This is a genomic window from Imperialibacter sp., from assembly GCF_040222385.1.
Taxonomy (GTDB): Bacteria; Bacteroidota; Bacteroidia; order Cytophagales; family Cyclobacteriaceae; genus Imperialibacter.
The window spans coordinates 55,799-113,469 of the sequence record NZ_JAVKDF010000028.1 but is presented as its reverse complement, the minus strand read 5'-3'; the positions used below and the strand labels follow the sequence as shown (position 1 = coordinate 113,469).

Below are 57,671 nucleotides of genomic sequence, written 5' to 3'. Positions count from 1 at the left end.
TTAAAGAGCTCACTGATTATCGGAGGGCTACTGGCCACCAGTAGCCCTCAAGTTTTTGCCAACAAAAGAAGAACGACTGTTCGCCTCCTCAGACATGCCACTCTCTGGGTAGAGATGGGCGGAGTCAAACTACTCGTCGACCCGATGCTTTCAGCCAAAGATGCCATGGCACCGGTGCAAAACGCCGGCAACGACTACCGCATCCCCATGGTGGATCTTCCTCTTTCATCAAACGAAATAAAGTCGCTTGTCAGCCAATGTGATGCTGTGCTGGTCACACATATCCACCGAGACCATTGGGACAGTGAAGCCCATGCTTCAATCCCTAAAAACAAGCCTATATTCTGTCAGCCATCTGATCTTGAGAAAATCAAGAACCTGGGTTTTGAGAATGCCGTAGCAATTGCCTCCGACTACCCTTTCCAGGGCCTTTCCATTGCCAGAACTGGAGGTCAGCATGGAACAGGCGAAATTGGCCAGCTAATGGGGATTGTTTCAGGTTTTGTTATTACGGCAGGTGCAGACAAACTGTACATCGCAGGGGATACTATTTGGTGCGATGAAGTGGAAACTGCCGTAGCAAAATACACACCCAACGTCATTGTGGTGAACGCCGGAGCGGCGCAGTTTCTGAAAGGAGACCCAATCACTATGACCCTCGCTGATATTGAGAAAGTGCTAAAGGCATCTGGCAAAGCAAAGGTCATTGCTGTTCACATGGACACGGTCAATCACTGCCTCCTGCACAAAACTGACGTAACCAAATACGCCTCAGAAAACAATGTCACGAAACGGCTGCTGGTGCCTGCCGATGGCGAGGTGGTCTCAGTTTAACTGCTTACCTTTCCATAGCAGGTAAAGTAAATCGCAAAGTCAAACGTCAGCATCTTTATGGGAACAAAAATTAACGTTATCGTTACTGGTGCCAGTGGCATGGTAGGCGAAGGAGTCATGCACGAATGTCTCAACCACCCCGATGTGGAAAAAGTGCTGGTGATAGGCAGGAAACCCTGTGGCACCACTCACCCTAAGCTTACAGAGATCATTCATAAAGACTTCTTTGACCTTACTCCAATCGCTGACCAGCTCAAGGGCTATAACGCCTGCTATTTTTGTCTGGGTGTGTCATCAGTAGGCATGAAAGAACCAGAGTACAAAAAGCTCACTTACGACCTCACCCTGCATACAGGCGAACTGCTGGCGAAGCTGAACCCTGACATGACCTTCTGCTATGTTTCCGGTGCAGCTACCGACAGCACTGAACAAGGCAAAAGCATGTGGGCAAGAGTAAAAGGCAAAACAGAGAATGATCTGCTGAAACTGCCTTTCAAAGCCGCCTATATGTTTCGTCCAGGTTATATGCATCCAACACCCAACCTCAACAACACGCTGAAATACTACAAATATATCACCTGGATGTATCCCTTTCTCAAAGCGGTATTCCCTGGCAGCGTAAGCACACTGGCAGACCTGGGGCAGGCTATGCTGGGAGTGACATTGAAAGGGTATGATAAGAAAGTGCTGGAGGTGAGGGATATTAAGGCGGTGGCGGGGTTATAAATAGTGCCTGGTCAGCCACTAATAGTCCACCCCGAAAATTTACTGCTTGATCCTTTTTTTGCAGAAAGTGCTTTTCACTCGTTCTGCTATATTGAAGTACGGAATCCAAATTAATGCAGCCACACCGGCACGCACTGCCTCCTTAATAGTAGCATTTCGGTCAGTTTCACTTAGCACTCCTGGAATTAACTCATCCGTAATCAATGCGTCAACAATTGGCACTATCAAGGCTAGTGCATAAAAAATGGTCACCAGCCTCGGAACGCTTGTTCTTCTCTGATAAAAGAGAACAATTATCAGAATGCTGAAAACGAAAAACATGTAGTTGTACACTAACTCAGCGCCGACAAATACAAGGACAGGGAGTGATTTTACCCCGCCGTCCGTTAGCAATATAATACCATCCCACATCCCTGCACTTAGTTGATCATTACTCAAAAGGTCAATAACCAATCTGATTGGAGTGAGCGTAAGACCTATAGCAGGCAGGATTAGCCAGCCTCCTATAGGTTTATCTTCAGCGAACTCCCATGGCTCAGGGTCATAGATTTTGTATGTCCTCACTGCAAAGAAAACACCAAGAAATAAACTCACAACCGCCAGAAAGGATGACACCCAGCTGACCTTAGAAGCAGACGCCGCCAGGTTCTCGTTGTACGTCAGGTATTGTGGCATTTCAGTTTTTACACTTTCTATCTTCTGTAGGAAACCATTAACTGAATCGCCTGAGATAAAACTTTTCTTCAAGTCGTAGCGAAACGACACGGACACAGTTCTTCCTTTTATCTGTGTCGTCTTCGAGAAATCAAATGCTTCATTTCCAAGGTTTATAGTTTCACCCTCTCCAGACCAATCCTCAGGAAGGTCAATTTGAGTATCCTGAATATAGGAGTAAGGCTGTCCCAAATAGTAGGGCATTTCATGGTTAGCTGCTTTTGGATAGTTCAAATAAGACTCCAACACCAATGGATACGCCTCGCAAAGGATGTACTCTTTGTCATCTGAGTCGACCCAGAATTTCTCTATTTCATAAAACTCCTCGACAATAATCTTGTTCTTGCTAAGACGATCGTAGTCATAAAACTTTACGTCCCCGGAAGATGTAATATGGGGATAAAGGCTACTGTAGTAGTTCAAATACTCTTTTTTAATATTTTCGAAAGAGTTTGAGGCAAAATAGCTTCGAATGTAATCTGCCCGGCTGCCAGTATACTCGGTTCGAACATGCATTGCTGCCCCGCCACCTATGGATTCAACACTGATTACCTCATTTATCTTTATAGTTGGTAAGTTTTTTGTTGCAACTTCTCTAAGAGCACTAGAACCTTTTTTTATCTCCAATCCAAATTCATAATTGGGAAATGAGATTAGCCCGATATTCCCTCCCTGATTAGAAATCGTTGGATCGACAAAATAGTCTTCTCCATTGTGAGAAAATGATACAACACAGTGATCGAATAACGAAAATCCAGGTAGCTCATCACCTAACTTATGGCCTACCGCCGTATTTACGAGCATCGGATTCGCCACAACGTCTATTTTCCTTAAAAGTGCTACCAAAAGAAGGGACTTATCCTTACAGTCTCCAAATCGCTGTTCATAGACTTTGGCCGGATTATGGGGTTTATAGGCCCCTATACCCGACTCAAACCCCAAGTACCTTACCTCATCCTGCACTTTCTGAATCAAGCTCGCAATTCTAACCTCTTCGCTTGCACCACTACTCAATGGGAACTCAATTTGCTGTACTTCAGATTCAGGATATTGATACAATGGTAAGGCCCAGGCAACAACTTCTTCCCACGATTTGAAAGTTGAAAAAGAAACCCGTCTATGAGGGTCATACCACGTCGGAATATTGTTGTCAACCAGCAAATAGTCTTTTGCATTCACAGTCCAACTATATTCATCCATACCACTGACATTCGTGCGACGAGGGCTCTCCGCAGCGTTGAACAATTTGAACTGAATAAACTTGCTGGGGTCATTGATAACTTTGGTTCTCACTGTATTAACCGGAACCGAAAACTGTTGGTAGTAATTAGCGCTAAAGTGGCCACCATTTATTGGGTTGAAACCAATAAGAGAGTAAGAGTAGTCGATGATATCGTTTTCCCGAACGTCCTCCAAATTGATGACAGCAGTGAGGGATCCGTCATAAAGCGACCGATCCATACTGGTCTCCCTTTGAAAAATTTTTATCACCTCCTTGCTCAGCTTACTATGCGACACGCCTTCACGGATCAAATTCAATTCGTGGAAAACAAGCTTCTGGTAAGTAGGATCGAATGACACACTGATATCGGACATTGATTGCACACCGTCAGCGTTCAAAATCTTGTAGACAAACCGTCGGAACTTCGTTTCCTTTGGTAAATGATCTTCTTGTTGAATAAGGAGATATTGATAAGAATTGCTACTACCCGGAACTATAGAGTCGTCGAATTCTACCCTACTGACCCAATTTGATGGCTTATCGACGGAAACATCTTTTTCGGCGACGGCGAAGTAACCATTTAAGACAATCGCTGCAAGAGCAAATATTTGGCGCATATAACCACTTAAAAAGTGTTGATAGTTATGTCAGCCAATAATATATATTTACAGTAAATAATCAACTACTATCTTTTACAAACTTGCTTTTGAAAAAAGAATTTGAATACTAATCCTTAGAATTATTAAATATTTACCAAAGAAAGAAGCAGTGTCTAACCCTGTTTTTCAATCAATAAAGCTCAGTATCCACCCCTTCAACCCCTCCCTATCCGGCTCACTCACCAAACTCGAAACCGCCTTCTCCACGTTCTCCTTCCCTATCCTTTCCACCCTCGATCCAAAGACTTCTCTGTTATATTCCGTACTAAATTCGGGATGCCCCTGGATACCAAAAAAAGTATCGCCGACAGTGAACATTCCTACCGGGCACTCAGGAGATGAGGCCAATACCTTTGAGTTGGGGGGTAGTTTCATTACCTGGTCCTGACATAGCATGAGGATATTGTAGCTGTCAGGCGCTGGTCTCATCCAGGTGGGTTTCTCTTTGATAGCGAATTGATGAACACCAATCAGGTAGCCAACTTCGGCCCGTCCCACTTTTCCTCCTAGCGCCTCTCCCATCATCTGATGGCCAAAACAAACGCCGACGAACTTCTTACCGCTGTCGTAAATCTCCTTCGTAAACGCTTTTAACTGGTGTATCCAGGCAATGTCGTCGTATACTGAAGCCTTCGAGCCTGTGCAAACAAAAGCGTCATAGTCTGCTATGGACGGAAAACTGCCATCGCAAACAAACCATGGCTCCAGTTTCAACTCAGGCAGAAGTTGGTCGAACATGAAGGGGTAGTCGCCATGCTTAACGGCAAACTGTTCAGCTACATGATCGCAAACCAGCAGGGCCACTTTCATTTTAAGACACTCTCAGGTGAAAGGATTTAGGGCGAGTCAAAGCATCATAGCCCAATGAAGACAGTGTGTACCCCTTGCCGGAGTTCTTCACACCAGTCCAGGCTAACTCAGGGTCGAGGTAATCGCAGCGGTTCATGAACCAGGTGCCAGTTTCCACTTCGTTGCCAATGGCAAGGGCTTTGTCTACATCTTTAGTCCAGATAGAAGCTGTGAGTCCGTACTGACTGTCGTTCATCAGCTTGATGGCTTGGTCATCGTCTTTCACCGGCATGATACCAATGATCGGCGCAAAGCTTTCCTCAGACATGATCTCCATGGTGTGATTAACGTCTACCAAAACATGTGGAGCCAAATAGGGCGCCGACATCTCCGGAAAGTCAATGGCACTGACTAGCAGTTTGGCTCCTTTGGCTACTGCTTCTTTCACTTGTTGCTGGGCTTTGGCCATATTGGAAGGTCGTACCATTGGCCCCAGTGTGGTATCTGACTTGCGAGGGTCAGCTACTTTGTAGGTTTTTGTCAGCTCCACAAAGGCTTTAACAAACTCATCATATTTCGACTGGTGCACATAAATGCGCTCAATGCCACAACAGCTTTGTCCAGAATTGAAGAAAGCCCCGTCCACCAGGTTTTCCACTGCAAAAGCCAGGTCAGCATCTTCTCTTACGTAAGCAGGGTCTTTTCCACCCAGCTCCAGACCAGCAGTGATAAACCTGTCTCCAGCCGCTTCCTGAATGGCATGACCACCTTCCACCGAGCCAGTGAAGGCCACATAAGCAATTCTTGGGTCATGGATCAGATCGGCTACCTGGGCATGATCGATGTGCAAAAACTGGAAAACACCATCCGGCAGTCCGGCGGCCTTGAATGCCTCTGCATATCTCTCAGCGCACAACGCTGTTTGTTCGGCGTGCTTGAGAATGACAGTATTGCCGGCCATGATGGCCGGGATAACCACATTCACAGAGGTGAGATAGGGATAGTTCCATGGGGCCAACACTAATACTGTTCCCAGGGGTTCTTTTCTTATAAAGCGTTTGAAGCCTTCTTTTTGAGATACTTCCTTGTCCTTCAAAGCATCAAAAGCAGACGCAATCATGTATTCTGCCCTGTCTTTGAAACCACCTTTGATTTCGTTCGGCGTGTAGCGCACGGGGCGTCCCATTTGCATAGTAATTTCAAAGCCCCAGTCGTCGGCATGATCTACAAAATACTGTACCGCTTTACGGCAGATTTCCGCCCGCTTTTCTAACGAAGTCTTTCTCCATGAAGGAAATGAATAACAAGACTTGGCAACTACAGCATCAACTTCAGAAGCCGTCGCATAGCTCCTTTCGGTGTAAACTGACCCGTCGACCGGGCTGATGATTTGAAAACCTTTTTGCATAAACTTATTGAGGGGTTACGTAGGCCGCCGTGATACCACCATCTACCATAAACTCGGTACCTGTGACATAAGACGAATCGTCGCAAGCGAGGAACAATGCTGATTTAGCCATTTCTTCCGACTCACCAAACCGTCCCATTGGCACGTGCACCAGGCGACGCTGTTTCTTTTCCTCTGTGTTTAGGAACTTCATCAGCAGGTCAGTTCTTAGTGGGCCTGGACACAATGCATTCACCCGGATGTTTTCTCTCGCATGAATGACTGCAAGTTCTCTTGTCAGTGACAGTACAGCGCCTTTACTGGCGGTGTAGGCCACTTGCGGCGTGGCGGCTCCAAGAATTGCAACGAAGGAAGCGGTATTAATGATGCTGCCTCCTCCTGCTCTTTTCAGTGCGGGAATGCCATACTTGCAACCAAGAAACACGCCTTTGGCATTGATGTTCATGGTCAGATCCCAGGTTTCTTCGGAGGTGCTTTCAGCATTGTCGTCGTTGGAATCCATGATACCGGCGTTGTTGAACAGGATGTTCAGCTTGCCATAGGTGCTCTCGGCGAACTTCACCATATTTTCGCAGTCGGCTGCTTTGGAAACGTCTGCTTTCACGAAGGAAGCTTCAAAACCAGCCTTTTTTATTTCATTGACTGTCTCTGTAGCACCTGCCTCATTCACATCGGCCACTACCACCTTGGCACCTTCTTTTGCAAAAAGCATCGCACTGGCCTTTCCTATGCCACTGCTTCCCCCTGTGATCAGGGCTACTTTATCTTTTAGTCTCATGTATTGGTTATGGTAAATTTTAGATTGGTGCCCACAGCCCGAGCTGGTGGCACCAATGTGATTTCATTAGTTCTGTTTATATTCTAATTCTCTGCTGCCACCACCTAACGGTGTGTGCACCTGAGCCACAGCATCATATCCTCTCAAAATACCTTTTCCGCTCCCAGTCCGACACGGCTTTTTCGTGATCAGCCACTTCGGTTTCGTAGAAATGGGCGTAGTGTTTCACTACCGCTTCTCCAAACGCTTCTTTGGCAAATGAGCTTCCCTTAAACAACCTCACGGCCTCTTTCAAAGTTCTTGGCACCCCGGGCAAATGCGCCGCTGCATAAATATCTCCCTCGAAGCATTTCTCCGGCCGTAGCTTCTCTTTCATCCCTTTCAATCCACTAGCTATAGACGCCGCCAGGGTCAGGTAAGGGTTACAATCAGCACCCGGAATTCTATTTTCTATTCTTAAGCTATTCCCCTCTCCTACAATTCGAAATCCGGCCGTGCGATTATCCTTGCTCCAGGCCATGCGGGTTGGTGCCCAGCTTCCATCTACAAAGCGCTTATAGGAATTGATCGTTGGTGCATAAAACACCATCACATCAGGCACATACTTGATCCAGCCGGCCAGAAAGTGGCCAAACTCCTTCGACGCCTTTACCGGCCCAAAATCTTCATCGCCCACAAAAAGGTTTTTACCGTCTTTCCACAAACTGATATGCACATGAGAGCTGCTCCCAGCCCTGTCCTCATGGAACTTGGCCATGAAGGTAACTGAGATGCCCATTGAGTCGGCGAGTTCTTTCAGGCACTGCTTGTATACGATATGCCTATCAGCCATTTCCAGTCCCTCGGCATATTGCACATTGAGTTCATGCTGCCCCAGCCCCCATTCCCCTTTCGAGTTCTCTACAGGCACGCCCGACTGCTTCAAGTGCTTTCGGGCAGCGGCGGTAAACTCTTCTGTTCTGGTGCCTTGCATAATATGGTAGTCTTCGAGGTACCATCCGGCAGGCGTCATTTGGCTGTACCCAGCTTCATGTGCTGACCGATAATCGTTTTCAAAAAGGTAGTATTCAAGCTCAGTAGCCGCAGCGGAATCGAAGCCCTGAACTTTTAGCTGCTTGATTTGACCAGAAAGCAGGGAACGGGGTGCTTCTGGTATCAATTCATGCGTTTTGTCGGAATACACGTCGCAAACAACCAGGGCCGTAGATTCCAGCCAGCTGGCTACACGCAGTGTTTTCATGTCGGGCACCAAATGAAAATCTCCGTAACCCAGCTCCCAATTGGCGAAGTCGTAGCCAGGAACCGGCTCCATTTCCATGTCGGTGGTGAGCAGGTAGTTGCAGGCATGCGTGCCACCTTTCACTACGCTTTCCAAAAAGAACTCAGCGTCGTAGCGCTTGCCCATCATGCGACCATAGTGATCGGTAAAGGCGGTGATAACTGTCTCGATCTCCTCTGAGGCCACTTTCTTTTTCAGTTCATCCAGGGTAAGCATTCCTTTCACTAGCATGGTCACGATTCTTTATAGGTGAGCTTAAACCAAATATAAGCGATAATCAGCAGTCCGAAATAGATCAGGGCCAACATTGGGTTGTACCAGGTGATGGCCACAAAAGCAATCGCTGCTATCACTAACGCCGTTGCAGGAAACAAAGGGTAAAATGGCACTTTGAATGGGCGCTCCAGTTCGGGCTCATTTTTCCTGAGCACAAAGAAGGTGATCATCGACAAAATGTAAAGTGTCAATGCTCCAAAACAGGCAATAGTGATAATTTCGCCTGTTTTGCCAGTAAGCAAGGCCAGTATCCCCACCACCATATTGGCCACCAGGGCATTGGCAGGCGTACCGGTTTTGGGGTGCACCCTGCCCAGGGATTTGGGCACGTAACCTACCCGCCCAAACTCAAAAGTGGAGCGACCGGCTGCAAGAATGATCCCGTGGAAGGAGGCAACCAAACCAAATAACCCAACGGTTATCAACAGGTGATACAAAATATGTCCCTCTCCTACGATCCTTCCAAGTGCCAGTGGCAAAGGCGAGTCGGAGGCCGTGCTGCTTCCCTCTGGAAATACAACCGCCTCCCAGCCTGCCACGCCAACTGACGAAACAAAAGTGAGGATGCAGAGCACCACCAACGTGAAAATGGCTGACCCAAAACCAATCAGAATGCTCCGCTGAGGGTTTCTGGCTTCCTCGGCCACATTGGCTACGCCTTCGATAGCGAGGAAAAACCAAATAGCGAATGGAAGCGCCGCAAAGATGCCCTGAAAACCATTGGGGAGGGCATTGACCTGTAGGTTCTTGAATTCAAAAGCTGGCAGACACACGCCTGCAAAAATCAGTAATTCTACCACCGCCAGAATGGTGATGACCAGTTCAAAAGTAGCGGCAGCTTTTACGCCGGCTATATTGAGAGAGGTAAAAACCAAGTAAGCCGCCAGGGCAATGAATAGTGTATTAATATCGGGGAAGAAAATATGGAAATAAGCACCAATGGCAGCGGCAATGGCTGGAGGCGCAAAGATAAACTCAATGTTTTGGGCCATACCGGCCAGGAACCCCAGGTTTTTGCCCAGCGCCCTGTTGGCATAGTCAAACGCTCCACCTGCCTTCGGAATGGCACAGGCCAACTCGGTGTAGCTGAAAGTGAAGGTGACGTACATGATGATGATGAAAAAGGTAGCGATCGCCAGGCCGAGTGTGCCACCTTCTGCGAGGCCCAGGTTCCAGCCGAAGTACATGCCAGAGATGACGTAGCCAACTCCCAGCCCCCAGAGCATGAGCGGCCCCAGCTTAGGTTCAAGTTTGTTCTCTACTGCGGCACTTTCCGGTTTGGTCTCTCCCATCGTCCGAAAATAGCGATTTGTTATTCAATTGTTAAGTAGAAGTGAGGTTAAGGATATGTTAAGAGTGAAAGCGATCATCGCATGCTGACCATATTCAATTGAATTTCGTATATTTTGATCAAATAAGTAATCAATATGAAAAAGACACAGGTACTGGACGCCATACAGGATATGCCTGAAGATATTGCCATCGACGTGTTGATGGAAAAATTGATCGTGCTGCAAAAAATCGAAGAGGGACAGAAGCAAATCCAAGAAGGCAAAGTCTACAGGGAAGAAGAAGCTGAAAAAAAACTAGAGAAATGGTTAAGGTAATATGGTCTGAGCAAGCCATAGATGATTTGACCAACATTGCGAATTACAACAGCAGGTTTTCCGAAAACTACTCCTCCTCTCTGGTTAATAAGCTCTTCAAGAAGCCCAACATTCTCAAAACGATGCCAAAGATTGGCAGAGTTGTTCCTGAGAAAAAAGATGATTCAATTAGAGAACTCATCGAAGGTAATTACAGACTGATTTGCCAGATATCTAGCGAAGAAAGAGTTGATATACTCACAGTACACCATTCTTCAACCCCACTAATAAATCTCTAATATTCACGACAGTCAATATGCGCCTCCTCCCAACAGAGCATAAAGACATCATGAACCTGCTTAAAGAAGCGGGGCTTGACAACGAGATCCTGCTTACCAAAAAGACAGGATGGGTGCACCTGAAACACAAAGGTGAGGTTTTCAGCTTCCATCGAAAGAAAGTGACATCACTTGAAAGTGGGAAGTTTATGGACAGCCTTGAATACTATGTCGGCACGCCACGAAAACCAGAGAAAGTTGAAAACTGGCTTGAAGTTGCCGAACAACTAAAAGCCTGGCTGGAAAAATAATTTACCAGAACTGAAAAACACATTTGCAAAATATCCGTACTATCATTTACTTTGAAACACAAAGTACTTTTAAATGGAGAAACAAAAATACTTAGACGACCTGCATGAAATAAAGTCGATCATGGATCGCTCTTCCAGGTTTATCTCACTAAGCGGCATGTCGGGTATAGTGGCAGGCTGCCTGGGGCTCATCGGCGCTTATGTTGCCTACGAAATGGTGTATAGCGGTCAGAACTACCTGGGCTACCGACAGGCACTGCTGAGCAACGAAAACATCTCTCAGTTGTTGATTATCGCTGTGGCCCTCCTGCTCTCCGCCGTAGGCGCCGGTTTGTTTTTCACACAACGCAAGGCTTCCAAAAACAATCAAAAACTATGGGACAGTCAGGCTAAGCGCTTGTTGATCAATCTATTTATTCCCCTGGCGGCAGGCGGCGTTCTGTGCGTTATTTTGCTCTTCAAAGGTCTGATTGGATTGCTGGCACCCCTCACCTTGCTGTTCTACGGCCTTGCGCTCGTGAATGCCAGTAAATACACCCTCTCCGAAGTAAGAAGTCTGGGCCTGATCCAGATAATTCTCGGCTTGCTTGCTTGTCAGTTTATCGGCTACGGCTTGTTGTTTTGGGCGATTGGCTTCGGACTGCTCCACATTGTCTATGGCATTGCCATGTACATAAAGTACGGGTCGTGAAAGAGCTGCTGAAAGACCTGAACAAGGCGTTCGAAAACAAGATCCGCCTGGGCATTATGTCTGCCCTGATGGTGAACGATGCCATGGATTTCAACTCATTCAAAAGCCTCCTCGACGTCACAGACGGCAATCTGGCCACCCACCTGAAGTCGCTGGAAACGAGCACCTATATCTCTGTACAAAAAGAGTTTATCGAACGAAAGCCCAATACTAAATACATGGCCACCGCAGAAGGAAAAGAAGCTTTTGTCAGACACATCAAGGCTATTGAGCAATTGCTAAAGTAAAAAAATTTATCTATTCACTTTGAAAAACAAAGTACTTTTAAATTCAGTAAACATGGAAAATGAAACCACTCCGCTAGAAAAAGTAAACAACTGGATTAAGAATTCAGTGATGTTAAAGCTCACCACCATTACCATTTTGGTGTTGTTGTTACTGATACCCACTTCCATGATCACCTCGATCATCAGCGAACGTGAACACCTCAACAATGCAGCTGTGTCAGAAGTCAGCGGCAAATGGGCTGATAGCCAGCTGGTGAATGGCCCTATCCTCACCATACCGCTTGTGTACGAATACCTGAAGGACGACAAGATAGTGGAAGCGGTGAAGTATTGGCATATCCTGCCCAAGTCGCTCGATATCACCGGAACGGTAGACCCGGAGAAGCTCAGGCGAGGTATTTACGAAATTGTCGTTTACAGATCGGCATTGGCTGTGAATGGCAGCTTCGTCATCGACAAAATGCCCGATGAAAATAACCTGAAGACCATCAGGTGGGGACAGGCGTTTCTTACCATCGGTATTTCAGACCTGAGAGGTATTGAAGACGATGTGGTAGTCAAATGGAATAACCGTGACCTGAAAGTAGAGCCTGGGTCACGCATTTCGGACATCGCCTATGCTGGCTTTACCGTCGCAGTACCCGACCTGACCGACGCTTTTGGGAAAGACCTCGCTTTTGGCTTTGACCTCAAGCTTCAGGGAAGCCGGAATCTGTCGTTCACCCCGCTTGGCAGCAACACCAATATCAAGCTGACTTCGGCATGGCCCAGTCCCAGTTTCAATGGCAACTTCATTCCTGACGATCGGGAAGTGAGCGATGCTGGCTTTTCTGCCAACTGGAAAGTGCTTCAGCTCAACCGGAACTTCCCTCAGTCGTGGATCGGCTCGGGGGAAGCCGAGAAGCTGCAAAATTCGGCCTTTGGTGTGGATCTCATCTTGCCTCTGGATGACTATCAGAAATCGATGCGGTCAGCTAAATACGCCATCATGACGATAGTACTCACTTTCCTTATCTTCTTCCTGGTCGAGATACTGAATGGTAGAAAAATACACCCTTTCCAATACACCCTTGTGGGATTGGCCTTGTCACTTTTCTACATCCTGCTGATCTCCATCTCTGAGCACGCCAACTTTAACCTGGCTTACGCCATCTCCACCTGTGCGATAGTCGGCATGATTTCGTTGTATTCCATGAGTGTCTTCAAAATGCCGAAGCTTTCCATGCTGCTGGTGGCTACGTTGATTGGCATCTACGGCTTCTTGTTTGTTACACTTCAGCTGGCTGACTATGCGCTACTGATGGGAAGCATTGGCTTGACGATCATTCTGGCAATCACTATGTATTTCACCAGGAATATTAACTGGTACAAGCTGAATATTGCTGCTGAGTAGATCTTCAAAAAAGGATTTTCAGGCTTCATATACCCTGCCCGCCAACTGGCGGGAGTGAAGCCTGGAAATCCTTTTATAACATTGAATCATATAAATTTAAAACTCTACATCGAACAAAATGAGATACATTCCCTCCCTCCTCTTCTTCCTTTTTCTCTGTTTCATCATTGTGATGGCAGACACCAATCATAAACTACACATTATGAGAGTGTTTGAAGGCGTTCCTTTTGGTGACAAAGTGGGGCATTTTATGCTCTTTGGGTTTCTTGCAGGCCTGATCAATGTCGCACTGAAATTCAGACGATTAAAAATTCGGTCGCTCGATATCAATATGGCTGGCGTAATTGTCTTAAGTTTTGCCGTAGCTGAAGAGTTTACCCAATTAGCCTTTGCCACGAGAACCTTTGAGTTGGCAGACATGCTCAGCGACGTGCTGGGGGTGTGGAGCTTTGTTTTCCTTTCAGAATGGATGTGGAGAAGGATAACGAAAGAGTCACGTTAAGGCGCTATTTTAAATGATGTAGTGAGAGCTCGTTTCCTATGCTGAAACTAAAATTGTTATCATTATCTTTATAGTCATAAGATGTCTATTCATGAAAACAAGCTATCAGTTCACTGCGCAAATTGAGAAAGACAAAGAAACCGGGCTTTACATAGGCATGATCCCTAACCTACCCGGTGCACATACACAGGCGAGCACACTCGACGAGCTGCAGACCAACTTGAAAGAGGTAGTGGAGCTTTGCCTGGAAGAGTTAAGCCCGGAGGAACTCGGCAATTTGTCTGAATTTATTGGCTTCCAGCAAATATCGGTTTCGGTGTGAACAAGCTCCCTATTATCAATTCAAAGACATTTGAACTACTACTTTTGTCGCTCGGCTTTGAGATAAAAAGACAAAAAGGAAGCCATGTTTTTTACCGGCACCCGGATGGAAGATATACAACACTCCCACACCACAAGGGTACAGACATCAGCCGGTCTTTGACAAGAGCAATATTGAGACAAATTGACCTTACACCTGAGGAATTTATTGAGTTGTTGGGTAAACTTTAATTATGTCGTTGTCTTTTGAATTTTGTCTACCTCGCTAAAATGGGTAGTTGGACATCCTTCAAAATGGTATATCCAAAACAAAAAAGCGCAAAGAGAACAGTATCCCTTTGCGCCTTTGTAATTTCCCCTCACAGGGATTTGCGAGAAAATATCAATTCTTCTTCACCCAATCAGCCACCCAATCGCCCACTTCAGAAGTAGATTTGGAAGCTTCTTTGCTGATGTCTTCGGTAACGAAATTGGCATCAAGCGAAGCGTTTACAGCGTCTTTTATCTTCTTGGCTTCATCCAAGAGGTTGAAGGATTCCAGCAACATGGCGGCTGAAAGAATGGTCGCTACAGGGTTGGCAATGTTCTTACCAGCTGCCTGAGGGTATGAACCGTGGATAGGCTCAAACACGGACGTATGCAACCCAACAGATGCTGAAGGCAACAAGCCAAGGGAGCCTGTGATCACACTGGCTTCATCAGAAAGGATGTCGCCGAACATGTTTTCCGTCACCATCACATCGAATTTCTTTGGCCACTGGATCAGCTGCATGGCAGCATTATCCACGAACATATAGTCCACCGTGATTTCCGGATAGTCTTTCTCCATGCGCTGCGACACTTCTCTCCACAAACGGGAGCTGGCCAGCACATTGGCTTTGTCGACAACTGTCAGTCTTTTGTTTCTTTTACCAGCGTACTCAAACGCCAGTTTCAATATTCTCTCGATTTCATCAACTGAATACACGCAGGTATCAAAAGCGGTCTTCTGGTCTTCAGTTCTGCCTCTTGGCTGACCGAAGTAGATGCCACCTGTTAGCTCACGAACGACCACAAAATCGGCACCTTCTACCCTGTCGTTTTTCAACGGGCTCTTATCAATCAGAGAGGGGAATGTGGCTACCGGACGGATGTTAGCGTACAAGCCCAGCTTCTTTCTCATGCCTAGCAAGCCCTGCTCAGGTCTTACTTTTGCTTTCGGGTCGTTGTCATACTTAGGGTCGCCGATAGCACCGAAAAGCACGGCATCTGCTGCCATACAAATCTCATGCGTGGCATCCGGATAAGGCTCGCCTACTTTGTCGATGGCAGCTGCACCGGTCAGAGCAAACTGAAAGTCAAAACTATGTCCGTATTTTTCACCTATGGCTTTCAATACTTTGATGGCCTGGTCTACGATTTCAGGGCCTATTCCGTCTCCGGGAAGGGTGGCTATTTTATACTGCATGCTCCTTATTTATGATTTTCAATAATGTTCAACATCTTAATGGTCGCCTTAATGGCCGCCACGGTCTGGTCAGGGTCTAATCCCCTGGTTTTGAATTTCTTGCCGTTCTCCCACGTAATGGAAGTGATTACCAAAGCATCGGTTTCACCTCCCGGAGGAATCTGCACCTCGTAGTCTATCAGCTTGGGCAACTTGCGCCCAAAGTCGTCGTAAATGGCCGTCAGCGAGTTCATGAACGCATCGTACTGCCCGTCGCCTGCGGCGGTTTTCTCGTATGTCTTACCACCAATCTGGATGGAAAGCGTGGCCATGGACTTCAGCCCCTGAGCGACCGACAGTGAGTAATTCTTGATGATGACATGCTGCTCGATCTTTTCGCTACGAAGCACGTCGTTGATAATAAAGGGAAGATCCTCTTTTGTAATCGTCTCCTTTTTATCCCCTAATTCAATAATTCTTTCAGTAATCTTCTTGGTATCCTCTTTGCTTAGCTCTATGCCCAGCTCTTCAAGGTTCTTCTTAATGTTTGCCTTGCCCGACATCTTGCCCAGCGCATAAGAGTAGCTCCTACCGAAACGGTCCGGACTCAGGCTGTTGTGATACAGGTTGTCCTTGCTGTCGCCGTCAGCATGAATGCCGCTGGTTTGAGTGAACACAAACTCACCGATCAATGGCTTGTTGCCAGGAATTCGAACGCCGGAGAAAGACTCCACAATCTTACAGACCTTGTAAAGCTTGGTTTCATCTACCTGCATGTCGAGGTGAAGGTGGTCTTTCACAATGCCAATCACGCTGGACAGCGCCACGTTGCCCGCCCTTTCGCCCAGACCATTTAATGTAGTGTGCACGCCGTAAATACCCGCCTCAAGTGCCGCATACACGTTGGCCGTACTCAGGTCATAATCGTTGTGGGCATGAAAGTCGAAGTGAGCCTGAGGAAATTTCGTGGTCATGGCCTTGCAGAAGTCATACGACTCTTTGTGGTTCAATATGCCAAGTGTATCCGGCAGCATGATTCTTTTGATCGGCATCTTCAGTAGCCCCTCAATCATGGTATCTACATAGTCGGGCGAGGTGCGCATGCCGTTCGACCAATCTTCGAGGTACACATTGATAATGAGCCCCTGCTTGTGAGCGTAGTCAACTGTTTCAGCTATGTCTGTCAAGTGCTGGTCTACCGTCTTTTTCAGTTGCCCTTCGCAATGCTTGCGGGAGCCTTTGCACAGCAGATTGAGCACTTTGCCTCCCGAGTTTTTGATCCAATCGACAGAAATGTTTTTGTCGACAAAGCCAAGTACTTCCACCCGGTCGAGAAAGCCATTTTGGCCTGCCCAGCCTAGTATTTTCGTTGCCCCCTTCAGTTCTCCCTCAGATACACGAGCCGACGCCACCTCAATCCGGTCGATGTTCAGCTCCTCCAGCAATAGCTGCGCTATCGTCAGCTTTTCACTGTCGGTAAAAGAGACACCAGAAGTCTGCTCCCCATCTCTGAGGGTCGTATCCATTATTTCAACCTTCATGGAATTGGCTTAAGCCCTTGAAGACTCGAATGCTTCAATATCTTTTTTGATGTTCAACAGGTAGTCGATGTCATCGAAGCCGTTGATCATGCACTCTTTTTTGTAAGTGTTGATTTCGAAACTTTCTTTCTCACCAGTAGCAACGATGGTGAAAGTTTGCTCGAGCAAATTGGCTTCGAATTTCGTTTTTGGGTCTTTCTCTATCGCATCAAATATTTTCACCAAAAAGCCTTCGCTTACTGTGATAGGCAGCAAGCCTGTGTTGAGTGCGTTGCCCTTAAAAATATCAGCAAAGAAGCTGGAAACAACTACTTTGAAACCGCCGTCGTAAATCGCCCAGGCAGCATGCTCCCGGCTCGATCCTGATCCGAAGTTTTTACCGCCCACCAGTATCTCACCACTGTACTTAGGATTGTTCAACACAAAGTCAGCAATGGGCTGATTGTCTTTGTCGTAGCGCCAGTCACGAAACAGGTTCTCACCGAAGCCTTCTCTGGTAGTCGCTTTCAAAAATCTTGCCGGGATAATCTGGTCAGTATCTACGTTTTCGATGTCAACGGGAACAGCAGAACTAACGAGGGTATGAAATTTATCTTTTGCCATGATAGTGTTCTTAATAAGGGTGAATTACATTACTTCTCTGGGGTCGACTAAGTGACCGGTAACTGCCACTGCTGCTGCCGTTAGCGGGCTGGCCAGCAAGGTTCTTGAGCCCGGGCCCTGCCTTCCTTCGAAGTTTCTGTTTGAAGTAGATACGGCGTATTTGCCAGATGGAATTTTATCATCATTCATTGCCAAACATGCCGAACAGCCAGGTTGACGCATTTTGAAGCCGGCAGCCTCCAGTGTTGCCACTATGCCTTCTTCAATGGCCATTTTTTCCACCATTTTAGAACCCGGCACAATCCAGGCAGTAATGTTGTCAGCCTTCTTTTTGCCTTTCACAAATTCTGCAACAGCCCTTAGGTCTTCGATGCGGCCATTGGTACAGCTACCTACAAACACATAGTCGATCGGCTTGCCTTGCAGTTCATCGCCGGCATTGAAACCCATGTACTTCATCGACTTCTCGAACGACAACCGCTCGCTGGCTGGCATCTCGTCCAGCTTCGGAATGTGCGACTTGATTTTGGCACCCATACCTGGATTGGTTCCGTAGGTGATCATCGGCTCGATGTCAGAAGCATCGTACGTCAACTCCTTATCGAATTTGGCATCGGCATCAGTGCGCAGCTGCTTCCATTTAGCAACAGCCTTGTCCCAGTCAGCACCTTTTGGCGCAAACTCTCTGCCTTTGATGTATTCAAATGTCTTTTCATCAGGAGCAATCAAACCACCACGGGCACCCATTTCGATGCTCATGTTGCAAACGGTCATCCGGCCTTCCATAGAAAGACTGGTAAATGCTGAGCCTGCATACTCTACAAAGTAGCCTGTGCCACCTGATGCAGAAATCTTGGAAATGATGTATAGGATAAGGTCTTTGGCAGTTACTGACTTGTGCAGGTCGCCATTGACAGTAATCCTCATTTTCTTAGGTTTCGGCTGCATGATACACTGCGTAGCCAGCACCATTTCCACTTCGCTGGTACCAATACCGAAGGCAATGCTACCAAATGCACCGTGGGTAGAAGTATGGCTGTCACCACAAACGATGGTCATGCCCGGCTGCGTAATGCCCATTTGAGGCCCCACCACGTGCACAATGCCCTGAAAAGGGTGGTTGATGCCGTATAGCGTAATGCCGTGCCTTTCGCAGTTCTCAGTCAGCTTGTCTACCTGAAACTTCGAGAGCTGGTCTTTGATGGTCAGATGCTGATCAATTGTCGGGATATTGTGATCTGGCGTAGCTACTGTTCTTTCCGGCCTAAACACTGGCACCCCTCTCTTTTCGATGCCTCCAAAGGCCTGAGGGCTCGTAACCTCGTGAATGAGGTGTTTGTCAATATACAAAACGCTCGGGCCGTCCTTGATCTCCTTTACTACATGGGCATCCCAAATTTTATCAAACAGCGTGCTTCCCATTTTTTATTCTGTCTTTAAGTGTTGTCTTGCGATAATAATTCTGAAAAAGCGCAATTACTAATTCAAAAGAGGGTGCAAAATTAAGGAATAGAATTGGAAAATGCTTTTAAAGTGGTGAGACAATATGCTCTTCGGTCTCAAAAAAATGGTAAATCAGGCTGATTGCACAAAACGGCTTCATCACTTCTATTCCCGATCATGCATGAATCATTGCATTTCCATACCTCCTCCTAGCACTCCCAAGCAATCTTCCTGCTAACGTTGCCGTACTCAAAGTCAGTGCCTACCATCAGCAATACAATCGAGTTGCCCAAAATCTAATCTACAATTAGGAATTATTAACTCAATGATCTACATTTAGGAAACATAAAACAAAATGAAAGGAACCAATCTTGGTGAATTTGAGGAATTGGTCATGCTTACGGTGGGAATACTTCAGCATGAGGCCTATGGTGTTACCATAAAGGATGAGTTGGAAAAAAGAACAGGTCGCACTCCAAGTATCGGAGCCTTGCACAGCGCCCTTACACGACTGGAGGAAAAAGGTTTTCTGAAATCTGCCTACGAAGGAGCAACTGAAGATCGGCGTGGGAGAAGAAAGAGGTTTTACACCCTAACTGCATCGGGGCTTGAGGCGACCAAGCTGGCCTATGAAATCCGCACTGAAATGATCCACTTGATTCCGAATATCTCACTCTAGTGTCAAGTCAGCATAATCCACCACGCTTAGCGGAAAGGTTTTTCCATTGGTTTTGCCATAATGCTCACCTTGAAGGTTTGGAGGGAGATCTCTACGAAATGTTTGACAGGAATGTTGAATTGGTGGGACTGAGAAAAGCGAAAATAATCTACATCAAGGACATCATTACATTATTAAGGTCAACAGTTGCCAAACCGATGAAATTCAACTCAAAACTGAATGCAATGGACATGTACAAAAATTATCTACTCACCGCCGCTCGGATGGGTTGGAAACGGAAAGGGTTTTCTCTTATCAATCTGATGGGTTTAACGCTCGGAATTAGCAGCGTTATTTACATTTCGCTATTCGTTGTGGACGAGTTGAAATATGACAAACACATTGGCGACCTGGAGAATAAGTATCGTGCCTACAATATTTACCACAACAGCAGCGGAAGCATTAAGAACATGGCGCTTGTTCCCCCGATGTTTGCACCAGAGTTTAAGAGCAATTTTCCGCAGGTTGAGAAAGCTGGGCGCATTTTCTTCGACTACGGTGGCACCACCTTCCAGGTAGATGAAAGCATGTTTGCAGAAGAAAATGGTTTTTTTGCAGAAAAGGAAGCGCTTGAAATATTGGATATCCGGATGAAATCCGGCAACCTGGAAAGCCTCCGGGACATCCATAGCATTTTACTCTCAGAGTCAACTTTCCGACGTTTTTTTGGAGATAGTCCTTTTGATGAACAGACTGTAACTATCGGCAACGAAACTACTTTGAAGGTAGGCGGCGTATTTGAAGATATCCCGAGACAGGCACATATCAAACCAGGCTATTTTCGATCATTCGAGTATATAAAGAGAGAGGCAGGTGAAGAGCGGATGAATAGCTGGAGATGGCAGCAGTTCTATACCTATTTCGAGTTGACGCCTGGGACGAACATCAGCGAGTTTGCGGCAAATATACGCTCTTTTACGGAGGAAACTGCCTGGCCAATCACCCAACCTATCGGCTTCTATTATGAGCCTGCTTTCCAAAATATTGGCGACATTCACCTGCACTCCGGAACCATGGACTGGGAGGTGGCTGAGCTTGGCAGCTACCAGTCTGTTGCCTTTCTTTCAATTTCGGCCTTTATCATACTCCTTATCGCCAGTCTGAATTTTGTAAATCTTACGTCTGCCCAAGCCCTAAAAAGAGCTAAGGAAGTTGTTGTACGAAAATTTATCGGTGCCAATCGTGCCCAACTGATAACGCAGTATGCCATTGAATCGCTTTTGTATACCATACTGGCTGGCTTCCTTAGTCTTGCACTGGTCGTGCTACTGCTGCCATGGTTCAATCAGCTGGCCGACAAACAGTATACAATAACGGAAGTATTCAACCCGCTTAATCTAGGGGTTTTTGCACTATTCGTTTCATTGCTCGGAATAGTCTCCGGCGTGTATCCCGCTTTGCTGCTTACATCTTTTCAACCGCTGGACGTAATGCACGGCAGCCCGACGTTTGGCAACAAAAGGAACGGCGGCAAGATAGACTTAAAACAAGCAATGGTAGGGCTACAGTATGTGCTGTCGATTGGGTTGGTGCTGGTATCTTTAATCATGCAAAGGCAATACAGCTACCTGCAGAACACCGACATGGGCTTTAACAAGGAAAATCTTCTGGTTATTCCCCTCACTAGCAATATGAAAAGCAATATTGAACAAGTAAAGAAAGTCTTTTCTGATCACTCCAATATTGAACGAGTCACTGCCTGTTACGGTGTGCCTGGTGGTATGGTCGCAGGAGACCGCATTACCGTTCCTGATCTCGACAATAAAGAGCAGACAATCGGCGCCTTTATGATTGACGAAGACTACTTGCCTACAATGGATATGCGACTTGTGGCAGGGCGCAATTTCTCCAGCGACACCCGTTCAGATGAACTTCAATCATTTATAATTAACGAAACGGCTGTCAGGAACTTTGGATTTGGCTCACCAGAAGAGGCGATAGGCCGGCCACTGCATTGGGGCATGTGGAATGAAGCTGACACCTTGAAAAAAGGAAGAGTAATTGGTGTTGTAGAGGATTTCAACTACAAAAGCCTCCACAGCGCCGTGGAAAGTGCTGTTTTACAAATTGATCGGCGAGTTTTTCAATTTCTCGTGTTGAAGATTGGTGATGGGGATTTGAGTAGCACGATCGCCTTTCTCGAGGAACAATATAAAAGCCTGGAGGCCAATAGGCTTTTCGAATTCGACTTTGTTGACAAGACATTTCAACAGTTTTATGAGTCGGAGCAGCGAACCAGTCAAATGTTTACCATTTTTACCATATTGGCCATTTTCACCGCTGCTATTGGCTTGTTTGGGTTAGTAAACTTCAGCATAGTGAGCCGGGGAAAAGAGATTGGTATCAGAAAGGTGCTTGGAGCCAACACTAGGAGCATATTTCTTCTACTTGTGCAAAAGTACTTTGTACTTGCTATCATTAGTCTTGCTATTGCTCTTCCTATTGCATACAACTTCGCCTCCGGCTGGCTAGACAATTTTGCATACAGGACAAAGGTCGGTGTCGACATTTTCCTGGTGGTAGCAGTAGTAACGATAGCGATGACCATTCTGACTGTGGGATATCAAGCCTATAAAGGAGCCAGCTTGAACCCATCAGATAAGTTGCGGTCAGAATAGAGTCTAAACTACTACTCCATAAAGAGTACATATTTCGGCAAAGATTGCCTGCTAGAAAGCTGTGTGGGCGACTTTCAGGCTTTGCTGTCTAAATAAAACTTGTTTCTGATGACAATAGTGGAATTGTAAAATGAAAGCTGCTTCCTTTTTTGAAGATGCTTTCCACCCAAATCCTGCCACCAATCACCTCCACAAAATGCTTGCACATCATCAGCCCAAGACCAACTCCTTTCTCGTTTTTGGTGCCAAGTGTTGTGAACTGAATGTCGTTGAAGATGCGCTCCATGTATTCGGGTGGTATGCCCTGCCCTGTGTCCTGAACAGTTATTTCGACAAAGCCATTTGCTTCTTTTGAGGAAGTGGTGATGGTGTCGCCTGCGTTGCAAAATTTAATGGCATTGCTTATCAGGTTACGAACCACCAGCTCAACCATATACGGGTCAGCGTATACCACCGTGGCGGGCTCCAGGTTATCAATGCAAATAACTCCCTTCTCAAACGCTGCTCTTTCATACAGCTGCATTTTCGGCCCCAAATGTTCCTTGAGATCAAACTCCTGGGGCACTGCCTTTATCCCTTCCATCTGGCTTCTTGCCCAGTAGAGCAAATTGTCCGTCAGGTTGGTGAGGCTGCCAATATTTGTTAAGACCGTCGGAAGTAGCTTCTGAAACTCCTCTTTCGACATTGACTCGTTGCTAATTAATCCCACCAAGCCACCCAGGTTAACAATAGGTCCTCTCAAGTCGTGAGAAACAATGGAAAACATGAGGTTTTTTATCTCGTTTGATTTTTTGAGTGCCTCTGCCTGCGACGCCAGCTCCTCCTTTTGTCGGGTTATCTCCAGATTTTTTCCCGTGAGCACTTTGTTAATACCTTTGATTTTCCTGTTGGTCACCACAAAATACCCTCCGAAAGTCAACATGGCGATTAGCAAAATAATCAACCCATATTGCTCAAGGCGGGCTCGCTGCAGATCCTGGTCCCGAAGCAGGCTATCTCTCCTGAGCAACTCGTTTTCGTTTTCTTTCTTTTCCGCTTCAAACTGTTCCTTCATGAGTGTGATCTGCCGAAACTTTTCATCAGAAAACAATGAATCTTTGACCTCGGAATATCGCTGGTAGGTTTCGTATGCCTTTTGATAGTTATTTTGGAGTGAATACACCCTGGATATATTGAGGTAGTTGTCCTTTACTATTTCCTTGTATCCATACTTTTCTGCGATGGCATTACTTTCATTGGCATACTGAAGTGCATTCTTGTAGTCTCCCTTATCTGCCATGGTCGCCGAGATGCTTTCCTTAGCCAGCGCACGCCTGTAATCAGAATTGGTTTCCTCGGCCAATTGCAAAGCTTTGAAAAAGTAATCGAGGCTTTTATCGTAAGCTTTCATTTTGGCATATGTCTTTCCAAAACCATTTAAGTTCAGCCAGATTCCCCCTATATTGTCCTCAGCGTATTCCTCCAGCGACAACTGAAAATAATATAGTGCAGAATCGTACTGTGCCGCCGAACGCATGAAGCTGCCCATATTGTTGAGCGCATACCCGGTAGCCGACTGATCCTCTGCTTCCCTGGCGAGGGTCACGGCCCTTTTAAAATAAAAAAGAGCGTCCTCTTTTTGTCCCCACGACTCGTAGATGAGCCCTATGTTGGACATCGCCAGGCTTAGGAACTTGGTCATGCCCAACTGTTCGAAATAGGCGGTCGCATCTATATAGCTTTCAATGGCTTCACTATAATTACCCAACCCCCACAACACGGCCCCCTTGCTATTCAGTGCAATACCGAGAAGCCTGTTGGTCCGGAAGTCAGTTGAGTCGACCAACCTTAATTTATTTCCTAATTGGATGGTGGAGTCGTAATAAAAAAGGCTTGTAACGAGCTTGCCCCACTGCCAATAAATGTAACCCGTGCTGTTAAGTATACTTACAATTTCCCGTTGCTGAGCAAAATTGCCTGGATTGGCTTTTAAGAGTTTTCTATGTAGCTGAATAGATTGGGCTAAAAATGACAACGCACCATCATAGTCTGACCGGTAAAGCTCATTATAAATTTGTCCACGGAATTGCAGGAGTTTTGCCTGAGCAAATTCGTTGCCAGTTCTCTTGGCAAGATCCAGGCCTTCAAGCACTCTTTGCATGGCCTTCTCGGAGGGTGCAAGTTTATCGTAAAGCTCAATCAGGTCGATGTAAACTCTCAGCCGGGCTGTATCCGATTTTACCGACTTCAACTCAACTTCCAGGCTATCGATGCTGGCTATTTGTGCCTCCGTCTTCACAGAAAACAAGACACAAAGAATAAAAATCACTGACCAAACTAACTTTTCCATGCTCACTTAAAGGTTGCCACCATAAGGTAGTCAAATATATACCGTATCATCAAGATATTCGATCAGCTCCCCCAAATATCCGTTCGACAGCGGTTTATCTCGATAAAGGCATTTCCATTTTTGCAATTCGTGTTTAAAGAACTATTTCCTACTAAAAAGTAGAACAAATAAAAACTCTCTTCGTATATTAGCTCTACAATCTAGTATCATATACCATGAAGGAAACAAAATTGGGCGAATTTGAAGAAGTTCTTTTACTACTTGTGGGCATTCTGGGAGAAGAAGCCTACTCTTTCAAAGTAGCAGAAGAGTTCGAAAGTCAGACGAAACGAGAAGTCTCCATCGGAGCTGTGCACTCCACTCTTAACCGGCTGGAGGAAAAGGGCTTTCTCGAATCAGAAATGGGCCAGGCCACTGCTGAGCGGGGCGGGCGCAGGAAGCGCATCTACACCATCACCGCCAGCGGTCAGCGGGCTCTTGAAACTTCAAGAGACTTTAGGGTTTCGCTGTGGAGTCAGTTTCCGGCCTTTGCCACTGGTAAGCTAAACTTTGGTTGAAAAAGCGACCCCACATACCGCCCCCTTTAGCAGAACGGCTGCTCCAACGAGTGCTCAGAAGCGACCTCGCCGAGGAAGTACTGGGCGATCTGGAGGAGAAGTTCTATGCTACAGTGGAACAGAAATCGGTATGGAGGGCGAAGCTGAATTACTGGTACCAGGTGGCGAATTACCTGCGGCCATTTGCTATACGAAAGTCAAGACTCAAAAACTCAAATTATACGGCCATGTTCCAACACAATCTCACTCTCACTTTTAGAAACTTCCAGAAACACAAAAGTCAGTTTCTGATCAACCTTGCCGGGCTGTCTACAGGGCTCACTTGCGTTCTCTTTATCTATCTGTGGGTAACCGACGAAGTATCCACCGACCACTTTCACAAAAAAGGAGACCGGCTGTACCAGATCATGTCTAACCACACCGACGCCAGCGGGGTATCCACCTGGAAAGGTGTGCCAGGGCTGCTGCTGGAGGAAATTCAAGCAACAATACCCGAAGCAGAGAGTACTACTGCCTTTACCGACCCACATGAATACACCCTGTCTGTCGGCGACGTTTATTTCAAAGCGAACGGAAGGTTTGCAAGCCAGGACTTCTTTGATGTTTTCAGTTACCAACTGGCTGAAGGAAATGGAAAAACAGCCCTGGCGGACAAATCTGGTATCCTCATCAGTCGCTCCCTGGCACAGCGGGTATTCAAAACAACCGACGCAATCGGTCGGCAAATCGTTTGGCATTCCTGGGGCAATGCAAAAACCGTTCAGGTTGCAGGCATATTAGAGGACATCCCTTCAAGCTCTTCTGAAAAATTCGACTTCATCATGTCATGGAATTATTTTCACGACGATCTGGTGAGCTATAAACAATGGAATAACTACTACGGTCGCATTGCCCTGGTGCTGGCGTCCGGGACGGAGCAGGATGAGGTGGCTGCCAAAATAGATGCGATCCTCAAAGAAAAGCTGGAAGGTGATCGTGTTTCCCTTTTTTTGGCCAAGTATGACGACAAATATCTCTACAGCGAGTACGAAAACGGCGTTCAGGCGGGCGGCCGGATAGAATACGTGCATCTTTTCTCGATGGTGGCACTCTTCGTTTTGCTTATCGCTTGCATTAATTTCATCAATCTGTCGACAGCCAAAGCTTCCCATCGCCTCAAAGAGATAGGCGTGAAAAAATCATTAGGTGCGTCCCGACAGTCGCTGATGGGTCAATACTTTACTGAGTCATTTTTCCTGATATTTCTTTCCATGATGGTGGCATTCAGTCTGGTGTGGTTGTTTCTGCCACAATTCAATTCTATCTCTCAGAAAGATTTGATGCTAAAACCAGATGGGCAGCTGATCGTAGCTGCTATCGGTCTGGTGGTGATGGTAGGTTTACTGGCTGGTAGCTACCCTGCTTTGTACCTTTCGGGTTTGAAGTCTGTCGAGGTGCTAAAAGGCAAGTTGTCCAGAAAGGCTGGAGAGGTGTGGAGCCGAAAAGCTCTGGTAGTCGTGCAGTTCAGCCTATCGATTATTTTGATTGTAGCGGTGGTGGTGGTATACCAGCAAATGGAGTTCGTGAAAGACAAAAACCTGGGCTTCAACCGTGAAAACATTATCTACTTTGAAAGGGAAGGCAAGTTCATCGAAAACTCCGAAGCCTTCGTAAATGAGCTTAAAACCCTTCCTGGAGTGACCGGAGCAGCAGTTTCAGGCTTTATGCTTGGAGGTGCCAACTCAACCGGCGGAGTAGACTGGCCGGGTAAAACCCCGGAAGACCAGCTACAGTTTTGGGAGACCAATGTAGGCTTTGGTACAATAGAAATGCTGGGCATTGAAATGGTAGAGGGCCACGCTTTTTCGGAAAAGTTTGGAGCAGACTCCACAGGAGTCATCTTTAATGAAACCGCTATCGCCGCCATGGGCATCGAAAATCCCATTAGCCAAACCATTACTCACTATACGGGCGATAAAAAAATCATCGGCGTAGTAAAGGACTTTAACATGCTTTCTCTTCACAAAACGGTAGAGCCGATGATGTTTCTGCTGGAGCCTGCCAAGACACATTTTGTGATGGCCAGACTTAAAAGCGGAAACGAGGCGGAAACGATAAAGGGCATCCAAACCTTGTACGAATCATTTAATCCAGGGTACCAGTTTATTCCGCTGTTTCTTGATCAGGACTATCAGGCGCTGTATGCATCTGAAGAAAGAGTAGCCATACTGTCACGTTATTTTGCAGGCATAGCTATTCTTATTTCCTGTCTAGGCCTTTTTGGCCTCTCCTCTTTTATGACAGAAAAGCGCATCAAAGAGATCGGTATTCGCAAAGTGCTTGGTTCAAGTGTCATAAGGGTTATGTACTTGCTTACTGCCGACTTCACCAAAATGGTACTGGCAGCTACCGTTATCGCCCTGCCCGTAAGCTACATAATGGCCAGAAAATGGCTCGAGAACTTTGCCTACGGAATTGACCTGACCTGGTGGCATTTTGTCTTCGCCGGCCTTGCAGCCCTGCTCGTCGCCTGGCTCACTGTGGGCTTGCAGACATTCCGGGCAGCGAGAATTAACCCGGCGAAGTGCCTGAGGAGTGAATAAGTCTGGCAACAATGATTCCACTAAAAGTATCTAACAGCTATGCCACTGCCACCAAGCCTTGCGGTTAAATTACTTGAGAAGCTTCTCCGGCACGACCTCTCCGAGGAAGTGCTGGGCGACCTGGAGGAAAAGTTCTATGCTACAGCGGATAAAAGGTCGGCCAGGAGGGCGAAGCTGAATTACTGGTACCAGGTGGTGAATTACCTGCGGCCATTTGCTATAAGAAAGTCAAGACTCAAAAACTCAAATAATAAGGCTATGCTACAACATTATATCAAAATTTCCTGGCGGTCGATTTCACGCCACAAGGTTTTTTCATCGATCAAAATCGGTGGCTTCGCAGTAGGAATAGCTGCCTGCCTGCTCATTGCACTATTTATTAGGCACGAGCTCAGCTACGATTCGTTTTACAAAAACCAAGATTCGATTTATCGGCTGACGAATCAGTGGTCGGAAGGCGGTGAGGTGGGCCGGTGGACAAACCTACAGGGGCCTTTGAAGACGGTAATAGAGGAAAACGTACCGGAAGTGAAACACGTAGCACGCACGGTGCAGTGGAGCTGGGGCAACGCCGGATCCAATCTGGTAAGAACCGCTGACTCACAGTTCAACATTGACGAAGAGGGGTTTATCTACGCCGACCCCGAGTTGCTCAGGATCCTTGAAGTAGACATGGTGTTTGGCTCAAAGGAGCGTGCACTTGATGAGCCCAACTCCCTGGTCATCTCCCGAACCATGGCTGATAAGTATTTCCCCAACGAAAATCCGGTGGGCAAGCAGCTGGTACTCAACGATGACCCTGAAACTACCTATACCGTTGGCGGCGTAATGAAAGATTTTCCCGCCAATTCACATCTGCAGGCAAATTTCATCCTCACTCTTTTTGGAAGAAAGGCCGGTCCTGGCACAAGCGGCTGGTGCTGCACCAACTACGTATTTTACACCAGCCTGAATGCTGGATCCAGCAAACTGGCTGTCGAACAAAAACTTTTGGATGTAAGGAACACCTACGTGATGGATCAGCTAAAAACGGCTGGCAAAACAGGGCTGGAGGAGATGGAAAAACACCATGGCTACTACCTGCAACCAGTTGCCGATGTTTACCTGAATACAGCAGAGGTGAGCGACGACATTGCCCACGGCAATTACGACCTTGTATGGATTTTTGGCATTATAGCAGGTATCATTCTGCTACTGGCCTGCGTCAATTTTGTCAACCTCTCCACTGCCAGGTCTGTGCAGCGAGCCAAAGAGGTCGGGCTCAGAAAGGTAGTCGGTTCGGTTCGATCCAACCTGATTGCTCAGTACCTGTCGGAGTCGGTTGTATTCTGCACACTGGCGATTCTCGCTGCCCTGATTGTGGCCACCCTGGCCCTACCCTTCTTTAACACCCTTGCGGGCAAGTCGCTGTCTATGCCGTGGCTTTCCTGGTGGTTTTTGCCTTCACTTGCAGCCGTGGCCCTGATTGTCGGTTTGCTTTCCGGACTTTACCCTGCCCTTTACCTCTCCAAATTCAGCCCGGTTGCTGTGCTAAGAGGCACCATGACCACCGGAGAGAAAGGATCATTTATGAGAAGCGGCATGGTGGTATTTCAGTTCGCAGTTACAGTGGTGCTTATTATTGGCGCTATCGTTACCCAGCAGCAGTTTCGGCTGATCATGAACAAGTCGCTGGGCTACAACAAAGACCAGGTCATCAATATACAGGGGCTTAACACCCTGGATTCAGCAAAAAAAGCCTCGCTCAAGCAGGAGTTGATCAATCTTCCTGAGGTGAAGTCTGCAACGTTAAGCGACTTCATGCCGGTGGCTGGCAGTGCCATTCACAACCGCACCTACTGGCTGGCCGAAGAAAGGCTGATTGATGACGGTTTCGAAGCGGCCAGGTGGACTGTGGACGAAGACTATATTGCTACATTTGGAATGACCCTGGTCGAAGGTGAATTTTTCTCCGGCATCGCTTCAGATCAAAAAAACATCATCGTTAACGAAAGCATGGCTAAGCAGCTGGGCATGGAAAGCCCGGTGGGAGCAGAACTGATCGATATGTTTGACCAGAAATACAAGGTGATCGGGGTGGTCAAAGACTTCTATTTCGAATCGGTGTTAGGAACCGTTGACCCACTTGCAATGGTATATGGTGCAGGCAATGGCGTGCTTTCGGTAAGTGTGCAACCCTCCGAGATGAACGGGACACTTCAGGCACTCAATACCGTTTGGGAAGGTTTCGCACCCAATCAGTCGTTCAGGTATGTTTTTCTGGATCAGCGTTTCGAACAAATGTACGACAGTCTCACCCGTGCCCGAACGCTCTTCATGATATTCGCCCTACTGTCTATCGTTATAGCCTGCCTTGGTTTGTTTGCTCTGTCGGCTTTCATGGCCGAACGACGCAGCAAAGAGGTGAGCATTCGCAAGATTCTTGGTGCGAGCGTATCCGGTCTTTTCACACTGCTGGCGCTTGATTTTATGAAGCTGGTAATAACTGCTGTACTGCTGGCCATTCCCATTGGGTGGCTTCTGATGGATGAGTTCCTGGGTGATGTCAAGAATCGGGTAGATTTATCATGGTACCTGTTTGCCGGAGCGGGTTTCACGGCTATAATCATTGCGCTGGCAACCATTAGCTTCGAAGCGCTAAGGGCCGCACTTGTGAATCCTGTTGAAAAATTACGGTCAGAATAATGCCACGGTCAGCAAACTCTTGCCCACCCCGTCTGGCTGAAAAGCTGCTCCACAGAGTGGTCAGAGACGACCTCGCCGAGGAAGTGCTGGGCGACCTGGAGGAAAAGTTCTATGCGACGGCGGAAAGAAAGTCGGAGCTCCGGGCGAAGCTCAACTACTGGTACCAGGCAATAAATTACCTGCGGCCATTTGCCGTCAAGGGACTAAAGTCAACAAACTCAAATAACATCGACATGTACATTAATTACATCAAAACCGCTGGACGCCACCTGCGGAAAAACAAACTGCATTCGTTTATCAATACTGCCGGGCTTTCGGGGGGCATGGCAGTGGCCATCCTCATTGGCCTGTGGATTTGGGACGAGTTGTCGTACAACAAATACCACGAAAACTACGACCATGTGGCCCAGGTAATACAAAACGTATCCAACAACGGAGAAATTCAGACCTGGAGAACAGCTCCCTATCCACTGGCTGAAGAGCTCAGAAACAGTTATGGAAGTGATTTTAAAGAAGTGATCCTCACTTCCGGCCAATGGGAAATGATCATCGCAGCAGGTGACAAAAAGCTCACCAAGACTGGGCTGTTCGTTGAACCGAACCTACCCGAGGTGCTGACACTAAAAATGATTGCCGGCAACCGAAACAGCTTGCAAGACCCTGCTTCCATCCTGCTTTCGCAATCACTGGCAAAAGCTTATTTTGGAGATAACGACCCGGTTGGACAGCAACTTCAACTCGACAACCGGATGAATGTGTTCGTCACTGGCGTGTACGAAGACCTGCCGGACAACTCTACCTTCAAAAACGTTTCCTTTTTTGCGCCATGGCAGCTGTATTACGACGCCACCGAGTGGATCAGAACGATGAATGATCCGTGGCGACCCAACGCCTTTCAGGTATTCGTGGAGTTGCCCGAAAATGCAGACCTAAATGCCATTTCGGCCAAGATAAAAGATGCGAAGCTCAAAAAGGTAAATTCAGAATTGGCCAAAAAACAACCAGCTCTCTTTCTTGACCCCATGAGCAACTGGCACTTGTACTCTGACTTTGAAAACGGAGTGAACGTAGGTGGCCGGATCAAGTACGTATGGCTGTTTGGCATCATTGGAGGCTTCGTTCTGCTGATGGCCTGTATCAACTTCATGAACCTGAGCACCGCCCGATCCGAAAAAAGGGCAAGAGAAATTGGCATTCGCAAAGCAATTGGCTCCCACCGAAGCCACCTGATAGCACAGTTCTTCACCGAGTCAGTTTTGGTCACCTGCCTGTCTTTCCTTCTTTCTGTCATCATCGTTCAATTGTCGTTGCCATTTTTCAACGAAGTGGCCGACAAGCAGATAGCAATCCTCTGGAACAACCCCGTTTTCTGGATGATTGGCATTGGCTTCACCTTATTCACAGGTCTTATTGCAGGCAGCTATCCTGCGATCTACCTCTCGTCCATACAATCCGTGAGAGCGCTCAAAGGCACCTATAAAGCCGGCCGTATGGCAACTGTTCCACGCAAAGTACTGGTAGTCATTCAATTCTCTATCTCCTTTATTTTGATCGTGGGCACACTGGTCGTATTTAAGCAGATCGAATTTGCGAGAAACAGGCCGCTGGGGTACGATTCAAACCGTCTGGTGGCCATACCCCTCCTGACCGACGATATTCATAAGCATTTTGATGCAGTCAAAACAGAGCTTACAAACAAGGGGGGCATTGTAGAAATGGCTGAATCGGAGAGCCCGATGACCAGCACCTGGTCAACCACCAGCGGCTTCGACTGGCCTGGTAAAGATCCCGCTCTTTCGGTCGATTTCCCTACGGTAGGTGTTTCCTTCGACTTTGGCCAAACCATTGGCTGGGAGGTAACACAGGGACGGGACTTCTCAAAAGATTTTGGATCGGACAGCTCGGCGGTGATTTTAAATGAGGCGGCTGTCGCATTTATGGGTCTGCCAAGTCCGGTGGGAGAAACTGTGAAATGGTTTGGCGATCCGCTAAAGGTGGTGGGTGTTGTCAAAGACGTCATTGCCAGCTCCCCCTACGAGCCAGTGGCGCCTACTGTGTACTACATTAACAATGACCCCGGCAATTATGCAATCGCTAAGCTCAATCCCACAGTAAGTGGCAGCGATGCGATGGCAACCATCGAAGCCGTCTTCACTACATTCAACCCATCTCAACCGTTCGAATATCAGTTTGTTGACGAGGCATATGCTAGGAAATTTGGCAACGAACAGCGAATTGGCAAGCTGGCCTCCGCCTTCGCATCTTTGGCCATTTTCATCAGCTGTTTGGGTATTTTTGGGCTGGCCTCATTCGTGGCAGAGCAACGCACCAAGGAAATTGGCGTGAGAAAAGTGTTGGGCGCTTCATTGTTCGACCTTTGGAAACTGCTTTCCAGGGACTTTGCGGCTCTTGTGGTCATATCATCACTTGTGTCTGTTCCAATGGCTTACTACCTGCTGACCGGCTGGCTGGATAACTATGAGTACCATACCACGCTCAACTGGTGGGTGTTCGTAGTCACGCTGGCGGGCACGCTCATCATCACGCTGGCAACTGTGAGCTACCAAACCATCCGGGCGGCGATGGTGAATCCTGGCAGAAGCCTGAAAAGCGAGTAGATGAATGTTACACCATACATAATCAAAGCGTCCAAATAGCATGAACAAAACGAACACTCCCCCACGTCTTGCCGGAAAGTTGCTTTTAAAGCTTCTCAGAGACGACCTTGCCGAAGAAGTCCTCGGCGATCTGGAGGAGAAGTTCTATCGGACAGCCGAAAGGAAGTCACTATCAAAAGCCCGACGCAATTACTGGTACCAAACACTTCACTACCTAAGACCTTTTGCAATAAGAAAGACGCAGTCAACAAACTCAAATATTACAACCATGTTCAAGCATAACTTACTACTTTCCTTCAGGAACTTTAAAAAGTACAAAAGCTCCTTCTTTATTAATCTCGTTGGTCTGTCAACCGGTCTGGCCTGCGCTCTGCTCATTTACATGTGGGTAAACGACGAGCTTCACGTCAACAAATTTCATGCAAACGACAACAGGCTCTATCAGGTAATGGAAAACACCGAGCTGGCCAACGGAATCATTACGCAAACCAGCACACCCGACTTCCTGGCCGAAAACATGATCAAGGAGTTTCCTGAGATCGACATGGGCGCTGGCGTTACCCCCTCCGAGTGGTTTGGCAACTTCACGCTTGTGGAAGGCGATAATTATTTCAAAACCACCGGTCAGTACGCTGAGAAAGACTACTTCAAAATGTTCTCTTTCCCATTAATTGACGGCGATGCCTCCACAGCCATTGCCGACATTGGATCGATTGCCATTTCCGAAGACCTGGCCAAAAAGATTTTCAAAACCACTGAAAATGTGATTGGCAAAACCATGGAGGTTCAGCTCCTCAATTTCAAATATCCCGTAGCTGTTTCGGCTGTTTTTGAAAACCTCCCGGCCAACTCAACGGAAAGCTTCGATATGGTACTTTCGTGGAAGATGTGGCAGGACATGAGCGATGCAATAGGGAGAAACGTGCACTGGGGAAATCATGGCCCTGACACCTATCTGGTACTGAAGCAGGGCACTGACATTGATGCTTTTAACCAGAAAATTGAGGGGTACATCAAATCAAAACTTGAGAACTCCAACGTATCGCTGTTTGCCACCAGGTACTCCGACAGGTACTTGTATGGCTCCTACGAAAACGGCGTGCAAGCCGGTGGGAGAATAGAATATGTCAAGCTTTTTTCGGTTATCGCCGTTTTCATCCTCCTGATAGCCTGCATCAACTTCATGAACCTATCTACCGCCAAAGCCTCGAGGCGAGTGAAGGAAGTAGGTGTTAAAAAAGCCATTGGAGCCGACCGGAAGTCTCTGGTTTTCCAGTACCTGAGCGAATCTACCCTGCTTGCCTTTTTTTCGCTTTTTGTAGCCATTATACTTGTTTTATTTTTCCTTCCACAATTCAACAACATCACTGGAAAGCAGTTGTCGCTCGCATTTGATTCAAACCTTATTCTCATGGTGCTCGGTATCACAATTGCAACCGGACTTTTATCAGGCAGCTACCCTGCGCTTTACCTTTCGAAATTCAATGCGGCTTTTGTGCTCAAAGGCGGTAGAATAAGCACTTCGGTAGGTCAGCTCTGGGCAAGAAAAGGGCTTGTTGTCTTTCAGTTTGCCATGTCGGTAATTTTGATCGTTTCGGTGGTGGTAGTGTATCAGCAGGTGAATTATGTGCAGTCTAAAAACCTTGGATATAGCAAGGACAATGTGATCCACTTCGACAAAGAGGGGCGAGTGATGGAGAATCAGGATGCCTTTCTTTCGGAAGCTAAAAACCTCCCTGGCGTAGTGAACGCATCGAGCATTCAAGCCATTGTGGTCGGCTCCCAAAATTCAACACAGGGCGTGGAGTGGGAAGGTAAAAACCCTGAGGACAATGTGCGGTTTGAGGTAGTGACGGTCAACTACGATCTTATTGAAACGTTAGGCATTGATATCCTGGAAGGCCGCTCTTTCTCGAAAGATTTCGGTGCCAATGAGGAAAACCTTATTTTCAACGAAGCTGCCATCAGAGCAATGGGGCTTGATAATCCTATAGGGAAGTCGGTCAAGTTTTGGGGCAAGGACATAAAGATCGCAGGTATCGCTAAAGACTTTCACTTCCAGTCGCTACACCAAAAAGTAAACCCGCTCATCATTAGGTTCGACCCATCCCAAACGATGAAAGTGATGGTGAAAATTGAGGCTGGCAAAGAAAAGGAGACCCTCGCAAGGCTGGAAGACCTTTATGGCGAATTCAACCCTGGCTATTCGTTCGAATATAGCTTTCTCGATCAGGATTACCAGGCACAGTACGTGGCCGAGCAAAGAGTCAGCAGCCTGTCGAAGTATTTTGCAGGGTTTGCGGTCCTTATCTCCTGCCTTGGCTTGTTTGGTCTGGCATCCTTCACCGCAGAGCGTCGCCTTAAAGAGATTGGTGTTCGCAAGATTCTCGGCTCTTCAGTTTGGAGCATTGTATGGCTACTTACATCGGACTTCACAAAAATGGTGGGTGCCGCCATCCTTATTGCCTTGCCCATCAGCTATTATCTTACAAGCACATGGCTACAGGACTTCGCATATTCTATCAATCTGACAGTTTGGTATTTTGCAGGAGCGGGAGCAGTTGCGCTTCTAATAGCATGGATCACAGTAGGCATGCAAACATTAAGAGCTGCCCGGGTGAACCCCGCCGATTGCCTGCGGTACGAATAAGAAATAAAAAAAGTAGGTAACGCAACCTTTCAACCCAAAAAGCATCTTTATCTAGTGTAACCACACTGGCCACGACAAACGTCTTAGCCAGTGTGGTTCATTACCATGCTTTTCTAACAAAAAAAGAATAAAATGAAATCATTTGCTCTACTACTTTTCTGCGCACTGGCAACGGTCTCTTCCGCTATCTCCCAGGACTTTGACTACTCATTCAAAGAAACCTACAAAGTTTCAACTCCTGCGCAACTCAGCATATCCTCCTCCGACGGCAACATTGACGTGCTGCCCGGTAATGGCAGCGAGATAGAGGTGTTTTTTGTGGTAAAACAAAACGGCCGCATGCTTGACATCTCAAGAACTCAGCTGGAAGAAGAGCTGACGCTGACCATCATCAAAACCGGCAGCAGTGTTGACATTACGGTGAAATACCCCAATAATTCGTGGAATATTGACTGGAGAGACCGCATCAATGTGGACTTTAGGGTGTATGCTCCTAAAGAAACTGCCGGTGACCTGAGGTCGTCAGATGGTAATGTGACGATCAAAGGCATGAGCGCCAGCCAGAAGCTAAAGACCAGCGATGGCAATATCCTCCTCGCCGAAATTACCGGAGACGTATCCGGCGTGACGTCGGATGGCAATATCAGAGGTGAGAAAATCAAAGGAAGTGTATACAGCCGCACCAGCGATGGCAACATCGACTTCAACAATGTAATTGGAGACGTAGAGTCTACGACAAGTGACGGCGACATCAGGCTGACAAATATCAACGGCACAGCCAGGGCCCACACCAGCGATGGCGACATAGAGATTTACAACGCCAAAGGGAAAACGCACACCGCCCAAACTTCGGATGGCGACATCTATTTCGAAGACCTGACCGGCGGAATGGAGGCCATAGCATCGGACGGCAGCATCAAAGGCAATATCATTGAGCTAAGGGGCTCTTTAAGGGCTAAAACTTCCGACGGGAACATAGAGATTTCTGTGCCCGACAATCTGGGCATGAACCTCTATGTAAAAGGAGAATCCGTCGACGTGCCGCTTGTCAACTTCTCAGGACGATCAACAAAAGAGGTCATCGATGGCAAGACCAACGGTGGCGGCGTAGACGTGAACCTGAGCACCTCCGACGGGAGGATCAGATTGCTATACCGGTAGTTGCCGGTTTGCTCAATATTTCGATAAGAAATTCGTATTTTCATTTGCAAATAGCCAACAACCGGGAGCTCAGCAGCAGGGTTGTTGCTTTTTCCATGTAAAGAAGATACGCCATGATTCATTTTATCAGTCTCATCATCCTGGTGTTTACCACACCTCCCAAAGCCCCCTTCGAAGCCCAATTAATTGACGACCGGGTATCCATCGGCTACGGCATCGCATTAGGCGATGTGGATGGTGACGGCAAGCCTGATATCCTGCTTGCTGACAAAAAGCAGTTCGTGTGGTACCGAAATGGCGACTGGAAAAAGTTTGTTATGATCGACAACCTCACCGAGCGGGACAATGTGTGCATCGCAGCCATGGATTTGGATGGAGATGGCAAAGTAGAGGTAGCTGTAGGTGCCCAGTGGAACCCCGGCGAAACCAGCAATGCAGAGCAATCGGGTTCCATTCACTACCTGATTGCGCCCGAAGATCGAACTCAGCTGTGGAGGGCCGTCGAGCTTCCACACGAGCCTACCATTCACCGGATGCGCTGGGCGAATGCATCGAACGGTAAATTTCACCTCATAGTGGTGCCTTTGCACGGGCGAAACAACAAAGGAGGTGAAGGAGACGGAGTGAAAATCATCGCCTACGAATACCCAAAGAACGTTGAAGATGCCTGGAATAGCGTGATTTTAGACAACAACATGCACATGACCCACAACCTGGATGTGGTAGCTTCAGGGCCTAAGAGTGGCAGTCTGTATTTTGGTGGCAAGGAGGGTGTTAGGGTCATTCAAAATTTCGCAGGTAAGAGTTCCTCAGGGTCAGCCAAAATGATAACAGGAATGGAGTACGGAGCCGGAGAAATACGGGTCGGTAATAGCCTCCTCGCCACGATTGAGCCAATGCATGGAAATGCGGTGGTGGCATACCTGGGAAATGAAAGGACAAGGGTGGTGCTGGACGACCAATTGAAAGAAGGCCACGCCCTGGCAGTAGCCGATTTTCTTGGCATGGGCAATGAGCAAATCGTTGCCGGATGGAGAACGCCCAATGCCGAGGGAAAGGTTGGTATCAAGCTCTATCAGCAAGTAACCGGGGGCAAGTGGGAGTCGCAGTGGGTTGACGACAATGGCATGGCTTGCGAAGATTTGCAGGTAATGGATTTGAACGGCGACGGCAAGCTGGACATCGTAGCAGCCGGAAGGGCCAGCAACAACCTGAAGATTTATTGGAATAAATAGCTTTTCCGGCAGCTGCCCTAAAACGACGGAACCATCACCAGCACTTCCGGGAGTGCCAAATGCCCCTATTCCACCACAATCTCATCAATCAGCATATTGGCTGGCCTCCCTGCTCCAGGGTGCCAGCCAGGCGTGTTGCCTATTGAATAAGCCTTTACTTTTACATACCTGGCGTTTTGTGGGGCAAACTCACCAATGAAGTCCCGCTGTTGTCCCCCGTATTGATCAATGGGCAGGGTATTATTCACAGTGCTCACAATCGTGTAGTTTTCACCATCGGCCGACAGCGAATACTCCACTTTTTTAGGGAAAAGCCTCAGCCAGAAGCCATATTGAAAATAAGCCGACTCAATCCGGCGAACGGGTTGAAGTTCCTCCAGGTCAATCACCACTTCCAGGTCTTGTCCCGAAAAGCTAAACCAGTTGTAGGTGTAGTCCTGGCTGCCCCGAATGCCATCTGTAAGCATAGTGGCATGTTCCCCGGCAATGTGGTCATTGGGCGGGCTAATAAATGTCGCCTTTTTACCGTAGGCCAAATGCTCATTCATGCCCTGAGCCAACAGGCGATAGTTGGCTGTTCTGTATTCGTCGGGCGAGGTGCTCCATTCTTTTACCTGGGTCACTCCTTCCCTGATGCAGAGGTCAGTAAAGTCGTCGACTTTTGACCGGAACTTAGTACTTGCCTCCCAGCGATTTCCAAACTTCTGAAACACGCCTCCTTCTCCACTGTATTTCTTTTTCGTCTGCTCCATCCAGGCATATTCGAGCGGAAGTCTGGCTATTCTTACCCGCTCCAGTAGCTGGGCTGAGTCTGCCACTAGCTGTTCGGCCTCATCAAACAACTCAGCATACCTTTCCATCAGCGCTGGCGTGAGGTAGCTGGTAGCAGCCTCGTTGGGCGAACCGAAAATCCTGAGCGGTTGGCTGGAAGCAGCCTGTGCTTGCGTCATTTCATCGATGTATTGCTTTATATGCTTCGCAGCCGCTCCATAATACCCTTGAAGAAAATCGTCTATGAGAGCATCCACATCTTCATCAGGATTCCACATGAGTTTTGAGATCAGGTAAGCCCTCAAAGCAGCGAATTCGCCACCCACTTCCCGATTACCCTGCTCAAAGAGGGCATTTACTCCATTTTTGGCAAAAAACTGAATATTCGGCTTGAGGGTGTGAAGATTAGGGAACGGGCTGATCAGGTGATTGAACTGGATCACATAATCCCACACGATAATGTCTTTGGCGATCTTGCCCCAGTCCTCCACATCTTTCACAAAATCGGCGCTGGTAGTGTCCGTTTCAATGGGCTTGTCTCTGTAAGCCTCAATGCTGCAAAGCATAATATTGACATTGTCTTTCGGAATCAAAGTTTTGGGAGCGGCCCGGCCATACTCGTAGGCCAGGGTAGAAATCATTTTTTCAGGAAACTGATCGGCCACCTGATTCACAAATTGAATGATGGAGCCTGAAGGCGAGCCTTCCCTGTCATCGATGGCTTTGCAATTGTCGCAGGTGCAGAAGTTCCTGTTATCATTTTGACTCACCGACCAGTATTTAGCTTCAGGGTTTTCAGCAATTTTCCGACGAAGGTTCTGGATAGCAATGTCCAGTACTTCGTGGTTCGTGAGGCATAGCTGCGTAGGCAGCCGCTTGCCATTCACCATGGCGAAGTACTCAGGATGTTCGTCGTAGTATACATCTGGAGGCACCAGCTCGTTGAAGGTGTGCACCCACATGCCCCAGTCAGGCCTGCCGCCCTTAGCATTGTGATCCAGCTTGTGCCAGTCAATGTACTCAGCATCCCAGGTAACCCGATAGTGGGTATCCCGGAAGCCAATCACTGGCACTTGCTTATCATCAATTTTGTCCAACACGATTATCGACTGCTTCGGCACCACCTTCACCTTTGGCGAATACATTCTGCACCTCAGGTACTTCTCCAGAAAGCTGTAAACACCATAAAGCGTCCCTTTTTCATTACCCCCTGCGATAATCAACCGCAGACTATCAGTCCTGATCAGGAAGCCATCTTCTTTCAGCTCATTGAGGTTGATTGGGAGTCCCAACTCGTCCAGTCTGTCGTTTTGCCCAAGCACTATCTCGTAGCTGCTACGGCTCCTGTCAGCTTCGATAATAGGCAGCGCAGCTCCTGAAATTTGAAGCAGGTAGTCTTGCAATACGCTGGCAGCTTTTTGTTCATCAATCGTGGCTGCCGACGGAACGACAATCCGGTAGAGGGTTTGTCCTTTATCCGCAAGGATTATTTTCTCTGGCGAGTTGTTTTCCTTCTTTGACTTGCTCTTTTTTTGGGCCAAAAGTGGATAGAAGCTGCCTGCAATTAAGAAAACAGCTATGAGGCAGGTAGATATTCGTAAAACCATGATAGTAGGGTGTGTTAGCAGATCAGAATAGCACAAGTAGATGGAAAATGCAATAGGAATTGATGTGTGAGGCTACTATTGCCTCTGAATGAATCTATTGCACTTTTAGGCTTTCTCCAAAACACACCTAACTGTTCGCTAGAAACTCCAATATTGTGTTTAAGCTGGTTACTTCCACACCATCGGCAATCCTGTAAGTGTCGGCACCGGGTGTAATTACGTGAAGTATTTCTACTTGCAAGTCCTCTTTTGCCAGGTAGCTGCCCTTTGTCAACACGGGAGAATTGGTCAGTTTGATTTCAGCGGCTAACAGCCAGCGGCTATTTCTGCGTACCAGCAGGTCAACTTCAGCCCCATCCTGTGTACGGTAGAAGTACATTTCATCGTCGGCACGAAGCACTGTCGACACCTGATGGATGACAAAACCTTCCCAGGAGCGCCCGGCTATTATATGCCCCATCAGACTGTCATAGGTTGAAATATTGGACAGGTAGTGCAAAACCCCCGTGTCACGCATGTATACTTTGGGAGATTTCACTATCCTTTTGCCCACGTTCGCAAACCAGGGTTGTAACAGCGTAATCAAAAACGCATTTTCTAAAAACATCATATACGTTTTGACAGTGGGCACTGTAAGCCCTATCGACCTGGCCAGATCGCTATAGTTCAAAATTCCACCATACACAGAGGCAATCATCTGAAGCAATTGCCTGGTAACACGGGGTGCAGCAGGCAAGCCATAAAGGGGCAGATCCCGCTGAATATAGGTATTGATAAAGCTTCGGTACCACCTTTCAATAAATGTCTTTTTAGCCGACAGAGCAGGCTCGGGAAAGCCCCCATGCGTCCACAAGCTTTCAAGTGAAATCTCCCCCTTCACTTCCATCAGGCTTAATGGCGACATTTCCAGGTAATTAATCCTTCCTGCCAAACTCTCAGAACTTTGCTTCAGGAGTGACGGAGAAGCCGAACCCAACACTACAAATCTGCCGGGTCTTCGGTTTTCGTCTACCAATGCCCTGATCAATGGAAAAAGCTCCGGCTTGTGCTGAATCTCATCAAGGATGATCGTCTTATTGATGTGAGCAGAAAAGAATAGCTCCGGATCCTGAAGCTTGTTGATATCCGAATCCCTCTCAAGATCCAGATAAATCATTTCAGCTTCAACGAAGGCACTTTTGACGAGTGTAGTTTTGCCCACCTGTCTGGGGCCGATAAGGGCCGTGACTGGGAACTCTTCCAAAGAAGTAAGGTAATCTTTTTCTATAAGTCGCTCAATCATCCCTGCAAATTTAAAAATTTATTTTAAATTTGCAGGGATGATTGCATCCGTATTTTTGCAATCAACAGCTCATTTTTTTTAACAAAAAGAGGGCTTGTGAATAGCATTAAACGACCTTCCATGTATCTTTTTAGCTAATGCTTTTTCCTTTGGGTTTAAAAGCTGAAATTCATAACTGCTACTTAAACAATCCTTATGCAAAAAACTTCATCGTTATTGCCAACATGCCTGTTTCTGCTCGTCGGGGTAGCGCAAGCCCAGATCACAGACGACCGTTCATTGCTGGCACCGGGTGCAACCGTCGAACTACTTGGCGATGGCTACAAATTTACTGAGGGCCCAACGCCCGACAAAAACGGAAACGTTTACTTTACTGACCAACCCAACAACACCATTCTGCGCTGGGATGCCGCTTCAGGCGAAATAAGTACCTTCGCTGCTACTTCCGGCCGTTCCAATGGCCTTTATTTCGACAAGAAAGGTAACCTGGTAGCCTGTGCCGACATGGACAACCAAATGTGGTCGTTCAGCATGGATGGACAGCACAAGGTGCTTATTGAGAACTATGACAACAAACTTCTGAACGGCCCCAATGATTTGTGGATTGACAGCAAAGGAGGTATTTACTTCACCGATCCGCTGTATAAGCGTGACTACTGGACAAGAGACCCGGCCATGCAGCAGGACGGGCAACATGTATACTACCTGAGCCCTGACAAGAAGACATTGAAGCGGGTGGACGAAACGCTCAAGCAACCTAACGGCATCGTTGGCAGCCCCGATGGAAAGAACCTGTTTGTGGCCGACATTGGCGACCGCAAAACCTATCGCTACGATATTCAAAAAGACGGTTCACTTAGTAACCGCATGTTGTTTACCGAAATGGGCTCCGATGGCATGACCATCGACAGCCAGGGTAATCTATACCTCACAGGAAGAAGTGGCGTAACCATTTTCGATAAAAGTGGAACTGAAGTCGGCAACATCCCAACCGGCAAAGGCTGGACAGCCAATGTGTGCTTTGGTGGTAAAGACAGAAAGACGCTGTTTATCACTGCCCTGGATGCTGTGTATGGTGTGAAAATGAATGTGGCTGGTGCTAAATAATCAATATAGATAAACATAAACACAATGTTAAAAAACACCCTTCTGACCGCCTTCTTTCTGGCTGCTTCTGCAACCAGTATTTTCGCTCAGTCCAACATAAATGTCGGTGCAAAACCCACCAAAAAAGCTGTGGTTTACTTCGACGGTTCCCGTGACATGCTGGATAAAAACTGGACCTACTGGGACGGCCCCAGGCTGTCTGCCCAACTACCGATCAAATGGCAGATCGTGAAAGATCCGGTCGACGGCGGAACTGTCATGAGCAGCAACGACCCAGCTGGTGCGGGCGGAAAATACGGCGCTGCCGATATAGTCACCAACAAGAAGTTCCGTGACTTTCGGGCCCATGTGGAGTTCCTGATTGTTAACCCCGGCGGCAATAGCGGGGTGTACCTGCAAAACAGGTACGAAATCCAGGTGCTGGACGGTGACTCCACCAGTCATGGCCTGGGCGCAGTCATCAACGAATCAGAATCGCCTTACTTCGCCTACAATGGTTTGGGGAAATGGAATTCGTACGACATTGTCTTCCGGGCGGCCCGCTTCAAGGACGGCAAGCTGACCGAACAACCTATGGTGACGGTTTACTTCAACGGCAAAAAAGCCCATACCAACCAGGTCATCAGCCAGGTGTGGGGCGGGCCTAACTCAGGCATCGACGGCGGCAATGATGGTGGCAAAGGCATTACCGACGTGCCTGGCGGGCTTAAGCTACAGGCAGAAGGCCACGATGTGTACTACCGCAATATCTGGATTGAAGAACTTGATTTGAAAAAGGCTGATACTGATTTCTAATACAAATACATCAGCCATGAAAAGACTAACCTACTGTGCCTTTGTACTATACGGGGCACTGGCAGCATGTAGCCCTAAACCTGTGGCGGAAACACCCGCTGAAACAACACCGCCAAAAAAAGAAATCATTGGGTACGTGCCGGGCTTCCGTGGTTTGCTTGACGAAAAAGCCATTGACGCCAACAAGCTGACCATCATCAACTATGCCTTTGTGGACGTAAAGGACAGCCTGGCCTGGTTGACCAATCTGGAAACGGATAGCACCAATTTCAGAAAGCTTAACTATTTGAAAAAAGACAATCCCGCCCTGAAAATTGTGATCTCCATCGGGGGCTGGTCGTGGAGCGAAAACTTCTCTGACGCTGTGCTCACACCCAGTTCAAGGGAGAAGTTCGCTAAGAGTGGCACCAAAATCGTGGCCGACTACAACCTGGATGGTATCGACATCGACTGGGAATACCCCGGCCTGAAAGGTGAAGACAACGTATTCAGGGATGAAGACAAGGAGAACTTCACCCTGATGTTTGAAGCCATCAGAAAGGAGTTGGATGCGCTGGCAGTTACCACTGGCAAGAAATACATCGTCTCCACTGCCCTGCCCTGCTTCCCGAGGCTTTTTGAAGTCACCAACATGGGAGAAGTAGCCAAACACATCGACTTCGTGAACATCATGGCTTACGATTTTTATGTAGCTGGCGACACCGTGGGCCACCACAGCAACCTCTACCCCTCCGAAAACTATGAAAAGGAAAACTCGGGGGACAAAGCTGTGAAAACCTATATCGAGCAGGGCGTGCCCGCTGAGAAGTTGGTGCTGGGTGTTCCTTTCTATGGCCGTAGCTGGACAATGAAGAGCAGCGATAACCTGGGCATCCTTCGACCAAGAAATGAAGTGATGCGAGGCAATGGGTTCACCTTTATCAAAGATAGCCTGATGGCCAATCCGGGCTTCGTCCGCTACTGGGACGATGCAGCCAAATCGCCTTACCTGTTCAATGCGGAAAACAACCAATTGGTGGTGTACGACGACGAAAGTTCCCTCAAACTCAAGTGTGAGTACGTGAACGACAATGGCCTTGCGGGTATCATGTTCTGGCAATACGCCAGCGACCCCAAGGAGTATTTGCTGGATGTGGTGAATGAGAACTTGGATTAAGAACTTTTTCTCAGAGTCTCCTGCAAGGGACTCTGAGAGAAAAACTTCTCCTGAATCAAGACACGAGCACATCGACCGTCGCCAGACCAACGTCATATCGAACCGAGTCACCCCGACCTTGCCGAAACAAAGTGTAGGCATTGTCGAAGGGACGAGGGAGATATCTCCACGCTGCTTGCAGTCAGCCCCTCCCACCGCAAGTTTGCTCTGCGAAACTTATGCCTTCATTTCAGCTTCGTTTACCACTGGATCCTAGCTCACCTTTGCTCGCAAAAAAAACAAAAGGTCCAGGCGGGACGCCTGAACCAATTTTGTTTTTTTATCACCAATGCCCTCTAATCGAAACACGCAGTTCCAATTACTTACTCTGCGCTGCCATCCACTCCATCACAGTAACTGGCCTGCCCTTCACCATCACGGGCGCTCCATTGAAATCAGTGCGAGGGAGGTTCTTGTGCAGGTATACCCACGACCAGTGGCCGTTGTAGTAGTAGTCGCTACCCCCTGCTTTTCACTCAGCGTCCTTTCAGAAGACTCTGAGCAACACGCATCACCCCTCCCTGTAAGGCAACATCAACTGCACCCTGGTGCCCGAACTCCAATGTCGCATGGGTCTCTCCCAGCCGGGCAGGCTTGTGACCTGGATTAGTCTGGCGTCCGCCAGCTCCTCCAGGTTGGCATTTAGGAAGCCTCCCTCTATCTGCCGTAATCATCCACACGTGCCAACTTCAAATTGCTTTTCAAGGCAAAAACAAAAGGTTCATGCGAGACGCTTGCACCAGCTTTATTTTTTAATACTAAGCCTTCTCGAATCTTTGCTATCTCATTGTCTCGGATTGTAAACCGAATACAAAATGAAATCGTTAACTTTACAAAAGGCCTTTGCATAACGAAACATCATGAAATAGCCATAAGGAGAGCCATACCCAGGGGAATGAATAAATCGGTCACGAGACTAAAAATCCATTCCTCAATGGTAGAGGCTATTCCATCTGGCCGCTAAAAATTAAGTTTTATACAGATGAAAGCAGAAACACTTAAACTGGATCTTATCGGGCGTTTGATGCGAGTGCAAAAAACATCGACGCTACAGCGAATGGACGAATTGATCACTCAGGCAGAAATGGAAACCAGAGCTGATGAGTCTATGGACGCTATCAGCAAAGGAGAGGTGCTGTCGTTAGATGAGTTTAGCCAGGAGAACAGAAAATGGGCGAAGGAAAACTATACAAAATAGTCATTGCCAGACCTGCCGTCATCCGCTATCAAAAGCATGTTCTTCCTTACCTCTACGAGAACTTTAGTTTTGATCGGGCTACTGAGATAGATGAAAAGATAATTAGAAAAGCTGGCACACTATCCAATAAGCCAGCCAGAGGAAGCCGAGAAAAATACCTCACCGAATCCAGAGAAGACTTTAGGTTTATCCTTCACAAGGAAACCAGGCACTTTGAAATAAAGATTATCTACTTTATCAAAGAGGAAGAATCAACGGTATACATTACCGACTTCTTCCCGACGAAGATGAGCCCAGAGAGGATTAAGGACAACCAATAAAAAACATCTGCCCCCCGAATTCGTAATTTCGAAGAACCAACCAGCAGTTCTATCATAAGAGCTGCAATCTGCCTACGCACGGCGATACACTACTTATCCACTCAGAGTCTCCTGCAAGGGACGCTGAGAAACACGCATCACCCCTCTCTGTAAGGCAGCATCAACTGCACCCTCGTGCCAGAGCTACCTACACCTGTCAAATCTTCTACTATCAGCCTGATTTTGCTTTTAAGGCCCGCATTGAACAGCTCAATGCGCTCATTAGTGATCACGCCGGCAAGTGACTTATGGCCTTCCTTCGCCTTCACTTCACTGGCTATTCCCTTGCCGTTATCTTCCACGGTCAGCAGCACATATTCACCCTCCTGCCGGAACGTAATCTTTACTTTGGCTCCGTCTATTTTTCCTTTCAGCCCATGCTCCAGGGCATTCTCAATCAAGGGTTGGGCAAACATCGGTGGAATCGATACCTCCTCTGCGTCAATCGCCTCGTCCACGGTTAGCTCATATTCAAACGAGTTATTGAACCGCAGCAGCTGCAGTTCCAGGTAGTTTTCCAGTGTGGCCACTTCCTCGTCCAATGTAATGAAGTCCTCCCGGGAGTTCTCCAAAATCTGGCGCATGAGCCGGGCAAAGCGGCTCATAAACGAAGCCGCATCCTGGGGTTTGTTTTGCAGCATATAGTTTTGGATGGCTCCCAGCGCATTGAAAATAAAGTGCGGATTGAGCTGGCTTCGCAGGGCTTTCTGCTCCAGCTGGGTCAACGCCTGGGCTTGTCTGTCGGCCCTCTGCCTATAGTAAAGCACCAAAATGGCAATCACCAGTAGCAGCACAATCGCTCCGCCAATGATCAGATAACGCTGCTGGCTGAGCTGCAACGCCTGGATCTCACCCATTTGTGCCAGGCGATCGATCTCGTTCTCCTTCTTCTCCGTTTCGTATTTGATGTTCAGATCCGATATCTGCAAGGCCTTGGTTTGGTTCAGCATAGTGCTGTCCAGCTTATAAAATTTGTGCAGCGCCTCCAACCCCTCTTTATAGCGGCCCGACGCCCGGTAAGCATTGCTCAGCATCCACCAGGCATCCGATTCCTTTTCAATAAACTCAATCTCCTGAGAAACGTCGGCCCCCAACCTGGCGTAGCGGATTGCCTCGGCAGTCTGCCCAGTCTTAAGATAGACCTCCGACAGGTTCACATAAGCTGCTGACAGATTTCGCTTCTCTCCCACTTCTATGCACAGCTCAATAGCCTTCAAATGGTTAGCAACCGACTCCTTGAATAACCCCATCCGTCCCTGCATTTCGGCTAGCCCTTCGTAAAAGTAGGCTTGCAAAAACTTATTGCCCTCTACCCCAGGGCTTTCAAGGGCCTGCTGGTAATAATAGGAAGCCGAGTCAAACATATTGAGAGCGGTGTAGCTATTGGCCATGTTGTAGTTCACTATCGACAGGTTGGCCTGGTTGGCCTGACTAAGCAACTGCTCACGTGACTTTCGGAAGTACCTGATGGCCAGCTGATAGTCTTCATTCTGATAATAGGCAGCACCAAGCGTGATAACAGCCCGGTTAATCGTCGACTCATCAGGGATTTTCTCTGCCAACTCCAGGGCTTTCAGTGAATAAAAAACAACCGAGTCGTTTTTAGAGAAGTCGCTGTAGTAGCTGGCTTTTACCAGGTAAATCTGCGCTGCCATAAAGTCTGACTTCAGTCGCCGGTTGATCATCTCAGCCTGAATGAGAGCAGCCAGGGCCGAGTCGGTCTTGCTGAGCTTCAGGTAACTATTGGACAAGTTGACAAGACTACGGATAGTGAATTCGTCATCCCCTGCTTGTTCGAACAACTGTACCGCTCGCCCGTGCCCGTGAATAGCCTTCTGGAACTGCTGCTGACAGGAGGCGTTGTCCCCCATCAACTTATAAGCCCTGGCCTGATAGCTGATCTCTTTTGCTTGTTCAGCCAGGTCGAGCAATCGGGCAGCCAGTGAGTCGGTCTTTTCTACATCCTGGCACAAGACACTACTTGCTTCAGTAAACAGCTTCTCAAGCTCGCTGGTACCGGACTGCTTAGCGAATACATTGGCAGCAAAGAGGAGCAGAGACATCAGGACAAGCTCCCTCACAAAAGGTTGGCGCATAAATCGGGACAATTATGGGTTAGGCAGCAGATGGGTACACATGACCTTTCCACACACCCACGACAAAAATAGAGGGTTATACCAATTTAACAGTACGCCAGAAATAAAATATGAACTAGTGGTGAAATAGGTGCATGAGCGAGGAAAGTTTGGCGCTCAAAAACAACCGTTGTTCGGTTCAAAGCACCTGCAACCAGTCTTCGAGTCAGCAATCCCTTTCTGCTCCTATGCCTTATCAACAGTCAAAATTGTTTGCAAAAGCACGTTAGCTCCGTTGGCCATGTCCTCCGTTTTGGTGAACTCCTTGAACGAATGACTGATGCCACCTATGCTGGGAACAAAAATCATTGCCACGGGAGCAATCATCGCCATGTTTTGTGAATCGTGCCCTGCACCGCTGGGCATAAATTTGGTACTCAATCCCAACGCCTTAGAAGAAGCATGGATAATCTGCTGAAGTCCTTTGTCAGTAAGGGCTGGCTTCGCCACACTCGGCTGTCTGACAAAACTGATTTTCGTACTCGTCTCGTCAGCGATAGCTGTTGCTCGTTTTTCTATTTCAGCGAAAAGCCGTTCAATTTTTTCGGACGACAAGTCACGCATCTCAAGCCCCAGGGTCACCTTGCCGGGAATGACGTTGTATGCGCCTGGATAGGCATTAACCTTTCCGATGGTGCCTACCTGGCTCCCTTCTGTCCCCCTGATCACCTCATTCACAGCAATAATCAATTTTGAAGCTGATAGCATGGCATCCTGGCGCAAACTCATGGGTGTGGTGCCTGCGTGGTTGGCAAAACCCTCCACTGTAACCTCCCAATGCTCTATGCCCACTATCCCTTCCACTATACCAATTTGCAGCCCTTCCTTCTCCAAAACCCCTCCCTGCTCAATATGCAATTCTAAAAAAGCAAGTATGTCGTCTCTCCTGCGGCGGGCGCTTTGAATAGCATCAGGGTCGCCTCCAAGCGCTTTAACTCCCTCAGAAATGGTGAGTCCCGCATGGCTTTTCTGCTGTAGTATTTCCGATGTAATCTCGCTTGACAAAGCTTTGCTGCCAATCATGCTCCCCTCTTCATCAGCGAAAATAATCACTTCAAGAGGATGGTCTGTGACTACCTTATTTTCATTAAGGACTTCGATAACCTCCAGTGCTGCCAGCGAACCCAGCGTACCATCGTAGTTGCCCCCGTCAGGCACCATGTCGATGTGCGAGCCAAAGGCGATGGGTTTGAGGGAAGGCTTCTTCCCTTTTCGTTTGCCAATGATATTCCCAGCCTGGTCGATGGTTGTCTCAAGCCCAGCTTTCTTCATCAGGTCCACAAACCACGCATGCCCTTCAACATCGCCATGAGTAAACGCCATCCTGTAGCCGTGGCCATTGTCGTTCCGCCCAAATTTGGCCATCCCCGCAATCCTGTCTTCAATCCGCTGTGCGTTAACATTCAGCATGTCACCACGTAAAACTCGTTTAAAATTCCACTGAGTAGCGCCAAAAGCGGCAATACTTAGAGTTGTTAACGAGGACTTCTTAATAAAACTTCTTCGTTGCATCGTGTGTAGGTGGGGGACTTAAGTAGATGATAATGAATGCTATTTGCGAATCAAACACCTCCCAATATATCAATAATTAACTTGGTTCTGCCTGGGTTGTACAAAAGCCCTCTCTTTTGAATTGCTCCCACATCACGCTTCAGCATGTAAAAGTTGCAGTGGGGTTTGCTCTCTTCTGCCGCAAGCGTCCAGCTTGTGGCCACCCTGCTTTGGCGTCCGCCATTGTACGACTGGCTATCCAACTTTGGTAATACAAAGGCATCCCGGCCTGTTGATCAAGTCAAAAAAATAATAGTAACTTTCCCATCCGTTGGAAAACCTTTCATTTAACCTGATATGAAAAAGACCTCAATCCTCCCCTCTTTGTTGTTATTGTTCACCTCACTGGTCATCAGCTGCCAGCCTGCAGCCGAAATCAACGAAGCCGATGTGACCCGAATCATTACCACGCTGGCTGCCGATGACATGGAAGGCCGTCGGATGTTCAGCCCGGGCATTGAAAAGGCGTCGAAGTTTATTCAGGGAGAATTTAAGGCCGCCGGACTGGAGTATGTAGACGGACTGACCAGCTACGAGCAAAAGTTCAATATGTACACCATCACCCCCAAAAGCGTATCGGTGACGCTCAACGGGCAACCTGTGGCTGAAGAGTACGCTGCCGTTTCGGTGAACAACGAAAAACTGGAAATCTCAAGCATTGACGAGGTAGAAGTCATCGTGGTGAACGCTGACGGCAACCTGCGGGGAGCTATTTCTCAGGCCAGAGGCATGAAAGGGAAAGCGCTGATTCTGGCTGATCCTTCTCATCAGGTCATGTTCGAAAGGTACCGTGGCTCATTGTCGGGAGGTAACCACGTGATGGCATTGGATAAAAAAGCTTTTGTGCTGGTCCTGACGAGTATTACCGACGTAAGCTCGCTAAACGTAAGCGTTGAAAACGACGTCAAAACAGAAAGCCTGTCGAACGTGGTAGGCAAAATCAGTGGCAAGCGGGCCAACGAAGTTGTGCTTTTCAGCGCCCACTACGATCACCTGGGCATTAGGGGCACCAAGGGAGACACCATCTTCAACGGCGCTAACGACGATGCCTCAGGTACTACAGCCGTGATCACTTTGGCCAAATACTTCAAAGACATGGGCACGCAGCCTGAGCGCACCATTCTGTTTGCTGCCTTTACCGCCGAGGAAGGTGGAGGCTACGGTTCGAAGTACTTCTCCCGACAACTGAACCCCGACGAGATTGTGGCCATGTTCAATATTGAAATGATTGGCAAGCCTGCCGTGAGCGGGCCCAACACCGCCTGGGTAACCGGCTTTGACAAATCCAGCTTTGGTGAGCTGCTCCAAAAGGCCGTGAAAGGCACCGAATATGAGTTCTACGCCGACCCCTACCCCGACCAAAACCTGTTCTACCGTTCCGATAACGCCACGTTAGCAAGGTTAGGCGTGCCTGCTCACTCTATCAGCACCACGCCCATAGATGTTGACAAAGACTACCACCAGGCATCGGATGAAGTAAGCACGCTGGACCTGGCACACATGACCAATACCATCAAAGCCATTGCAGCCGCTGCCACCGGCATGATCTCAGGAGAAGACACGCCAACAAGGGTGGATCCGGCGAATGTGAATTAAAGGCTTACTCAAACAGGGTCGGCAGCAGCTTGGTTGAGTGCTGTCGCCCTGCCATATACCCGGGGCATTAACTACGCTACTCAATCCTCAATCGCTTCAATCCCCTGCGCCTTCAGCTTGTCAAGATGATCCCTCATCGTTTTGAGTTGCTCCGGAGCGTGCCCCTGCCATTCGGCGACCTCGCCGGACACCTTGATAGGTTGCGCTGTTCGGTAGGATTTCGTTGGATTGCCAGGAAACTTCTTATCTGTCAGGTTGGGATCGTCTTCAAAAGGACCTGTTGGCTCCACCATGTAAATTCTGCCTGGCTTGTCGCCGACAGCAAGCTCCGCTCCCCAAATGGCAGCATCCAGCGTGGCGCTGAAGTAGACGTAGGCCGCCTTTTTTCCCGATCCGTAGTTGGATTGAAACCCTGGCGCTATCAGGTCGCCCGGCTTCAGGTTGGCTTTGGTGCCATGATAGTAGGTAGGCTTCCCTGTCTCGTTTTTAGTGCTTTCTGTTTTCATTACTGGTGTGTTGTTGGTGAGGGGGGCTGCCTTGTTTATTGGCAGCACTTGCTATGGTGAACATTCAAAAATATTCATCTCACCCCTTCCAAAACACCATTTTCCACTAAATTTTCTACGGTACAATATGCCTTCGGCCACGACGTTAATCATACAACCGGCCGCTCTTCGATACAAGACCAAAAGCGCCACAATCTACCTTCACTTGAACGACGTTCAGTGTCGGGTGTTGATTTTCCCGGCCACCAAATTCAAATACGTACTGGCTGCATGGATATCCGGCGGTGCGCCCGTAAGAGAGCAGGATAGAAACGCCGAAGATTGAAAGTCTGATTGCCGTCAAGTTTAGCCGCTCCAGAGATTTGGTGCCAACGTTTGTGTTTATGGAGTGCGGGGCATAGAAGGGCTAAACATTTCGCTACGCTACATTTTTTAGCCCGACTTGCACGTCTCTGTCCCCCCGACATCGAACTAAATTAAGAAAATACTTTTAATAGCTACACCACCACCACCACCACCACCACCCGCATTACATAAACATTTTGTTGGCGGCTGGGCTGTATAGCAACTATTAATTTTGCCCCTTAATTGTCCACTTAATGTCGCTTTTCATTGCCTCAATAATTTGTAGACAACGGTCTTTTTTGATTCTATTGAATTCAATTATTTGCTGAATCGTGCATTCATCAATTTCAAGTCGCCTTGCAGCAATTAATTTCTCTTTACCAGTATCAAACTCTTGAAGATTATCAATTATTTCGATTAGCTCCTTATAATGATTTTCCTCTAACAGAATGGAGGTAGTCTCAACTTGTCTGTGGGTTTTCATTAATGCTGCTTCAAATTTCCTCAAGTTTGTGGAGTTGGCATGATTCCATAAGTCGATACAGGCAAATTTGAGGTCTTGTAAATTCTTCCACAGGTCAATGTATAGCTCAAACTGTCGGTCGTTGTACTTTAATGATGTTGCTTTTAGTATTTCAAGTTGGCTTTTATAAGCTTCGATTTTCTTTTCGAAGTCATGCTCAATTTTCTTTTTATAACTATCTGCAAGAGTATTAGCAGCCAATTGTACAAACCACCAGATGACTGCGCCAGAAATTGAAATGGTTCCAATTATACCCCCAATTATTTTGACTATTGTCCAAGTGTCAATTGTCATTCTATTTTTATTAATGAAGTCAACATGCTACGCCCCAACTTGTCTTACCCAGTCACGGATGTGTGACCCAATTCGTTCGATGTCTCTATTGCCAAGGTCACCACTATGCATGATAACATTCCTAGAACGTTCAACTGTATCTAAAATATTTGAAGCCCAATCGAAAGTCCCCAAGTGAGGTTCGAAGAGTTTCCAATTTTGCCTAATCGTATCAGTTAGATGTTTCATCTCTGTGTAATTTATAAGGCTTAGTCCTCGTGGTGTGTGCCACCTAATTTTCTTTTCTTCTTCCATTCTGCCTTCAGCTTTTTTCCTGATGTTGGGGTCCACTGCTTCAGTCCACCAATTTTCACCAATTTCTTCTAGCAACTTTTTTTCAATAAACTGCCTTACGGAATTTTCGAAAGCTGCAATCGCTGTAAAGACTATTGACATTCTCTTTGACCTTATTACTAGTTCAGAGTCCATTTCATCAATTGCTAGTGTGGAAGCAAGTTTCTTAGCTTGCTCTTCAGTGAAATGGGATTTGTTTCTTCTTCCGACCTTATCTAAGGCATCTTCAGTTAGAAGACCTTTAAAAACAAAAGAGTAGTAATTATCCATTAGAATAAATGTTCTTTAAGACTTTTGAATATCGCATCGTAAACGGCTGTATCTCGAGTTTCGGGTAAATGAATCTCAATATTATAATGCAGGCTAGGGTTAATTCCTTTTTTATGACCAGCAATGAGAGGGACTTCGACAGATGGTTCTGGTGTTTTTGTAGTCTTGGTCTCTGGGGTATCTGGAGGTTTGATTGAGGATTTGGATGTCCAATCTGCATAATCACAAAGGGCTTTAAATGTTTTAGCCATTAGATTGATAATATTATCCTCCTTCGTTCCTTGCGTTAAGGTTTTGAATTTACCTTTGACATCAGCTTCACTTAACTTATTTGCTTTTTTGTTTAGTGCAAATAAGTCTGAATAAGCCTCTTCGATACATTCGGCAATTACTTTTTTTGATTCAGCTTGGTCTAAAAATCTAAAGTACTTTTCAGTAGGAACATTTGAAGAGTCAATTAGTCCTAGGTCTTTAAAAAGTCGAACATAAAGAGCATCATTACTGCTTGTGAACCCTAAAGTTTTAAGGAATCCTGTTGTTAAGCTTGATGGAGCCTTTGCGGAAAGTAGTGCATTAAAAATGTCATCGAGTTTGTTAGTTGCTACTAGGTAAGATGTTGCAAGAGCCATAACTATATGTTTATGTTATCAAATATTTGAGCAAAATGTCAAACTAATTCAGTTGCACAATCTGTCCTTACAGCGCTGCCGACAACGATTGCATAAACCCCTGTCCCCCACGCACTAGCGTTTATATTCAATATAATAGCAGGTGCCGGCCTGGTCAAATTGTATGCATGCTTACCCGTTGGCACCCTGCGTTTTCGGCGCTCACTGCCCGGGCTGTATGCCCTCCCCTTGCCATAAAGCGTTCACAGGTAAAAAGAAAGTCGGATAAGACAAAACCGCTGGCTGGTGAAAAATCCGGCAGAAAAAAACCATGCGGCCGGAGAATAAAAATTACGGAAATAATACTAGTCAAACGCCGTGTAATTTACCAGCAGTTTCGGTGATATTTTCAGGAGAATGGTCAGGCCAGCAGAAAACCGCCTGATGGCCACCAGGCTTTCACTCCCTTTTGAGGGAAGCGGGCCTGGCAGAAAAGGATGTGCGCTGCGCCGCAATATGGAGTCAGGAATAGCTAAACACCGTTTGCCACACAGCAGTTTGAAGACCTGAATGAGAGCAGCTTACTATTCTCTGAATAACTCCAGTTTTAAACTTTTCCCATCAGGCGAGGTCCATGTGCCAGTTGCCGCCTGATTCCCATCGGAAAAAGTAAAATTCAGCTTGCCGGTAATTGCTCCGTCATCATTCCGCTCCTCGATCTCAAAAATCCCATTTCGATTTATCCCTGATAACTCTATACCCTTACCCCTTGTGGTATATAGGTATTTACCGCTAGCATACTTTCCCTCTACATAATTAAGGACAAGCTTAATGCTGTACTTCGCATCAACTAGTCCGTCATAAACAATCCCAGTAATGGTCGTAACCGTAGCATCGATCCTTTCACCAAGAAGTACCTTCCTGCCATAATCGGATAAAAGCCCATCAATTGCCCGGATGCCGAGTGCATTCCTAAATTCCCCAACGTTATCTATGCCACGGTTGGCATGATTGGAACATCTTTCTCTGATGAGATAGATATTGGTGCTATCCAGGTAGAATGATTTTTGAAATGAATATTTTTCTATACCGGCCAGGCAATCGACGTAAATCGATCTTTCCACCTCGTTTATTTCCAAGCCTTCCTTCATGGATTCCTTGTATTCTGATCGGTTTTCCCGAAGCATTTCTTTTTTTGTTTGCGAGTCCCATCCATACGTTCTTATGATTTCATTAGTAAGTTGCAGCTTCCTCTCAAGGTTTACCTTCTGTTTTAGCAGGTCAAAGCCAACTTCTGAAAAAAGGTCATCCAGTTCTATTCTGTTCCCCGAGCGGGCGTCAAAAATCAGATAACTATCTCCAGACTCGCAATAGGCTGCACATCCTTCACTGGAAACCTGTAACACAAGAAGATTCTCTGTATTTAAAGTAACCGTGGTTTGGTAAAACGCCCATCCTTTAAAATGATCCTCCTCAGTTGGCCATACATTTTCAAAGATCGAAGACTCCTCTTTGCCTATCAATAGTCCCAGAACTGAAATCTGAAGGTATTCATTGATTCGACGAGCCGACTCACTGTTCGTTTTGATCAGTGCAAAACCATATTCACTTCCGTTATAGCTGTTCGTGTCTTTCAATAGCTCAACATCAAATTGGCCGGCACACACAAGAGGAATAAGCAATAACACTACTAGGATCGATTTCATTTAATGCTAAATTTCTTTGGTAAGGACATATTCGATTATTCTTTCATTCAATTGGTTTGAATAGACATTGGTCGGCGTGCAGCATTGTAGAGGTCACCTATAGCCGATGGCAGTTTAGTGGGTAGCATTTGCTAGACCCGTATTTTTGCACCTACTTCTCCCTGATTCCAAGTTCAGGGCGATTCAGATCGTACTCCACGTCCACATTGTTATCATTGCTCAGGCAACTCTCAACCTGAATTTGTTCAAACGTCTCCACCGTCAAGTCCTGAGCTATTTTAATATAGGCTGTGTACGCCTCCACCCCAGCTCCACACGACCCGTGGCCTCCAGAACCCGGATTTGATTGATGCGAATATTCAATGATCAAATGAAAACTTCCGTTGATGCTTTTCTGAGCTAAAATTTTAACGTCCTCAATCAATTCTTTTTGGCTCAGTTCGTTCAGGTTGAAACTCGCCATTTCTATTCCCTGCATTAAAAGCAAAATCCGGGCTTTGGAAGTAAAGCTAAAAGGGTGAACATCTTTTAATTGGACGGGCAACGGTTCGCCCTTACCCATCTGCCAAAACATTTGGCTTTGCCCTGGCTGAATCGTAAATACCTCTTTTGCATTGGGCAAATCGCAATTTTCGTCAAGGGTGTAGTTGGTGAAATCCGTAGGCACAAACAGCTTTAATCTTGTTTCACAGGCATCTGCATAACAAGAATGCCCTATCAACGGTATCTTCCTCCCAACTTTCTGGTACATGTACCAGCCATAAACCATGTGCGGCGTCCACCTGCTCGACTCATTCGCTTTACACGACTGATATGACTCTTCAAGGTACATTTTGATGGCATATTTTCCATCTATTGTCCCCTCCGAAACTGAATATGTTTCGAACTCGATGTGTGGCTCAAATACCCAAGAATGCTGGGCACTAGCATAGTAACCCAAGAAAATAAAAAATATAACCAAAACCTTCATCATTTTTACAAGGTAAGCTCAGAAGGAAAATGCAAGCGTTATTAGTCAAAAACAAATCATGTCACTGAAATATTTGAGAATCAAGTGATAAAAAGAAACAGAGAGGAGGGCAGCTTTGACGCATCACGCCTCCTCTATTTTTTTACCTTGCCCATCAGAACTAATTTGAACCTGAATCGTTAGTTGTATGTATATACATATAAATAACTAAAACGAACACGATATGTCAGCCATCATCAAAATAAAACCTCTGGGCTTCCCCTGGGAAACCCAGGATCCCTTCCTCTTCTGTGTGCACCA

At 47.1% G+C, this 57,671-nt stretch carries 50 protein-coding genes (2 of these 50 running past the window's edge); 27 read left to right on the top strand and 23 right to left on the bottom strand.

All coding sequences use genetic code 11. The annotated features are described in order from the left end of the window. Window positions 1-834 carry the 3' portion of an MBL fold metallo-hydrolase gene (locus RIG68_RS14785; protein WP_350123662.1) on the top strand. 18 nt of this gene lie to the left of the window's left edge, so 834 of the gene's 852 nt are visible here — the last part of the coding sequence; its start codon lies beyond the left edge, outside the window; the stop codon is at window positions 832-834. 57 nt (window positions 835-891) lie between these two features. Then, window positions 892-1,560, top strand: a complete 669-nt coding sequence (locus tag RIG68_RS14780; protein ID WP_350123659.1) for a Rossmann-fold NAD(P)-binding domain-containing protein — start codon at window positions 892-894, stop codon at window positions 1,558-1,560. A gap of 39 nt (window positions 1,561-1,599) precedes the next feature. Here RIG68_RS14780 and RIG68_RS14775 read toward each other — a convergent pair whose 3' ends face one another. The 6 genes from RIG68_RS14775 to eat form a co-directional block, all read right to left on the bottom strand. Next, complete coding sequence (locus tag RIG68_RS14775) at window positions 1,600-4,113, bottom strand: DUF3857 domain-containing protein (protein WP_350123656.1); 2,514 nt, start codon at window positions 4,111-4,113, stop codon at window positions 1,600-1,602. A 168-nt stretch (window positions 4,114-4,281) separates the two neighbouring features. Beyond that, window positions 4,282-4,965, bottom strand: a complete 684-nt coding sequence (locus tag RIG68_RS14770) for a glutamine amidotransferase-related protein (protein ID WP_350123654.1) — start codon at window positions 4,963-4,965, stop codon at window positions 4,282-4,284. Window position 4,966: 1 nt separating this feature from the next. Further along, entirely contained in the window at window positions 4,967-6,352 is a 1,386-nt protein-coding gene (locus tag RIG68_RS14765) for an aldehyde dehydrogenase family protein (protein WP_350123651.1), read from the bottom strand. Between the two features lie 4 nt (window positions 6,353-6,356). Further along, window positions 6,357-7,130 carry a glucose 1-dehydrogenase gene (locus RIG68_RS14760; protein ID WP_350123648.1) on the bottom strand — a complete coding sequence of 258 codons (774 nt, stop codon included), beginning with the start codon at window positions 7,128-7,130 and terminating at the stop codon, window positions 6,357-6,359. A gap of 133 nt (window positions 7,131-7,263) precedes the next feature. Beyond that, window positions 7,264-8,640, bottom strand: a complete 1,377-nt coding sequence (locus RIG68_RS14755; RefSeq protein WP_350123645.1) for a glutamine synthetase family protein — start codon at window positions 8,638-8,640, stop codon at window positions 7,264-7,266. Window positions 8,641-8,642: 2 nt separating this feature from the next. Beyond that, complete coding sequence (eat, locus tag RIG68_RS14750; protein ID WP_350077033.1) at window positions 8,643-9,977, bottom strand: ethanolamine permease; 1,335 nt, start codon at window positions 9,975-9,977, stop codon at window positions 8,643-8,645. 135 nt (window positions 9,978-10,112) lie between these two features. Between eat and RIG68_RS14745 the strand changes: the two genes are divergently transcribed. From RIG68_RS14745 to RIG68_RS14705, 9 genes are all read left to right on the top strand, one after another. Then, window positions 10,113-10,292 (top strand): hypothetical protein, encoded by a 180-nt coding sequence (locus tag RIG68_RS14745; RefSeq protein ID WP_350123642.1) that lies wholly within the window; start codon window positions 10,113-10,115, stop codon window positions 10,290-10,292. Continuing rightward, entirely contained in the window at window positions 10,280-10,570 is a 291-nt protein-coding gene (locus tag RIG68_RS14740) for a type II toxin-antitoxin system RelE/ParE family toxin (RefSeq protein ID WP_350123639.1), read from the top strand. Before RIG68_RS14745 ends, RIG68_RS14740 begins: the two co-directional genes overlap by 13 nt. A 17-nt stretch (window positions 10,571-10,587) precedes the next feature. Then, window positions 10,588-10,860 (top strand): hypothetical protein, encoded by a 273-nt coding sequence (locus tag RIG68_RS14735; RefSeq protein ID WP_350123636.1) that lies wholly within the window; start codon window positions 10,588-10,590, stop codon window positions 10,858-10,860. A gap of 73 nt (window positions 10,861-10,933) precedes the next feature. After that, window positions 10,934-11,551, top strand: a complete 618-nt coding sequence (locus RIG68_RS14730) for a hypothetical protein (protein WP_151998456.1) — start codon at window positions 10,934-10,936, stop codon at window positions 11,549-11,551. Further along, complete coding sequence (locus tag RIG68_RS14725; protein ID WP_350089391.1) at window positions 11,548-11,838, top strand: winged helix-turn-helix domain-containing protein; 291 nt, start codon at window positions 11,548-11,550, stop codon at window positions 11,836-11,838. Before RIG68_RS14730 ends, RIG68_RS14725 begins: the two co-directional genes overlap by 4 nt. Window positions 11,839-11,890: 52 nt before the next feature. Continuing rightward, window positions 11,891-13,231, top strand: coding sequence for a cell envelope integrity protein CreD (creD, locus tag RIG68_RS14720; protein WP_350123633.1), 1,341 nt, complete (start codon window positions 11,891-11,893; stop codon window positions 13,229-13,231). Between the two features lie 118 nt (window positions 13,232-13,349). Then, the gene (locus RIG68_RS14715; RefSeq protein WP_350123630.1) at window positions 13,350-13,733 is read left to right on the top strand and encodes a VanZ family protein; all 384 of its coding nucleotides are present in this window, start codon (window positions 13,350-13,352) and stop codon (window positions 13,731-13,733) included. A 91-nt stretch (window positions 13,734-13,824) separates the two neighbouring features. Further along, window positions 13,825-14,055, top strand: a complete 231-nt coding sequence (locus tag RIG68_RS14710; RefSeq protein WP_350077022.1) for a type II toxin-antitoxin system HicB family antitoxin — start codon at window positions 13,825-13,827, stop codon at window positions 14,053-14,055. Further along, window positions 14,052-14,285, top strand: a complete 234-nt coding sequence (locus RIG68_RS14705; RefSeq protein WP_350123627.1) for a type II toxin-antitoxin system HicA family toxin — start codon at window positions 14,052-14,054, stop codon at window positions 14,283-14,285. The genes RIG68_RS14710 and RIG68_RS14705 overlap by 4 nt, the downstream gene beginning before the upstream one ends. 151 nt (window positions 14,286-14,436) lie before the next feature. On the opposite strand, the gene leuB is transcribed toward RIG68_RS14705, so the two are convergent. From leuB to leuC, 4 genes are read right to left on the bottom strand one after another with little or no spacing between them, the layout of a single operon-like run. Further along, window positions 14,437-15,501 (bottom strand): 3-isopropylmalate dehydrogenase, encoded by a 1,065-nt coding sequence (leuB, locus tag RIG68_RS14700; RefSeq protein WP_151998450.1) that lies wholly within the window; start codon window positions 15,499-15,501, stop codon window positions 14,437-14,439. A gap of 5 nt (window positions 15,502-15,506) precedes the next feature. After that, window positions 15,507-17,021 (bottom strand): hydroxymethylglutaryl-CoA lyase-like TIM-barrel protein, encoded by a 1,515-nt coding sequence (locus tag RIG68_RS14695; protein ID WP_350123624.1) that lies wholly within the window; start codon window positions 17,019-17,021, stop codon window positions 15,507-15,509. Window positions 17,022-17,030: 9 nt separating this feature from the next. After that, on the bottom strand, window positions 17,031-17,624 hold the full coding sequence (leuD, locus tag RIG68_RS14690) for a 3-isopropylmalate dehydratase small subunit (RefSeq protein ID WP_350123621.1): 594 nt from the start codon (window positions 17,622-17,624) through the stop codon (window positions 17,031-17,033). Between the two features lie 24 nt (window positions 17,625-17,648). Then, the gene (leuC, locus tag RIG68_RS14685) at window positions 17,649-19,046 is read right to left on the bottom strand and encodes a 3-isopropylmalate dehydratase large subunit (RefSeq protein WP_350123618.1); all 1,398 of its coding nucleotides are present in this window, start codon (window positions 19,044-19,046) and stop codon (window positions 17,649-17,651) included. Between the two features lie 376 nt (window positions 19,047-19,422). Here leuC and RIG68_RS14680 point away from each other — a divergent pair, with 376 nt between their 5' ends. Both RIG68_RS14680 and RIG68_RS14675 read left to right on the top strand, forming a co-directional pair. Next, the gene (locus RIG68_RS14680; protein WP_350123615.1) at window positions 19,423-19,746 is read left to right on the top strand and encodes a PadR family transcriptional regulator; all 324 of its coding nucleotides are present in this window, start codon (window positions 19,423-19,425) and stop codon (window positions 19,744-19,746) included. Further along, window positions 19,746-22,403 (top strand): FtsX-like permease family protein, encoded by a 2,658-nt coding sequence (locus RIG68_RS14675; protein ID WP_350123612.1) that lies wholly within the window; start codon window positions 19,746-19,748, stop codon window positions 22,401-22,403. Before RIG68_RS14680 ends, RIG68_RS14675 begins: the two co-directional genes overlap by 1 nt. Window positions 22,404-22,491: 88 nt before the next feature. On the opposite strand, the gene RIG68_RS14670 is transcribed toward RIG68_RS14675, so the two are convergent. After that, window positions 22,492-24,732, bottom strand: coding sequence for an ATP-binding protein (locus RIG68_RS14670; protein WP_350123609.1), 2,241 nt, complete (start codon window positions 24,730-24,732; stop codon window positions 22,492-22,494). A 215-nt stretch (window positions 24,733-24,947) separates the two neighbouring features. Here RIG68_RS14670 and RIG68_RS14665 point away from each other — a divergent pair, with 215 nt between their 5' ends. The 7 genes from RIG68_RS14665 (at window position 24,948) to RIG68_RS14635 (ending at window position 38,220) form a co-directional block, all read left to right on the top strand. Continuing rightward, window positions 24,948-25,289 (top strand): PadR family transcriptional regulator, encoded by a 342-nt coding sequence (locus RIG68_RS14665; protein WP_151998445.1) that lies wholly within the window; start codon window positions 24,948-24,950, stop codon window positions 25,287-25,289. Then, window positions 25,286-27,871 (top strand): FtsX-like permease family protein, encoded by a 2,586-nt coding sequence (locus tag RIG68_RS14660; protein ID WP_350123607.1) that lies wholly within the window; start codon window positions 25,286-25,288, stop codon window positions 27,869-27,871. Before RIG68_RS14665 ends, RIG68_RS14660 begins: the two co-directional genes overlap by 4 nt. Window positions 27,872-27,910: 39 nt before the next feature. Beyond that, window positions 27,911-30,556: an ABC transporter permease gene (locus RIG68_RS14655; protein WP_350123604.1), complete on the top strand. Its 2,646-nt coding sequence runs from the start codon at window positions 27,911-27,913 to the stop codon at window positions 30,554-30,556. Next, a complete protein-coding gene (locus RIG68_RS14650; protein WP_350123601.1) occupies window positions 30,556-33,174 on the top strand; it encodes an ABC transporter permease in 2,619 nt (872 codons plus the stop codon). The genes RIG68_RS14655 and RIG68_RS14650 overlap by 1 nt, the downstream gene beginning before the upstream one ends. Before the next feature lie 40 nt (window positions 33,175-33,214). Then, entirely contained in the window at window positions 33,215-35,824 is a 2,610-nt protein-coding gene (locus tag RIG68_RS14645; protein WP_350123598.1) for an ABC transporter permease, read from the top strand. Between the two features lie 132 nt (window positions 35,825-35,956). Further along, the gene (locus tag RIG68_RS14640) at window positions 35,957-36,985 is read left to right on the top strand and encodes a DUF4097 family beta strand repeat-containing protein (RefSeq protein ID WP_350123595.1); all 1,029 of its coding nucleotides are present in this window, start codon (window positions 35,957-35,959) and stop codon (window positions 36,983-36,985) included. Between the two features lie 113 nt (window positions 36,986-37,098). Next, window positions 37,099-38,220: an FG-GAP repeat domain-containing protein gene (locus RIG68_RS14635; protein WP_350123592.1), complete on the top strand. Its 1,122-nt coding sequence runs from the start codon at window positions 37,099-37,101 to the stop codon at window positions 38,218-38,220. A 65-nt stretch (window positions 38,221-38,285) separates the two neighbouring features. Here the strand turns inward: RIG68_RS14635 and RIG68_RS14630 are convergent, their stop codons facing one another. Further along, window positions 38,286-40,598, bottom strand: a complete 2,313-nt coding sequence (locus tag RIG68_RS14630; protein WP_350123588.1) for a glycoside hydrolase family 20 protein — start codon at window positions 40,596-40,598, stop codon at window positions 38,286-38,288. A 127-nt stretch (window positions 40,599-40,725) separates the two neighbouring features. Further along, complete coding sequence (locus RIG68_RS14625; RefSeq protein WP_350123586.1) at window positions 40,726-41,880, bottom strand: ATP-binding protein; 1,155 nt, start codon at window positions 41,878-41,880, stop codon at window positions 40,726-40,728. A gap of 195 nt (window positions 41,881-42,075) precedes the next feature. On the opposite strand from RIG68_RS14625, the gene RIG68_RS14620 reads away from it, so the two are divergent. The 5 genes from RIG68_RS14620 to RIG68_RS14600 all read left to right on the top strand — a co-directional run bounded on the left by RIG68_RS14620 (window position 42,076) and on the right by RIG68_RS14600 (window position 46,495). Next, window positions 42,076-42,987, top strand: a complete 912-nt coding sequence (locus RIG68_RS14620; protein WP_350123583.1) for an SMP-30/gluconolactonase/LRE family protein — start codon at window positions 42,076-42,078, stop codon at window positions 42,985-42,987. 24 nt (window positions 42,988-43,011) lie between these two features. Then, on the top strand, window positions 43,012-43,782 hold the full coding sequence (locus RIG68_RS14615) for a 3-keto-disaccharide hydrolase (RefSeq protein ID WP_350123580.1): 771 nt from the start codon (window positions 43,012-43,014) through the stop codon (window positions 43,780-43,782). Window positions 43,783-43,798: 16 nt separating this feature from the next. Next, a complete protein-coding gene (locus RIG68_RS14610; RefSeq protein WP_350123577.1) occupies window positions 43,799-44,938 on the top strand; it encodes a glycoside hydrolase family 18 protein in 1,140 nt (379 codons plus the stop codon). A 1,021-nt stretch (window positions 44,939-45,959) separates the two neighbouring features. Beyond that, window positions 45,960-46,175 (top strand): hypothetical protein, encoded by a 216-nt coding sequence (locus RIG68_RS14605; RefSeq protein ID WP_350123574.1) that lies wholly within the window; start codon window positions 45,960-45,962, stop codon window positions 46,173-46,175. Then, on the top strand, window positions 46,148-46,495 hold the full coding sequence (locus RIG68_RS14600) for a hypothetical protein (protein WP_350123572.1): 348 nt from the start codon (window positions 46,148-46,150) through the stop codon (window positions 46,493-46,495). Before RIG68_RS14605 ends, RIG68_RS14600 begins: the two co-directional genes overlap by 28 nt. A 137-nt stretch (window positions 46,496-46,632) precedes the next feature. Here the strand turns inward: RIG68_RS14600 and RIG68_RS14595 are convergent, their stop codons facing one another. The 3 genes from RIG68_RS14595 to RIG68_RS14585 all read right to left on the bottom strand — a co-directional run bounded on the left by RIG68_RS14595 (window position 46,633) and on the right by RIG68_RS14585 (window position 50,423). Further along, window positions 46,633-48,630 (bottom strand): tetratricopeptide repeat protein, encoded by a 1,998-nt coding sequence (locus RIG68_RS14595; protein WP_350123569.1) that lies wholly within the window; start codon window positions 48,628-48,630, stop codon window positions 46,633-46,635. Between the two features lie 225 nt (window positions 48,631-48,855). Continuing rightward, on the bottom strand, window positions 48,856-50,181 hold the full coding sequence (locus tag RIG68_RS14590; protein ID WP_350123566.1) for a Zn-dependent hydrolase: 1,326 nt from the start codon (window positions 50,179-50,181) through the stop codon (window positions 48,856-48,858). A gap of 50 nt (window positions 50,182-50,231) precedes the next feature. Next, entirely contained in the window at window positions 50,232-50,423 is a 192-nt protein-coding gene (locus RIG68_RS14585; RefSeq protein WP_350123564.1) for a hypothetical protein, read from the bottom strand. 94 nt (window positions 50,424-50,517) lie between these two features. On the opposite strand from RIG68_RS14585, the gene RIG68_RS14580 reads away from it, so the two are divergent. Further along, window positions 50,518-51,816, top strand: coding sequence for a M28 family metallopeptidase (locus RIG68_RS14580; RefSeq protein ID WP_350123562.1), 1,299 nt, complete (start codon window positions 50,518-50,520; stop codon window positions 51,814-51,816). Between the two features lie 80 nt (window positions 51,817-51,896). On the opposite strand, the gene arr is transcribed toward RIG68_RS14580, so the two are convergent. The 7 genes from arr to RIG68_RS14545 all read right to left on the bottom strand — a co-directional run bounded on the left by arr (window position 51,897) and on the right by RIG68_RS14545 (window position 57,374). After that, window positions 51,897-52,322 carry an NAD(+)--rifampin ADP-ribosyltransferase gene (arr, locus tag RIG68_RS14575; RefSeq protein WP_350123559.1) on the bottom strand — a complete coding sequence of 142 codons (426 nt, stop codon included), beginning with the start codon at window positions 52,320-52,322 and terminating at the stop codon, window positions 51,897-51,899. A gap of 145 nt (window positions 52,323-52,467) precedes the next feature. Then, window positions 52,468-52,665 (bottom strand): hypothetical protein, encoded by a 198-nt coding sequence (locus tag RIG68_RS14570; protein WP_350123556.1) that lies wholly within the window; start codon window positions 52,663-52,665, stop codon window positions 52,468-52,470. Window positions 52,666-52,893: 228 nt separating this feature from the next. Next, window positions 52,894-53,484: a hypothetical protein gene (locus RIG68_RS14565; RefSeq protein WP_350123553.1), complete on the bottom strand. Its 591-nt coding sequence runs from the start codon at window positions 53,482-53,484 to the stop codon at window positions 52,894-52,896. A 27-nt stretch (window positions 53,485-53,511) separates the two neighbouring features. Beyond that, complete coding sequence (locus RIG68_RS14560) at window positions 53,512-54,087, bottom strand: Swt1 family HEPN domain-containing protein (protein WP_350123550.1); 576 nt, start codon at window positions 54,085-54,087, stop codon at window positions 53,512-53,514. Next, complete coding sequence (locus tag RIG68_RS14555) at window positions 54,087-54,716, bottom strand: DUF5343 domain-containing protein (protein ID WP_350123548.1); 630 nt, start codon at window positions 54,714-54,716, stop codon at window positions 54,087-54,089. Before RIG68_RS14555 ends, RIG68_RS14560 begins: the two co-directional genes overlap by 1 nt. Before the next feature lie 563 nt (window positions 54,717-55,279). Then, a complete protein-coding gene (locus RIG68_RS14550; protein ID WP_350123546.1) occupies window positions 55,280-56,401 on the bottom strand; it encodes a hypothetical protein in 1,122 nt (373 codons plus the stop codon). A 151-nt stretch (window positions 56,402-56,552) separates the two neighbouring features. Continuing rightward, the gene (locus RIG68_RS14545) at window positions 56,553-57,374 is read right to left on the bottom strand and encodes a hypothetical protein (RefSeq protein WP_350123544.1); all 822 of its coding nucleotides are present in this window, start codon (window positions 57,372-57,374) and stop codon (window positions 56,553-56,555) included. A gap of 220 nt (window positions 57,375-57,594) precedes the next feature. Here RIG68_RS14545 and RIG68_RS14540 point away from each other — a divergent pair, with 220 nt between their 5' ends. Next, on the top strand, window positions 57,595-57,671 hold the 5' end (the start) of the coding sequence (locus RIG68_RS14540) for a pirin family protein (protein ID WP_350123541.1). 937 nt of this gene lie beyond the right edge of the window; only the first 77 of its 1,014 coding nucleotides appear in the window; its start codon is at window positions 57,595-57,597; its stop codon lies off the right edge, out of view.

Excerpts from the sequence above, each read along its gene's own strand:
- RIG68_RS14780 (WP_350123659.1), top strand. The coding sequence starts at position 892 with ATGGGAACAAAAATTAACGTTATCGTTACTGGTGCCAGTGGCATGGTA.
- RIG68_RS14775 (WP_350123656.1), bottom strand. The coding sequence starts at position 4,113 with ATGCGCCAAATATTTGCTCTTGCAGCGATTGTCTTAAATGGTTACTTC.
- RIG68_RS14770 (WP_350123654.1), bottom strand. The coding sequence starts at position 4,965 with ATGAAAGTGGCCCTGCTGGTTTGCGATCATGTAGCTGAACAGTTTGCC.
- RIG68_RS14765 (WP_350123651.1), bottom strand. The coding sequence starts at position 6,352 with ATGCAAAAAGGTTTTCAAATCATCAGCCCGGTCGACGGGTCAGTTTAC.
- RIG68_RS14760 (WP_350123648.1), bottom strand. The coding sequence starts at position 7,130 with ATGAGACTAAAAGATAAAGTAGCCCTGATCACAGGGGGAAGCAGTGGC.
- RIG68_RS14755 (WP_350123645.1), bottom strand. The coding sequence starts at position 8,640 with ATGCTAGTGAAAGGAATGCTTACCCTGGATGAACTGAAAAAGAAAGTG.
- eat (WP_350077033.1), bottom strand. The coding sequence starts at position 9,977 with ATGGGAGAGACCAAACCGGAAAGTGCCGCAGTAGAGAACAAACTTGAA.
- RIG68_RS14745 (WP_350123642.1), top strand. The coding sequence starts at position 10,113 with ATGAAAAAGACACAGGTACTGGACGCCATACAGGATATGCCTGAAGAT.
- RIG68_RS14740 (WP_350123639.1), top strand. The coding sequence starts at position 10,280 with ATGGTTAAGGTAATATGGTCTGAGCAAGCCATAGATGATTTGACCAAC.
- RIG68_RS14735 (WP_350123636.1), top strand. The coding sequence starts at position 10,588 with ATGCGCCTCCTCCCAACAGAGCATAAAGACATCATGAACCTGCTTAAA.
- RIG68_RS14730 (WP_151998456.1), top strand. The coding sequence starts at position 10,934 with ATGGAGAAACAAAAATACTTAGACGACCTGCATGAAATAAAGTCGATC.
- creD (WP_350123633.1), top strand. The coding sequence starts at position 11,891 with ATGGAAAATGAAACCACTCCGCTAGAAAAAGTAAACAACTGGATTAAG.
- RIG68_RS14715 (WP_350123630.1), top strand. The coding sequence starts at position 13,350 with ATGAGATACATTCCCTCCCTCCTCTTCTTCCTTTTTCTCTGTTTCATC.
- RIG68_RS14710 (WP_350077022.1), top strand. The coding sequence starts at position 13,825 with ATGAAAACAAGCTATCAGTTCACTGCGCAAATTGAGAAAGACAAAGAA.
- leuB (WP_151998450.1), bottom strand. The coding sequence starts at position 15,501 with ATGCAGTATAAAATAGCCACCCTTCCCGGAGACGGAATAGGCCCTGAA.
- RIG68_RS14695 (WP_350123624.1), bottom strand. The coding sequence starts at position 17,021 with ATGAAGGTTGAAATAATGGATACGACCCTCAGAGATGGGGAGCAGACT.
- leuD (WP_350123621.1), bottom strand. The coding sequence starts at position 17,624 with ATGGCAAAAGATAAATTTCATACCCTCGTTAGTTCTGCTGTTCCCGTT.
- leuC (WP_350123618.1), bottom strand. The coding sequence starts at position 19,046 with ATGGGAAGCACGCTGTTTGATAAAATTTGGGATGCCCATGTAGTAAAG.
- RIG68_RS14680 (WP_350123615.1), top strand. The coding sequence starts at position 19,423 with ATGAAAGGAACCAATCTTGGTGAATTTGAGGAATTGGTCATGCTTACG.
- RIG68_RS14670 (WP_350123609.1), bottom strand. The coding sequence starts at position 24,732 with ATGGAAAAGTTAGTTTGGTCAGTGATTTTTATTCTTTGTGTCTTGTTT.
- RIG68_RS14665 (WP_151998445.1), top strand. The coding sequence starts at position 24,948 with ATGAAGGAAACAAAATTGGGCGAATTTGAAGAAGTTCTTTTACTACTT.
- RIG68_RS14655 (WP_350123604.1), top strand. The coding sequence starts at position 27,911 with ATGCCACTGCCACCAAGCCTTGCGGTTAAATTACTTGAGAAGCTTCTC.
- RIG68_RS14650 (WP_350123601.1), top strand. The coding sequence starts at position 30,556 with ATGCCACGGTCAGCAAACTCTTGCCCACCCCGTCTGGCTGAAAAGCTG.
- RIG68_RS14645 (WP_350123598.1), top strand. The coding sequence starts at position 33,215 with ATGAACAAAACGAACACTCCCCCACGTCTTGCCGGAAAGTTGCTTTTA.
- RIG68_RS14640 (WP_350123595.1), top strand. The coding sequence starts at position 35,957 with ATGAAATCATTTGCTCTACTACTTTTCTGCGCACTGGCAACGGTCTCT.
- RIG68_RS14635 (WP_350123592.1), top strand. The coding sequence starts at position 37,099 with ATGATTCATTTTATCAGTCTCATCATCCTGGTGTTTACCACACCTCCC.
- RIG68_RS14630 (WP_350123588.1), bottom strand. The coding sequence starts at position 40,598 with ATGGTTTTACGAATATCTACCTGCCTCATAGCTGTTTTCTTAATTGCA.
- RIG68_RS14625 (WP_350123586.1), bottom strand. The coding sequence starts at position 41,880 with ATGATTGAGCGACTTATAGAAAAAGATTACCTTACTTCTTTGGAAGAG.
- RIG68_RS14620 (WP_350123583.1), top strand. The coding sequence starts at position 42,076 with ATGCAAAAAACTTCATCGTTATTGCCAACATGCCTGTTTCTGCTCGTC.
- RIG68_RS14615 (WP_350123580.1), top strand. The coding sequence starts at position 43,012 with ATGTTAAAAAACACCCTTCTGACCGCCTTCTTTCTGGCTGCTTCTGCA.
- RIG68_RS14610 (WP_350123577.1), top strand. The coding sequence starts at position 43,799 with ATGAAAAGACTAACCTACTGTGCCTTTGTACTATACGGGGCACTGGCA.
- RIG68_RS14605 (WP_350123574.1), top strand. The coding sequence starts at position 45,960 with ATGAAAGCAGAAACACTTAAACTGGATCTTATCGGGCGTTTGATGCGA.
- RIG68_RS14600 (WP_350123572.1), top strand. The coding sequence starts at position 46,148 with ATGGGCGAAGGAAAACTATACAAAATAGTCATTGCCAGACCTGCCGTC.
- RIG68_RS14595 (WP_350123569.1), bottom strand. The coding sequence starts at position 48,630 with ATGCGCCAACCTTTTGTGAGGGAGCTTGTCCTGATGTCTCTGCTCCTC.
- RIG68_RS14590 (WP_350123566.1), bottom strand. The coding sequence starts at position 50,181 with ATGCAACGAAGAAGTTTTATTAAGAAGTCCTCGTTAACAACTCTAAGT.
- RIG68_RS14580 (WP_350123562.1), top strand. The coding sequence starts at position 50,518 with ATGAAAAAGACCTCAATCCTCCCCTCTTTGTTGTTATTGTTCACCTCA.
- arr (WP_350123559.1), bottom strand. The coding sequence starts at position 52,322 with ATGAAAACAGAAAGCACTAAAAACGAGACAGGGAAGCCTACCTACTAT.
- RIG68_RS14565 (WP_350123553.1), bottom strand. The coding sequence starts at position 53,484 with ATGACAATTGACACTTGGACAATAGTCAAAATAATTGGGGGTATAATT.
- RIG68_RS14560 (WP_350123550.1), bottom strand. The coding sequence starts at position 54,087 with ATGGATAATTACTACTCTTTTGTTTTTAAAGGTCTTCTAACTGAAGAT.
- RIG68_RS14555 (WP_350123548.1), bottom strand. The coding sequence starts at position 54,716 with ATGGCTCTTGCAACATCTTACCTAGTAGCAACTAACAAACTCGATGAC.
- RIG68_RS14550 (WP_350123546.1), bottom strand. The coding sequence starts at position 56,401 with ATGAAATCGATCCTAGTAGTGTTATTGCTTATTCCTCTTGTGTGTGCC.
- RIG68_RS14545 (WP_350123544.1), bottom strand. The coding sequence starts at position 57,374 with ATGATGAAGGTTTTGGTTATATTTTTTATTTTCTTGGGTTACTATGCT.